Here is a 56,689-nt window from a genome sequence, read left to right on the forward strand (position 1 = left end):
TGTTCAAGCGCCTGATGACGTGGGGCATGACCATCGTGGTCGCCGCGCCGCTTCTGTGCTGGCTTGTCCTGATCGTGCCGGGGCTGTCATGACCCTCTCCGCCGACCTGCTCGCCGAACGGCTCCTCCGGTACCGGATCCTCGTCACCGCCCCCGACCCGCTCCCCCCCCCCCCCCCCCCCCCACCCCCCCTCCCCCCCCCCCTCCCCCCCCCCCCCCCCCCCCCCCCCCCCCCCGCGTCCGTCTCCTGAGGGATCTAGGACGTGAAAGTGGCGGTGGGGTCGGCGGTCGCGGTGGGCGTGCACAGGACCGCGTCGAACGTCTGGGCGACGGGCGTGTCCATGGTGGCGCTCTGCGACCGGATGGCGTCGAGGGCCGTCACCTCGGGGTCGGGGGAGCGCAGATCGGTCAGGGTGACGTCCGCGGCGAGTCCGGCGTCCACCAGGGCCTTCTCCAAGCTGCCCGGAGGCGGGGCCGCGAGGGGGACGGATTCGATGGTGAATCCGACCGGGGAGTCCTCGGCAGGCCAGACCATGTCAGGCACGTGGTCCGCAGTGTGGGTCAGGCCCACGGCGCGGTAGTGCCCGCCGAGGCCGCGGGCCAGGTGGTGGCCCATCGGCAGGGCGGTGGGGTGGCCGTCATAGGTGACCAGGGTCTTCTGGATGTGGTTGTTGTGCGCGACCACGACGACGCGGGCGCCGGGGTCGAGGCGGTCGAGGTGCCACCGCAGGCAGGTGGCCATGTAGTGGTCGCGGATGGAGGTGTCGTCGGGCAGGCCCGTCCCGGAGAACAGGGCGCTCATGGCCCGCAGCATGTAGTCGGTGTGGCAGGCCGCCTCCAGGTGGCGGCGTGCGACGTCGTAGCCGTGCTGGTCGCTGCGGGCCACGTAGAGCGGTTCGAGCGCCCGCATCCGCAACGACAGCCGGGCCAGTCCGGCCGTCAGGGACTCCTGGTCGGCCTGGTCGAGGCTCGCCCATCGCGGGGCCGACGCGGCGGCCGAACCGCCGGTGATCGCGCCGGCCGTCCGCAGGAGGCCGGCCACCATGTCGGTGATCCCCTCGTCGACCATGCGCAGGTAGCCGGCGACCGGGTCGAGATCGGGCAGAAGGGTCAGGCTGTTGGGCAGATCGATCCCGACGATCCGGACGGGACGGGACCTGCCGCGGTTGTAGCGGCGCAGCCGGCGCAGCAGCTCCCCGAACAGGTTGACGGTGTGCCGGCCGGCCACCTGGAGCAGGTCGTCCTCGTCTCCGTCGCCGGCGAGCCAGGGATTGACGGCCGCGGCGTCACCGGAGCCCATCTCGAACGCCACGACGGTGAATCCGCAGTGTTCCAGCAGGTAGCGGAGCAACCGCGCGCGGGCGAGCGTGAACTCGTGCACGAAGTGCGCGCCCTCCCCGATGGCCACGACCCGGGCGTCCTCCACGATGGCGCGCAGCGGGTGGAGATCGTCCAGGAGCGGCTCGTCGGGGTCGAGGGTGGTCAGTACGGTGATGTGCTCGGCCAACGGGTGGGCCGAATGTCCCGAAGCGGTGGGGAACGTCATGGTGATGGTGCTCGTTTCTCCGTCGAGTGATGGTTGACCTCGGTCAGGAGCGCGCGGCAGATCGCCGGAACGCCGCCTCAGCCGGCGTGCGTCCGGTCACCGCCGGAGCGGCGCGGGCTCCAGCGCTGCCGCCTCTCGCGGGCGCGGTCAGAGAAACAAGCTGCCAGTGGGCATGCCGTGACCCTATCAAGATGGCCAGGCGGTGGCTTCGCGATCACCCCTGATCCGGAGCCTGGGTTAGGGGTGTCCACGCTGTGTGAGCGCGGTTAATCTTGGCGTCATCGAGCTCGCACGCGGAATATGAAACGCCGATCAAAAGATTGGGAATCTCGTCGACACCGTGCTCTGAGGGGGACCAGAATGCTGAGCTCCGTTGAGATTGTTGTGGGTCTTGTTCCAGGTCAAGGGGCATATCTTCCGGATGCTTTGGCGCGGTTGCGCGCGCATGATTCCGAGGCCGCTCAGGCGATCGAAATTATTGACGCGGTGGCCGACGGCATTATCGGAAAAGGTCTGGGCCGAGCCTTCTCCGATAATACCGCCGACCAATTGCTTGATGCGGCGCCGGACGTGCTGCAACTCGCTGTTTTCGCCACCTCGGTCGCGGCCTTTCGTGCGCTGTCCGGGCAGGGGGCGAGGTTCAGCGTGCTCGTCGGGCACAGCCTCGGCGAAATCGCGGCCCTGGTCGCCGGCGGCGCGCTGGACGTCGCCGAGGGTGCGGAAATCTCTGCCACCGGATCACCGTGCTGCGTGAGCATGACACCAGCGGCGGCGGACTGCTGGCGCTGGGCTGCGCGCCCGACCGGGCCCAGCGCATCCTCGATCTGCTCCCGACCTCCGGCGCAGTCGTTGCGGTGGACAACGGGCCGGGACAGACGGTGGTCGCGGGGACGGCTGACGCGCTGCGCCGCACGGCGACGATCGCCGCCGCGATCGGGCTGCCGTCGACCGCGCTGCACGCGCCGCACCCGTTCCACAGTCCGCTGCTCGCCCAGGCGCGGCAGGAGCTGGCCCGCCGGCTCAGCGGATACAGCCCGAGGCCCCTGCGCGTTCCGGTCTTCTCACCTGTGCTCGGCCGCTACTACCGTGACTCCGACGACCTCGGCGAGCTGCTCGCCTCTCACCTCGTCACACCGGTGCGGTTCGGGCCCACCGTGGAGCGGCTGCACCGCTCGGGCGCCGGCGTGTGGGTGGAAGTGGGGGCGGGGCACGCGCTGACCTCCCGGGTCCGCTCGATCGAGCCGGCCGCCTCCGTGCACACGCCGCTGCTGCCGGACCTGGACACGCTCCGCGAGACCGGACAGTACCTGGCCCCCGCCGCCGAGCCACGGACGGCGCGGCACACCGGCACGACCGTCGCGAGCCCGCCCGCGGCCGTGAGACCGGAGACGGGCACGTCCGCCGCCGCCACCCCGCCGCAACAGACGAGCACGCCCTTCGCGTCTGTTCCGACGCAGCGCATGCCCGTGCCTCCCGCGCCGACGCCGCCGGTGGAGACGCCCGCGGGGCCACCGTCGAGGGAGGCGGTCGCCGCCCGGGTACGTGACCTCTACGCCACGACGCTGGAGTACCCCCAGGAGGTCTTCGAGGACAGCGCCGAACTGGAGGCCGACCTCGGCGTCGACTCGGTCAAGCGGGTGGAGCTGATGGGGAGGCTCGGCGTGCTGTTCCAGCTGGGCCCGCCGCCCGACGACATGCGGATGGCCGACTACCGGACGTTCGGCGACGTGGTGGACTTCGTCATCGGCTCGCTTGCCAGGGCGGGCACGACATGACGGACTTCCACGGCCGCGTCGCTCTCGTCACCGGCGGCGCGGGCAGCGTGGGCGCGCGCATCGTGCGCTCGCTCGCCGAGGCCGGCGCCAAGGTGATCGTCAACTGCTTCCACTCGTACGACGAGGCCAGGACCCTCGCGGCCGAACTGGGCGACGGCGTTGAGGTGATCAGGGCCTCCGTGGCCAAGCCGGATCAGGTTCGGAGGATGTTCGACCAGGTCAACGCCACCCACGGACGGCTGGACCTGCTGGTGAACAACGCCGCAGGCGGGACGTTCGCCGCCTGGGATGAGCTGACGGAGGAGCACCTGGACCAGGCGTTCGACGTCAACGTCAAGGGCGCGCTCTGGTGCGCGAGGGCGGCCCGCTCGCTGCTGGCCCGATCCTGCGCGGGCCGCATCGTCAACGTCTCCTCGCTCGGCGCGGCGTACGCCCCGGCCAACTACCTGCCGATCGGACTGTCCAAGGCGGCTTTGGAGGCGCTGACCCGCTATTTGGCGGCGGAGTTCGCTCCGGACGGCATCCGGGTGAACACCGCATCCGTCGCGCTCATGGACAATCCGGTCGGCCGTATGTTCCCGGGATTCGAGTCGGTGAGCGCAAACCTGGTGGCGGCCACCCCTCTGGGGCGGCTGGCCACTCCGGAGGATCTGGCCGACCTGGTTCTGCTGCTGGCCTCTCCCGGTGCGGGATGGATCACTGGGCAGACCGTGGTGGCAGACGGCGGCATGTCGTTGCAGCGCCGCGCCACGTCCCCGTCCCCGTCCCCGTCCCCGGACCCGGACCCGGAGCCGGACCCGGAGCCGCGACCGCGACCGGAACCGGTGCCGGCACCGAAAGCGGAGGCGTACCCCGATCAGGACGCCGATCCGATCGCGGTGGTCGGCATGGGGCTGGCCGTGCCGGGGGCCAGTGACCCGGACGCGTTCTGGTCGCTGCTCATGGAGGGCGCGGAGCTGTTCGTCGACGTCCCGGCCGATCGCTGGTCGATGGCGGGCTTCCACGACGACGACCCGAGCGCCGCCGACAAGACCTACCAGCGTCGCTCGGGCTTCATCACCGGCTTCACACCGCACCCCGAGCTGGCCGCCGAGCGGCCGGACGACGGGCTCGACTTCACCACGGTGTGGCTGAGGCACAGCCTGCACCAGGCGCTGGAGGGCGTGGCCAGGCGGGACGGCGACACGTACACGGCCTGTTTCGGCTTCACCCCGGACGGCAGCCAGCACCTGCAGGAAGCGATCATCCGCGAGGAACTGGGCGAGGTTCCCGACTCCGTGCTGTGGCACGGTGACGCCATCCGATCGCAGCCGTTCCCGCACCGGATCGGCGCCGGCGCCATCGAGGGCCTGCTGCCGGCGGGGACCCGGCTCCTCATGGTGGACACGGCGTGCTCGTCCTCGTTGTACGCGATCGACCTGGGCATGCGTGACCTGCTGTCCGGCCGCGCCGACGTCGCCGTGTGCGGCGGAGCGTTCGCGCTGGTCCCCAGCGGGTCGGTGCTGTTCTCCAAGTTGTACGGGCTGTCCAGGAGCGGAGAGGTGCGCGCGCTCGACAGGACCGCCGACGGCGTGCTGTTCTCCGACGGAGCGGGCGCCGTGGTGCTGAAGCGGCTGTCCAGGGCCCTTGCCGACGGCGACACCGTGTACGGCCTGATCGCCGGGGTCGGGCTGTCCGCGGACGGCAAGGGCAAGGCCATCTACGCGCCGTCCAGCGCGGGCCAGGAACTGGCCGTCGCCCGCGCGCTGGCCAGGTCGCGCGTCGAAGCCGCGGAGGTCGACTGGGTGATCGCGCACGCCACCGGAACCCCTGCGGGCGACGAGGCCGAGTTCCTGAGCCTGCGCGCTGCCTACGCCGGGACGCATCCGGTCCAGGTGACCTCGAACAAGTCCCTGATCGGCCACACGGGCTGGGCGGCCGGGGTGGTGTCGGTCATCCACGCCCTTCTGGGGCTGCGGCACGAGGTCATCCCCGCCCAGCACCGCTTCTCGGCGGCCCCGGACAGCTTCGGCCTGGAGTCGTGCAACCTGGAGATCCCCGCGCGACCTGTGCCCTGGCCGGCGCGGCCCGACCGGCCGCGCACCGTCGCCGTGTCCGGCTTCGGCTTCGGCGGCACGAACGCGCACATGCTCATCCAGGAGTTCCGGCCGGGCCGTCGAGGCAGGACCGGCTACGGGGCCAGAACCGGCGAGCCCATGGTGATCGTCGACTGGTCGGCGCACGTGCCCGGCGCCGAGGGCAACGCGCAGGTCGCGGAGTGGGCGCACGGCAGGACCATCCTGCCGAACTCGTTCGGCGACGGCTACCCGAGCCCGCCGTTCGCCCGGCTGCGCATGCCGGCCTCCACGATCCGGGCGACCGATCGCACCCAGCTCATGATCATCGAGTGCATGCACCGGATGGACCCCCGGGTACGCGAATTCTGCCGGCGGCACAGCCGTACCACCGGGGTCGTGGTGGGCCACACCGGGCCCACCAGGAACGCGGTCCTGTACGCGATCCGCGCCCACCTCGACGAGCTCGACCGCCAAGCCGTCCCCAACGCGCGGGAGCTGCGCGAACGCGTGAATGGGCTGATCGGCGAGCCCGACGAGGACTCCTTCCCCGGTGAGATGCCCAACGTCATCCCGGCGCGGCTGTGCAGCTACTTCGACCTGCGTGGGCTCAACATCGCCGTGGACGGCGGCGCAGCGTCGCTCGCCGACGCCTTCGAGGTCGCCGGGTGCTACCTGGACTTCGGCGACGTGGACGTGGCCCTGATAGCAGGAAGCAACGGCAACAGCCTCACGTCATGGGGCCGCCTGCTGGGTGGCGAGGAGATCGGCGAGGGGACGTTCCTGTTCGCGGTCACCAGGAAGTCGCTGGCGCTGGCGGAGGGCCTGCCGGTGCTCGCCGAGGTGTCCGTGGAGTCCGCCGTGGAGGAGATGCTGGAGGCGATCGCATGACCCGCGCGAACTTCCTGGGCGCGCAGGGCGGGCGCGAACTGGTCGCCTTCCTGAGCGGCGAGCAGAGCCGGACGGCGATCGAGCTCAGGGCCGACCGGCTGTCGAGCCCTCGGGTGATCCGGCTCAGCAGGCAGCAGAAGGCGGCTCCTCCGCTGCTGGATCGCCACGTGATCGAGCTGGCGCCCGCCCCGCGCAGGCCCGTCCGCTCCGCCCCTCCCGCGATCCCGGTGGACGCGGTGGTGCTCACCAACTCCGCCGCATTCCGCGCCGCGCTGGCCCACCAGGACGGTCAGGCATCCCGGCACGTACGGGTGCTGGTGGACGCCACCGATCCCAGCCTGCGCGACGCCCGCTGGTCCGACCGGGTCCGCGAACTGCTCGAGCTGCACGAGCGCACGTTCATGACGGCCAAGGAGTGCGCGCCACGCCTGGCGGGCGGCTCGTTCGTCGTGAGCGTGGTGGGCGGCGTCACCGCGGAGGGGGTGCCGCTGCCCCTCACCGGGTTGTTCACGGGCCTGGTCAAGAGCCTGGCGCTGGAGTTGCCGGACACCGGCGTGCTCGCCACCGTGCACGAGGCGGTGCCGCTGGAGGAGGTGCTGGCCACGGTGAGCGCCGAGCTGGGCGCCGCCCAGCTCCTCCCGGTGACCTATCACGCCGGCGGGCGCCGGCTCACCCCGCGAGCGGTGCCCGCCGACGCGACGCCGGACGGAATGCCGGCGCTGAGCCAGGACTCCTTGGTGGTGGCCGCGGGCGGCGCGCGCGGCATCGGCGCACCGATCCTCACGGCGCTGGCCGGGCGGTACCGCCCGCGCATCGTGATCCTGGGCAGCTCCGAGCCGCCCGGCGACTCCCAGCGGCTGCCGGACCGCAGCACGTTCATCAGGGCCCGGCTCAACGGGCCGAACCGGGTCAGCGTGGCCGAGGCGAACGCCAGGTTCGACCGGCTGCTCGAGCAGCGGCAGGTCCGCGACACGCTCACCGAGCTGGAACGGCTGTCCGGTCCCGGGCGGGTCCGCTACCTGCGCTGCGACCTCCGGGACCCGGCCGCGGTGCAGCGGGCCGTCGACGCTGTGAGCGGCCCCGTCGACCTCCTGCTCAACATCGCCGGCACCAACCGGGCCTCCGATGTCACCGCGAAGTCGGTCGCCGACTTCCGCGCGGTGCGTGACCTCAAGGTGCACACCTACCTGAACCTCAAGCAGGCGCTGCGCGGGCGGGAACCGCGCCGCTGGTGCAACTTCGGCTCGTTCATCGGGCTGACCGGCCAGCGCGGCGAGACCGACTACGCCGCTGCCAACGATTTCCTCAACATGGCCGCGATGAGCGCCGAGAACGAGTTCACCATCGGCTGGACCCTCTGGCGGGACGTCGGGCTCGGTGCCACCCCGCTGATGCGGGCCTTCCTCGCCGAGATCGACGCGTACACCCCGATGCCGACCGAGGAGGGCGTCGACCACTTCCTCACCGAGCTGACCGCCGTGCGGGACGCGCCGGCCACGGTGTTCCTGGGCGACAAGGAACGCGAGCTCGTCAGAGGCATCCGTCCGGAGTTCCTGACCTTCTGCACGGGCGAGGCGCGGGCGCTGCCGTACATCGACACGGTGCTGCGTCGCGACGCCACGGAGCTGGTCGCGGAGCGTACGTTCACCCTCGACAGGGACGGCTATCTGGAGTTTCACCAGGTGAGCGGCTATCCGACCCTGCCCGGCACCTTCGTGCCCGAGTTGGCCGCGCAAGCCGCGGTGTCGCTGGTGCCCGACCGGGTCCCGGTCGTCTTCGAAGACCTGCGGCTGGAGTCGTTCCTGCGGATCTACCGGAAGGACCGGCCCGAGGTCAAACGGCTCACCGCCACGCTGGTGCGCACCGACGAGCGCGAGTCGGTGGTGGCCGTCCGCGTGCGGGGCGACGTGGTGGCGCCCAACGGCGTCACCGTCGCCCGCGACAGGCTGCACTTCTCGGTGACCGTACGGCTGCGCGACGCTCCCGTGCCCGGCCCGAGGTGGACCCACTGGGACGAGCACGGCAGCAAGCCCCTCCGCGACCCCTACCACGCGCCAGGGTCGGACGTGCTGCTGCGCGAGGTGTTCCGGTCGACCACCGACACCCGGACGCACCCGCTGGGTCGGCGAGGCCGGCTCGCGCTCGACGTGCCCGCGTTGCGACGCTGGTTCCCCGGCCTGCTCGTCCCCTCCGTCGCACTGGACGGCCTGGTGCGCGTGGCCGTTCTGCACACCGTCGCGGACCGCTGGACGCCCGTCGCGATCCCGCGCACGGTCCGGCGCATCGACCTGTACGGCGGCCACACCGACCTGACGCTCGCCGCGCTGGCCGACCCGGTCGAACTGTACGTCACCCCTGTCGACCTCGATCTGGAGGATCCCGAGCCCGAGAACCGGGCGATCGCGGTGGCGGCCGACGGCGAGGTGCTGCTCCAGGTCAAGGCCATCTCGGGCGCCATCGTCGGCTACGTGGACCAGGAGACGGGCGAATACCTCGACAGGGAACGATTCGACCGCGAGGAGCGCTCATGACACGCCCGGGAACCTGCCCTGTCGCCCACGGCCCTGCCGGGCTGCCGGTGATCGGTGACGCCATCCCCTACTTCAAGGACCCGCTGGCCTACACCCTGCGCATGCAGGAACGCGACTCGCTCGTGTCGGTCAAGCTGCCCATCCCGTTCGTGCAGGTCACCGAGCCAGAGGCGATCGAGCGGGTGTTGCGTACCAACCCGGACAACTATGTGCGGGGCAAGCTCTACCGCGGATTCTCCGGCGTCATGGGCTCCGGCCTGCTGACGCTCGACACCGATCAGTGGCGCGGGCCGCGCAAGGCGGTCCAGCCCGCGTTCAGCCCGGAACGCGTGCGCGGCAACGCGCGCGAAGCCGTCGGCGCCGTCGAGGAGGTCATCCGCCGCTGGGCGGCGCACGCGGACTCCGGCGTCGTCGTGGACGTGGCGCCCGACCTGATGGACGTCGCCTCCAGGGTCGTGGGCATGGCGCTGATCAGCCGAGACCTGTCGGGCACCGGCTACGCGCGGGCCGCCGCGATCGCCAGCAAGGTCATCTACAACCGCACGGTCATGGCGTTGCCCGCCATGATCCCTGCCTTCGTGCCCACCCGGTACCACCGCGAACGGAAGTGGGCGAACCGGGTGCTCGACGGCATCATCCACGGGGTGATCAGCTCTCGCCGCGCCAGCGGCGAGTACGGCTCCGACGCCGCCGGGCGACTGCTCGGCGGCGGCCTGTCCGAGGCTGAGGTGTCGGACAACCTCCGCACCCTGCTGCTGGCCGGCTCCGACACGACCGGCCAGGCGCTCGCCTGGACCATGTACGAGCTGGCCAGGCACCCCCAGGCCCGCCGCGCCGTCGAGCGCGAGGTCGACGAGGTGCTCGCGGGACAGACGCCCGCCCCCGACCAGCTGGGCGAACTGGTGGAGACCACGGCCGCGATCAACGAGGCGCTGCGCCTGCACCCGCCGGTCTGGCAGTTCCCCCGCGACGCCGTCGAGCCGGACTCCCTGGCCGGTCGCGAGGTGCCCGCGGGGACGACGGTTCTGCTCAGCGTGTACGGCACGCACCGCTCACCCGAGCACTGGACCGACCCGGAGGCCTACGATCCCCGGCGTTTCCTCGACGACACCCGGAACAAGCGGCACAAGCACGCCTTCCTGCCCTTCGGCGGCGGGCGGCGCATGTGCATCGGCAAGGGGCTGGCGATGGCCACGCTGGTGACCTCGGTCGCCATGCTGTCGCAGCGCTACCGGCTGCGGCTTTCCGGCGCGCACACCGTCCGCAGCGGACACTACGTCACGCTGTTCCCCAGCGGGGGGCTCCCCGCGGTCGTGCAGGAGCGGATGTGACGACCGCCGCGCCCGTCCGCCCGCACCTGGTGTCCTTCGACACCGCCTCCTTCGTCCGGCCCGTGCATCGCATGGTCTGGGAGCCCGTGCCGCTCCCGCTTCCGCCCTCCACCCCCGTGGCGCGGCGGCTGCTGGTCATCGGCTCCGACGCGGAGCTGGCCGCAGAGGTGGCGAGCGCGCTCGGCGCGGACCTCTGCGTGCCCGGCCGCGAACCCGAGCGGGACGACTGGGACGGGATCGTGGACCTGAACGTCGTGGGCGTCCCCTACCGGCTCGACGGCGGGGAATGGCGGGACGCGCTGGCCAGGACGACCCGGATGGTGCAGCGCAGATACGGTGCCTGGGGAGCCGACCCGCGCGCCGACCGGTCCTGCTACGTCGCCGTCACCGCCATGGGCGGGCTGATGGGCTACGACGATGGGCCGATCGACTCCCCGCTGGGCGGGATCTGGGCCGGTTTCGCCAAGTGCCTGCCCCGCGAGCTGCCCAACCTCGCGGTGAAAGTCCTGGACGTCGACGCCCTCGGGCCGGCCCACCTGGCGGAGCTGCTGACTGCTGAGCTGGCGGCCTGGGACCTGTTCGAGATCGGCTACCGGCAGGGGGTCCGCCATGCCCTGACCGCGCGGCCCGGCCCGGAACCGCCGCCCCGCGTCGAGCTGGGGTCCGATGACGTGGTGCTGATCTCGGGAGGCGCCCGTGGCGTCGGCTTCGCCCTGGCCCGCGGGGTCGCGGACGAGTTCGGCTGCCAGGTCGTGGTGACCGGCCGCGGTGAGCTTCCGGTCGACGCCCGCTGGCTGACCATGGACGACGCCGCCTACTCCGAGTACTGCCGGGCCAGAGTGAGCTCCGCCCGCACCGCCAGGGAACTGCGGGACGTACGCGCCCTGCTCAAACGCGAGGCCGAGCTCCGGCAGGTCGGCGCGAACCTGGCGGCGGCCCGCCGGGACGGCCTGCGCATCACGTACGAGCCGTGCGACTGCGTGCGGCCGGAACAGGTCGACGCGCTGTTCGCCCGCATCCCCGACCCCAGCGTGATCGTCCACAACGCGGGCATCGACCTGCCGACCAGGCTCGACAACAAGAGCCCGGAAGAGGTGGTCCGAACGGTCGACGTGAAGGTGACGGGCTTCGCCAACCTCACCCGCGCGGTGCTCAGCGCGGGGCGGGACCCGGTCAAGGTGTTCTGCAACGTCGGCTCGCTGGCCGGCCGGATGGGCGGCATGATCGGGCAGATCGACTACGCGGCGGGCAACGAGGCTCTGACCAGGCTCGGGTTCTGGGCGCGCAACACCCACGGGCTGCCCGTGCAGACGTTGTGCTGGCCGACCTGGGAGCGGCTCGGGGTGATCGCCAACTATGACGCGGCGGTCCGCTACGTGTCCACGATCGACCCGGCCGACGGAGTCGAGCGGTGGATCCGCGAACTGCGCTCAGGCGGCACCGGGGAGGTCATGTTCATCGGCCAGGTCGGCAGCGCGCTGGTGCCCACCCAGCTACGTGGCTTCAGGCTCTTCACCGGGCATCCGGACCTGCCCCGGTTGCATGGGCTCGCGCACTTCCTGGGCACGGTCGAGCTGTTCGAGCCGTCCCGCGAGCTGCGCAGCAGCGTGGTCCATACACCGGGCGCTCATCCGTGCCTGGCCGAGTTCACCGTTGACGGGCGTGCCGCGCTGCCGATCTCGGTGCTGATCGAGCAGGCCTGCTCGGTCGCCGACTGGGTCGTGCCGCCGGACCGGCCGCCCCAGCATCTGGCCGAGGCGCGTGACGTGAAGGTCCGGCTGCCCGCGCTGGTTCTGGCCCCGGGCGGGAGCCGGTTCACCACCCGGGCGCTGGGCGAGACCACGGAGGAGGGCTGGAGCGTCCAGGTCACGATCACGAGCGAGACCGGGGAGACGGCCGCGTCGCTGCGGCTGCTCTACGGGTCGTCGCCGCCGGAGCCTGCGCGGCCCGTGCCGCCACCGGTCACGCACGGCGTGGCCGCTTCCGGCGGCCGGCTGGACTGGTCAGGGCTGATCCTCGGCGCGGGAGACCCGCTGCCCACGGTGACCGCAGCCGATCTGTGGACGTCGCCGTTCCCGCCGGAGCACGGGATCGCCCCTGCCGCGCTCGACGCCGTGGTGCGCCGGGCAGGGCGGGTGACGGGCGACGTCGTGGAGATCGCCCGCATCGTGCCGTATCCAGGGGCGCAGCAGGTCGACGAGCTTCGTCCGGTCGCCGGCGGCTGGGCCGGGCTGCGATCAGGCCGCCAGGTCCTGTCCGTCGAGGGGGTGGCCGCCGTGCCCGCAGCCTCGTCCTCCGCCGGGCAGCGGGCGACGACCCCGGACGCACCGTCCACTCCCTGACGGGCGCTGCCGTGGCCTCGAGCTCGTGCACGACCCCGCGCGCCCGGTCAAGGACGTCAGCGCCGTCAACCACCTCGTCGTCCGGGTGGACGACCTCGACGCCACGATCGCCGAGCTCGCGGCCAGGGGCGTCACGGCCGAGCCGCCGGCGGCGCCGTGATCTGGGCCGGGGCCGGGGATACGGACGTCATGGCTGACCGATCCTGACGGCCACAGGATCGAGCTCGTGCAGTGGCCGCCCGGACCTCCGGCGGGCATGACGGCGGCCGATTTCGTCTGACGCCGGGGTCCCCGGGTCAGCTGGTGACGGCACGTTCGCTCTGGCGGCCCATGAAGAAGTAGACGCCGCGGTCGGTCTGCATGGCGGTGTGGAACTTCTGGGCCTTGGACTTGGCCGAGGAGTTGGCGGTGACGATCGTGATGACCAGGTGCTTGACGTAGGCGCCCGTGTAGATCTTGCCGTACGCGTAGCTCCTGTGGGCGCTGCTCCTGCGCCAGGCCACGTTCTTGTCGGCGGTGTTCTTCAGCCGCTTCGCGGTGTTCCTGGCGTCGGTGCTGGAGGGGAACGCCAAGATGATCTGCACCGCCTTGAGGTTCCCGCCGTACGCGGTGTAGGCGAGCTGGACGGCGCTCTCGCAGTGGTTGTCGGCCATCACGCCTTCGGCGTCCACCGGGTCGCACGAGTCGTACGTCCAGCCGCCGACCTTGCGCGCCGCGTACTTCTCGCCCTTCAGGGAGAAGTTCCAGTCGTCGAACTCGGTGTGGTCGAGCGGCGTGTCCTGGCTGCCGCTGGACGTGCTGGAAGGCTCAGGGGTGTCGGTCGGCGTGGCCGTCGGCGGTGCCGACGTCGGTGGCGCGGAGGTGGGCGGCGCGGAGGTGGGCGGCGCGGACGGCGAGGTGCTCGGCTGCGCGATGGTGGTGGGTGCGGGGCCGGGAGCGTTGAGATAGCTGTACGCGCCGAACGCGCCGCCGCCGAGGAGGAGCACCGAAAGGACGACGATCACGCCGATGAGCACGGCGTTGTTGTTCCGGCCGCCCGGCGGCTGGGAGCCGTAGGGCGGCGCACCCGCCTGGTTGCCGTAGCCGTACTGTCCAGGCCCCTGGCCGTACTGTCCCGGGTTCTGGCCGTAAGGCGGCTGGCCCTGACCGTGACCCGCGCCCTGGCCGTACTGGCCCGCGTCCTGGCCGTAGGGGCCCCCGCCCTGGCCGTACTGGCCGGGGTTCTGGCCGTACGGCGTGGGCCCCTGGGCGGGCGGTTGCCCGTAGCCGGGCGGTGGGGCGCCTTGCCCGGGGTGACCGGGCTGGCCGTGTTGCTGGTGGCCAGGGGGACCGTATCCGGGCGCCGGGGTGCCCTGGCCTGATGGCGGCCCGTACCCCTGCTGCCCCTGTTGCCCCCAGGGCCCATGGGGCGGGGGTTGCTGCGGGTGTGCCATCACACCATTGTGGGGCACATCCGGCCTCACATGCTGCAATCACCCATATTGGCCTAGTTGGTGGGGTCCCACCGCGCCCGCGACCGCGCACCCAAGAGGCCGCTCCTCGGCGAGTATCATCGCTTTGCGTGAACATGGATGTGCTTCGCGTGACCATGAAGGAGTGTGGATGGAGTCAGCGGCCATGCCGGCGGCGGCCGACGCGGGAGCGCCGAGACCGACTCACGATCTCAGGGTGCCGGCGAAGGTGGTCGCCACGGCGGAGCAGGGGCTCGCCGGCGGAGGACGCCCCGGCAAGCGCGTGCTCATCATCGGAGCGGGGATGGCCGGGCTGGTGGCCGCCTACGAGCTGATGCGCCAGGGGCACGAGCCCGTCGTCCTGGAGGCGCAGCAGCGGGTGGGCGGGCGCGTGCTCACCCTGCGCGGCTTCGCCCCCGGCCTGTACGCCGAGGCGGGCGCGATGCGGATCCCCCGCGTGCACGACCTCACCCTCGCCTACTGCGCGAAGTTCGGCCTGACCCTGCGCCCGTTCGTCATGGGCAACCCCAGCGCCCTCGCCTACCTCCAGGGCGTCAGGACCACGATGGGCAAGCTGAACGCCGACCCCGGCCTCGTCGACTTCGACCTGGCCGAGCACGAACGCGGCCGCACCTACGAGGATCTGTGGCGCACGGCCACGCAGGAGATCCACGACCTGTACGCGCGGGAGGGTGAGGACGCGCTCGACCGCATCTGCGCCGAGTACGACCGCTACTCCATCCGCAGCTTCCTGCGCGAGCGCGGGTTCTCCGAGGGGGCCATCGAGCTCTACGGCGTGATGAGCTTCAGGGAGTCCAACCTCAACGCGGCGATCATCGAGCAGTTCCGCGAGATCATCGGGCGGGCGTTCGAGGACATGCAGGAGATCGAGGGCGGCGCCGACCGGCTGCCGGCCGCCTTCTACCAGGAGCTCAAGGCCCACATCAGGTTCGGCCACGAGGTCACCGCCATCGAGCAGGACGACCGCGCGGTCACCCTGCACGTCAGGACGGGTTCCGGCCGGACGGCGCTCACCGGTGACCACGCCATCTGCACGATCCCGTTCTCGGTGTTGCGCGACATCGAGACCAGGCCCGCCTTCTCCCGCCGCAAGCAGCGGGCGATCCGCGAGCTCAACTACAACGCCTCCACCAAGATCCTCTTCCAGGTGCGCCGGGCGTTCTGGGAGCAGACCGACGGGATCGTCGGCGGCACCACGGTCACCGACCTGCCGATCCGGCGCATCTGCTATCCCTCGCACCCGGTTCCCGGCGAGGACCGCTCGGTCCTGCTGGCGAGCTACACCTGGGGCCAGGACGCGCTGCGGTGGGGCGCGATGCCGCCGCAGAAGCGGATCGACCAGGCCCTGGAAGACGTCGCCAAGATCCACCCGGAGATCCACGACCACTTCGAGTTCGGGGTCACGCACGCCTGGTACAACGACCCCTACGCGGCCGGCGCCTTCGCCCTGTTCGAGCCGCACCAGCAGAGCAGCCTGCATGACGCGATCATCGCGCCGGAGGGCCGCGTGCACTTCGCCGGCGAGCACTGCTCGTTGTGGCACGCATGGATCGAGGGCGCCCTGGAGTCGGGGCTGAGCGCCGCCCGCGCCGTCCACGAGGCGCGCTGAGCGCGGGCCGCTGTCCGGAGGGCGAGCTGAGCGCGACGCGTCAGCGGCCCGCCCGCCCGGCGTAGCCGCTGAGGCGGGCCGCCGCCGCGCTCAGGTCCGCGGCGGCGGCGGCGCAGGCGGCGAGGTGGGCGTTGACCGCCTGGCGCAACCAAGGAGGCGCGATGCCGTCCGCCTCCAACCTCGCCCCGATCCCCTGCAGGCGTTCGGCGCAGTCGGCGAGCGCGCGGGCGTCGGACTGCAGGACCTTGGCGTGGGCGGCGATCACGGCGGGATCGGCCGGCATGGCTCCTCCGGACGGTCAGGGGGCGGGCAACGGTACGGCGGCGTCCTGAAGCAGCCGGCGGGTGCCGGCCGACAGGCACAGCAGCGGACGGGCACCGTCGAGGCCCAGCTCGCGAAGCCGGTGGGCCAGCGGGTGCGCCGACCCTGGCTGGACGGTCAGCCGCAGCCGGGGGAGGGGGTGCAGGCGCCCGCGCCCGCGGGCGCGGGCGCAGGAGCGCAGCGTCTCGCCCGCCGCCCCCCGCGCGTAGCCGACCAGGTCGGGGGCGTTCACGGGCAGCCCGGGCCCGAGCAGGCCGTGCAGGGTGAGCAGCCGGTCGCCGGGGGCGCCGACGGCGACGCGGACGCTCCTGGCGGTGAGCCCGAACTCCAGCGGCGCCAGGTACGGCCCGGCGCCCCACAACCTCGGCGCCACGGCGTGGACGGCGGCGGTGTCGACCACGGAGCCCGCCATGAAACCGCCCGAGCACCGCCGGTCGGCCCTGCGCAGCAGGTCCGCACCCCCGAGCAGGCCGAGGCCGGGTGGCCGGGGGCGCCACGGATCCGCCACGACCAGCCCGAGGTGGAGCTCGCGGTAGCCGCCCACGCTGGTGCGCCGGTTCCAGGAGGCGTGCACGGTGACGAGCGCGCGGCCCGCGACCCCGACCGCCCGGTCGAGACCCGTCCCGTGCAGCAGGCGTGCGACCGCGGCGGCGTCGGCGGCGAAGTACGCCGTCAGCGAGCTGCCGTCCGCGCATCTGATCGGCAGCTCGACCGGCCCGTCAGGGCCGTCCACCGCGTGGGTGGGCACGGTGAGGAAGGGGAAGCCGCCGGGGCGCGGCGCGTGGTCGAACAGCCGGTACGCCTGCGAGCGCACGACCGGCCCCCGGTACGGCGCGAGCCGAGCGTCCATCAGGTCGCGGGCCTCGGGCAGGTCCTCGGCGAGGTTGGCGATGTAGCGGTCGATGCCGTGACAGAGCGGGAACAAATGCGTGGCGTCGGAGTAGTCCACCACGTACCAGTCGGGGTGCAGGTCGAAGCAGGCTCCCGCGCCCTGCCCGTCGAGGGTGGGGACGATGTCGTGCTGGTTGGTGACGCTGGCGACCCAGGTGCGGGGGTCGGCGGGCCGTTTGAAGTCGACGGGCGCGCCCACGGCGACGGCGTGGGTGACGGTGTGGCGGGCGCAGAACCCGGCGTCCTGGGCCAGGTTCATGATGGCCGCGCCGCCCGCGCTGTGACCGATGAGGGCCACCTCGGCGCCCTGCGGCAGGCCGTAGTCGCGTACCGCCGCGGCCAGCGCGCGGCTGTACGGGTTGCTGTCGAGCACGGTGCTGCTGAAGGCTCCGAGCAGGTCCTGGGGCGAGTCGTGGTCGGGGCGCCCGGCGCGCATGCCGGGCGCCTGGACGACGTGGCGCACGACCCCGTCGGGGCCTTCGACGCTCTGGATGAGCACCCGGCCCGTCGTGCCGAGCACGCTGATGTTGCGCAGGAAGCCGAGCAGCGACGTCTCCGAGCCGAGCCGGGCGGCCTCGGCCGCGGTCAGGCCCGTCCTGCGCGCGGCGCCAGCCCCCCGGTCGAGGGCGGCGACGGCCCGGTTGCTGATGCCGGTGATCGGGTCTGCGGTGGCGCGGCCGGTGCCGGTCGCGATCAGCCAGGCGGTGCGGTCGTTCAGCGGGTTCTCGTCCAGGAGTGCCCGCAGGGCGAGCACCTCGCCGAGGACCGGGGCGATCTGGCTGAGCGCGCGTACGACGCCGCGGTCCTTGAGCAGGGCGCGCAGCGCGCGTACGGCCTCCAGATCGCGGTCGGCGGCGGCCGCCTCGACGAGCCGGACGATGAGCGGGTCGCGCGCCAGCTCGGGGTGCTCGGTGGCGACGGCGGCGATGCGCAGCCGCAGCGAGGTGGCCAGCACGCGGACGGCCAGGCTCTCCTGGCCCGCCAGCCCGCCCAGCCGCGCCGCCAGGGTGCCCAGCCGGCCGCCGGCGGGCGCGTACCCGAGCCCCTCGCCGTCGATGAGGGCGTGCAGGAGCGTGCGGTGGGCCAGGAGACCCGCCGCGGGGGCGTGGGGCAGGGCCGTGAGCAGGGCGCCGTCGGTCAGCGCGGCCGTGGCGTGCACGCCGGCCTGCCTGATGGTGATCGCGATGTCGACGAGCTCGCGGGCCGCCTCCCGCAGCGGCCCGCCCGCGGCTCCCGCCCCGCCGCCCGGTCCGCCTTCAGGCGCGTCCGCCGTTCCGCTGGACGGCCCGTGCTCGGGCTCGTGCTCGGGCTCGGGCTCGTGCTCTGGGGCGGTCACCGGGGCGGCCGCCGGGTCATGCTGACGAAACGGGGACGCGGGTCCTCGGGGACGTTGCGGTGCAGCACGTCCGACAACGTGCGCGTGGTCGCGATGATCCGCATGCCCTCCGGGGAGAAGGTCGCGGCGTTGAACACCCTCGGGGCCAGCAGGGGATTGGTCAGCGCCTGCGAGAACGCGTCGATGGCGATGATCTTCGTGAGCAGCGGCGGCAGGATGGCGTCGGGGGAGCCGGGCTCCTCGGCGAACAGGCCGACGTACAGGTCGAGATCGTCGACGCCGCGGTAGAGGTCGCGCAGCGCGCCGCTGACCCGCGCGTCGCCGGAGACCTGCTCGAACCGGCGCACCCGCGGAAAGCGGCAGTGTTGCCGGTAGCTGTTGTACGGCGCCAGGCCGAGCACCCGCGAGTCGGCGATGCTGGCCACGTCGACCTGCCTCAGGAGGGGGTCGGTGTTGAACAGGCCGATGCGCCCGGCGCGCTGGAGGGAGGCGTCCTCGAAGAGCCGGCCGAGGCCGGGTTCGGGGATCAGCGCGCCGCCGGCCATGGTCTGCGCCATCGGCAGGTCACGACCGCCCACCGACAGGCGGGACGGGATCAGGCTGTGCCAGCGGTAGACGAGGTTGAACTCCACCGAGGCCCAGTTCTCGCGGTGCCAGGGCGCGTGGGCCAGCATCGCCGTCAGCCGCGGATCGAGGGTGAAGCGGAAGTGGTAAGGGGTGATGTGGTTGATGTACTCCTCGACCACCAGCTTGATCAGCAACACGATGAGGATGTTGCGCGCCGTCTGGAAGACGCGCTCGTCGTCCCAGCGCGGATGGCGTCCGGCGAGCAGCCGCGCCACCCTGTTGTGCTCGCGCAGGAACAGCACCGTGAGCATGGTGAACCCGATCTGGATGTTGCCCCGGTCGCTCCCCGTCGCGAACAGGGCGTCGCGCTGCGCGTCGGTGAGCTCGTCGAAGCGGATCACGCTCAGCGGGGCGAACTCCGGCTTGATCTTGCCGTTCTCGCACAGGTGGGGCGGGAACTCCCCGCCGTCGATGGTCTGGCTCTTGAGCAGGCCCCCGTCGAACGTGCGCAGCGCCGCCGTGGCCGTCTCGTCCAGGCCGTACAGCTGGTTCAGGTCGATGTGGTGGTTGGAGGTGTTCTTACGGGGGTCGCGCGGGACGTTGGTGTCGCCGCGCAGGAAGCCGTCGGTGAACCACTGGGCGAAGTAGGCGAACAGCACCGACGAGCGCGGACAGGGGATCATGGTGTCGCCACGGGCGAACAGGTCGGCGGCGCGCTCGGGAGCCGGCCGGTTCGCCTCGGGCAGGGGGAGCGGGGGCAGGTGCCTGCCGCTGTAGGTGCGGTCGGTCAGTGAGGGCCACGACGTGTAGCCGGCCATCGTGCTGAGCGGCTCGGGCCGGGGCGGCATCTCCCGGATCGCGCTGTCGATCAGCGCGGCGTTGACCCGCCGCCGCAGCGCCGGGACGGCCTGTACGGCGTCCCAGACAGGCCTGCCGCCGGTCAGCGCCAGGAACCTGAGCCGGTTGACGACCCCGTCTGTGGCGGCGCTGCGCGCACTGCTCGTCGCCATCGTCACCCTTCCTGGCCCGCGGGGCCGAACGCGAGAACGAACCGGTCGGGGAAGATGCCGCCCGATCTGACGAGGACCCCCTCCGGCGGCGGGACACGGCGTAGACCGGGGCGCAGCAGCAGGCGGCGGACGACCTCGCAGACCACCGCGGCGGCGGGGTGCACGCCCAGGCAGGAGTGGTGACCGTGGCCGAAGAACAGATGGTGGTGGCGCGGCCGGTCGAGGCGGAACTCCCCGGGCTCCGGCACCACGTCCGCGTCGAACATGGCCGAGGCGGGCGCGGCGAGCACGAGCGTGCCCGCGGGGATCACCGTGCCGCGCGGGGTGCCGGCGGCCAGGACGTGGTCGCGCTCGCACATGCGGGGCAGCAGCTTGAAGAACGGGTTGAAGCGCAGCGCCTCCCACACGTAGGGGTCGAAGCCGGCGGGGTCGGCGGCGGCCTCGGCGGCCTTCGCCAGCACCTGCGGGCGCAGGAGCAGTTGCTCGACCGCCTCGGCCATGGCTCCCGGCCCGCTCTCGACGAAGCCGAGCGGCAGGCCGGCCATGTTGATGACGATGCGCTCGTCGTCCTCCAGGCCGAGGCCGGGAGGCAGGTTCGTGCGGACCAGCCGGGTGAAGACGTCGTCCGGCAGGTCACGCCCGGCGCGCGGCGCCGCCCGGAGTCCGGCGAGCCGGTCGCGCAGGTAGGCCGTCATCTCGGCGCCCGCGCGTACCGACTCCTCCTGGATCGCCGGGTCGCCCCCGTAGTTGGCGAAGCCGTCGGTGACGATGGCCCGCGTCCACCGCGACAGGGTGCCGGGATCGGGCCCGGGAAGCCCGAAGTATTCGGCGCACACGCCCAGGGCGACGTGCCGGAACAGCGCGTGGACCGCTTCGACGCGGCCACCCGGCAGCGCGGCGTCGAGGGCCTCGTCGGCCAGGCGCCCCGCGAGCGCCCGCACGCGGGCGGTGTCGCCCGGGTCGAGCATGACCCGCATCAGGCCCTTGTCCCGCCAGTTCATCGGGGTGGCGTCCCGGCCCAGCATGTACGGGCCGCCCAGCGCGGCGTCCAGGCGCGGCCCGAAGGCGCGGACGGAGAAGACCGACTCCCGGGAGAGCACCTCGATCACGTCGGCGTAGCGCGTCACGACCGTGAAGGCGGGCGTGACGAAGACGGGCCGCCGCTCGCGCAACTCGGCGAACAGGCTGCGCCACTCGGTGCGCATCCATTGCTGGACGAGCGCCAGCGCCGTCATCGGATCGCGGGCCAGCGCCTCGTCGTATCTCTCCAGATGGCCGCTCGTGGTCGCCTGATCGGTAGCACCCATGCCGTTTGCCCACCTTCCGCTGAGGCCGGAGCGAACAGAGATCATCACGTTGTGTAGCCACAATCTAGACAGAATGTTGCTGCTACCGTGCGGAGTGTTTTGACTCCTGCCGGTGACGGGCTCGTCACTTCCAGGCCATTGCCCGAGCCCCCGCGGCCCGGTCATCAATGGGGAGGCCCTGTCGTCCGCACCGATCACGGAGGCACTGTGAACGCGTCACCCACCCCGCCGGCGGGCTCGGGCACTTCGGAGACGGTGACGCTCACCACCGGCCGCCGAGCGGTCTACCTGGTCGTCCTCGTGGTGCTTCCCGTGCTGCTCCTGGCCGTCGCCGTTCCCGCCGTGTGGGGGTGGGGCATCGGCCCGCGTGACCTGGTCATCGCCGTCGTGATGTACCTCGTGAGCATCTTCGGGATCGCCATCGGCTATCACCGGCTGTTCACCCACCGCGCCTTCAAGTGCCGCAGGCCGCTGCGGGTCGCGCTCATGTTCGCCGGCGGCATGGCCGTCGAGGGTCCCGTCTCCCTGTGGGCGGCCGAGCACCGGCGCCACCACAAGTACGCCGACCGCGAGGGTGACCCGCACTCGCCGTGGCGTTACGGCGACGACGGCCTGGCCCTGCTGCGCGGCATGGCGCACGCTCACGTCGGCTGGTTCTTCACCGCCCGCCGGCGCTCCAGCAGGCGCCACTGGGTGCCGGACCTGCTGGCCGATCCGGACGTCCGGCGCTTCGACGCCGCCTACCCGGCCGTCGTGGTGCTGTCGTTCGCGCTGCCCGCCGCGGCGGGCGGGTTGTGGTCGATGTCGTGGGAGGGCGCCTGGTCCGCCTTCTTCTGGGGCGGCCTGGTCCGCTACGCGGTGGTGCACCACGTCACGTGGTCGGTGAACTCCGTCGCGCACACGTTCGGCGAGCGGCCGTTCCCTGCCAGGGACCGCTCGTCGAACGTGTGGTGGGTGGCGATGCTGACGCTGGGCGAGGGCTGGCACAACTGGCACCACGTGGAGCCGGCCTGCGCCCGGCACGGGGTGCTCAAGGGGCAGCTCGACCCGAGCGCGCGGCTGATCCGCTGGTTCGAGCGCGCGGGCTGGGCGCACTCCGTACGCTGGCCGGATCCCGCCCGCGTGGTCGCCCGCCGTGCAGCCCGCCGGTGAGCACGGGGTCGGCCCGGGAGCGGAACGGCGGGCGGTCCTCCCGCCCCAGCGCGACGAACTCGTCCGCGCTGAGCGAGTGGTCCACGCGGGTGATCTGCTGGTCGATGATCGGCCCCTCGTCGAGGTCGGCCGTGACGTAGTGCGCGGTGGCGCCGACCAGCTTGACGCCGCGCTCGTACGCCTGCTGGTAGGGCCGCGCGCCCTTGAAGCTGGGCAACATCGAGTGGTGGATGTTGATGGCCCTGCCCTCGAGGTGCTCGCACAGCCCGGGGGAGAGGATCTGCATGTAGCGGGCCAGCACCACCAGGTCGACGCGCGCGTCCTGCACGATCTCCAGCAGCCTGGCCTCGGCCTCGGGCTTGGCGCCGGGCGTGACCGGGATGTGGTGGAACGGCACACCGTAGTTGCCGGCCAGCAGCCCGAGGTCGGGATGGTTCGAGACGACGGCGGCGACGTCGAGGTTGAGTTCCCCGACGGAGTCGCGGTAGAGCAGGTCGTCGAGGCAGTGACCGAACCTGCTGACCATGATCAGCACGCGCTGCTTCTCGTCGGCGTCCCCCAGGCGCCAGGTCATCCCGAAACGGGACGCGACGTCCGCGAAGTCGCGTTGCAGGTCGGGCACGGGTAACGCGAGACCGCCGGCGTGGGCGAACTGCACGCGCATGAAGAACGTGTGGCTGTCCGGGTCGTGGAACTGCCGGCTCTGCACGATGGTGCACCGCCTGTCGAAGAGGAACCCGGCGACGGCGTACACGATGCCCGGAGTGTCCGGGCAGGACAGCATGAGGACGCACTGCCCGGCGGACCGTCCCATGGCCGCGGCGGTCATGGGAGCTCCGGGCTGCCGGAGGGTTGCCCGGCTCTGGCCAGCATCCTGCGCCGCCAGGACTCGGTCTGCTCGAGCTCGTTGAACGTGAAGAGGTGGAACCCCCGCAGGTTGCCGTCCGGCGCGCCGACACGCGGGGCGAGCCGCTCGACCAGCCGGTCGGGGCTGTACCCGCCGGGCAGGAAGAACCGCCACAGCAGGCTCTGCTGCTTCGTCAGGAAGCGGGCCGACTGGCCGAGCCCGAGACCGGCGGAGACGCGGATGAGCTTCTGCCGGCTGACGGCTCCGGGCAGGCCGACGTGGATCGGCAGGTCCACGCCGCGCCCCTTGACCCGCCGGGCCCAGGCGGCCGTGGTCTGCGCGTCGAAGCACAGCTGGGTGACGACGTGGGTGGCGTACCGGGCCTTGCGTTCGATGGCGCGGTCGATCAGGTCCTGGCTGATGCTGCCGTGCCCCTCGGGATAGCCGCCGATCCCGATCCGGCGGAAGTGGTGCCCGTTCGCGTCGAGCACCTCCAGGAGGGAGAGGGCGTCGGGGAAGCCGCCGGCGGGCTGGGCGGCGTCGCCGCCGATCACGAAGATGCCGTCGATCCCCGCCTCCCGCAGCTGGGCGACGAGGTCGGCCAGCTGCCGCCCGTCCCTGACCTGGCGGGCGGCCAGGTGAGGGGCGACGGAGTATCCGTGGCCGGCCAGCCGCAGGGCCAGGCCGACGGTGGCCGCCAGGCCCCTGGCCTCGGTCGTGGTGACGGTCAGCGGGATGGTGCGCGGCACGTGGGCGAGCACCGCGTCCTCGGTGCCGCGGAACGGCATGATCTCGTAGCTGACGGCGTTCAGTGCCCGGGCGAGCGCCTGCCGGTGCGCGGGCGCCGGGCCGGGGCCGCCGACCCGCAGGCTGCTCATCGTGCCGGTCTCTTCTCGGACGAGGCCCGGTCGGCGGTGGGGACGGGAACCGCAGGAGGCATGGTGAGGGGACCTTTCGTCGGGGCAGGCGGCCGAGCGGGAGGCGCGCTCGTGCGCGTACGCGGACGCCGGGCACCGGCATCCGCAACAGACGGTAGGTTCCGGCCCGGCCCGGGGGATGACGCGGATGACGGCACTTGGGCCTGCGCTCGTCCTGGCCGTGACGCGACAAGTGACGTAGTGCGCGTGACCGGGCCCCCGCCGCCCTGTCCCCGCGTCTCCCGCGGAGCCGCCGCCTACGTCAAATGGCGTATCCCCGCAGGCCGTCCCGGTGGAAATGGTGCCGTGGCCCTGGAACGAGGGCATCATGGTGATCGGTGACGTGGCGTACCAGCGAGGAGGGCGCCGGCGATGGTGGACGACGTCAGGTCCGGGCGGGCCGCCGGGCGCCGGCCGCTCGACGCGGGAGCGCTGCTGGAGCAGACGCCCGACGGGCTCGCGGTGATCGATGCCGACGGGCGTTTCGTCCAGGCCAACCCGGCGGCGCTGTCGCTCTGCGGACTCGACGCGGCGCACGTCGCCGGCGCCGCGTCCCCGTTCCCGCCACGTGACGCGGACGAGGACGGCGAGGACCCCAGGGCCGAGACGGTCACCGTGTGGGAGGCCGAGCCGGGGCCGCGCCGCGAGTTCGCGTTCCGCGTCAGCCGGCTGCCCGGCCGCGACGAGCGCATCGTCGCGTTCCGCGACGTCACGGAGAGCCGGCGGCACCAGCGCAGGCTCGCCGCGATCGCCAGCGCGGCCAGCCGGGTGGCCGCCAAACGCTCGCTGGGCAGCACGCTGGAGGCGCTGGCGAAAGAGGTGCTGGAGGCCGACGCCCTGGCCGGAGTGCAGATCCTGACGGTCAACGCCACCAGCGAACGTTTCCAGGTCATGGGCACCGCCGGGTTCAGCCAGGCGGACAACTTCTTCGACATGCTCCTCGAGTGCCGGGAGGCCGGCGCGGACCTGCGCATGATCGACGCGTTCACCTCGCGGCAGCCGGTCGTCGTGCCCAACCGCTACGCGTCGATCATGTCGAACCCCGCGTGGCGGGCGCTGAAGGACTACATGCGCTCGCCGGAGTGGGACTGGTTCGCCAGCGTGCCGCTGATGGTGCGCGGCGAGCCCGTGGGCATCCTCAACGCCTTCTTCGCCCCAGGCCAGGAGATCGGCAGGACCGCCCTCGACTTCCTGCTGGCCATGGCCGAGCAGGCGGCACAGGCCGTCGACTACGCCGCGCTGCTGGAGCGCGAGCGGGAGGTCGCGCGGCGCGAGGAACGCCAGCGGCTGGCCCGCGACCTGCACGACTCCGTGGTGCAGCAGGTCTTCTCGATGGGCATGCAGGCGGAGTCGCTCAGCATGTTGTCCGGGCGCGACACCGTCGTGGACTCGGCGTACGTGATGCGCGTGGCCGGGGAGCTCGGGCACGTGTCCAAGGCGGTGCTCGGCGACCTGCGGGCCATGGTGACCGACCTGCACCCCATCCCGCTCGACGACCAGGGGCTGTCGGCGGCCCTCGACGCCCTCGCCGAGTCGACCACGGGCAGGACCGGCCTCGACGTGCACGTCTCGATCACCGACCAGCACCACGAGCTCGACGACCTGGAGTCCGAGCTCCGCGAGGACGTCTACCGCATGATCGCCGAGGCGCTGCACAACAGCGTCAAGCACGCGCAGGGCTCCCGCGTCACCATCGACCTGGGGCTGACCGGACGCCGCTCGCAGCGGTGGCTGACGGGCGAGGTCTCCGACGACGGATGCGGCCTGCCGGCGCAGGACGCGGACCTGCCGGGGGAGGAGGGCGGCTTCGGCATGACGGCGATGAAGGAACGCGCCGGCCGGTGGGCCGGCCACTTCGCCGTCTTCTCCAGCCCCGGCGAGGGAACCACCGTGCGCTTCGTGCTCCCGCTGCCGCCCTCGCTGCCGACAGGGCTGCACCGGGAGGTGCTCGCCCGTACACACGACACCGCCGGCACCGCCGCCAGCGCCCGCGAGAACGCTGAGGAGCCATGACCCTCCCCTCGGACAACAGCACCATCGGAGTCCTGGTCGTGGACGACCACGCCGTGGTCCGGCGCGGCGTCGTCGCCTATCTCGACGCCCTGCGGGACGTCGAGGTCGCCGGTGAGGCGGCCAACGGCCGCGAGGCGGTCGATCTCCTCGAGTCGCTCAAGGTCAGGCGGCAGCCGCTGCCCCGGGTGGCGCTGATGGATCTCATGATGCCGAAGATGGACGGCGTCGAGGCGACCGCCGAGATCGTCAAACGGTTCCCGGCCGTCCGCGTGGTCATCCTGACCAGTTTCGGCGAGGTCGAGCGCATCCACGCCGCGCTGGCCAACGGCGCCGCCGGCTACCTGCTCAAGGACGCGGGGCCGTCCGAGGTCGCCGCCGCGATCCACGCCGCCGCCAACGGCGACGTCTACCTGGACGCCGCCGTGGCGCGGCGGCTGGCCCAGAAGATGCGCTCCCCGCACAGCGGCGTGGCCGGCCTGACCAGCCGGGAGCGCGACGTGCTCGTCCTCATCGCCGAGGGCCGCTCCAACCGCGAGATCGCCGCCAAGCTGGTGATCAGCGAGCGGACGGCGCGCACCCACGTCAGCAACCTGCTGGGCAAGCTCGGGCTGCACTCGCGCACCCAGGCGGTGCTCGTCGCCATGCGCGAAGGGCTGGTCGACCCCCCGCGCTGAGCGCCGGCGGGTCACGGCCGGCCGCGGCCTACGTCACTTGTCGTAGACGGCCTAGGACCGGCACCCCCTCAAGTGCCGTCAATTGCGCAATCCACGGCCCGGCGGGGGCTGCGTAACATCCAGGTCAGGCCGCGATGACCAGGCCGTCCGCGAACGCCCACGTGCACGGAGCCCGGCGCACGCGCGTCGCCAAGCGCCCCTCGTCCCGCGCGCGGCGACGCCCTGCGAGCAGCCCTCAGTTAAGGAGACACCCCATGTCCGGCAAGAGCCTCCAAGACGTTCTCAACGGCGTTCCGACCAACGTGGCGGATCATCTGCGCAACTTCCAGGCCGGGCCGAACGTCTATCCCGGGGTTCCGCCCGAGTACACGAACTGGCGCGACGAGCAGCTGGCCTGGCAGCAGACCTGCGTGCTGTTCAACCAGTCCTTCCACATGGCCGAGCTGCTGGTCGACGGGCCCGACGCGCTGAAGCTGCTGTCCTACCTGGGCGTCAACAGCTTCGCGAGGTTCCCCGTCGACACCGCCAAGCAGTTCGTGCCGTGCACCCCTGACGGCTACGTCATCGGCGACGGCATCCTCTTCCACCTGGCGGAGAGCACCTTCAACCTGGTCGGACGCATCCCCGCGCTCAACTGGGTGCGCTACCACGCCGAGACCGGCGGCTATGACGTCACGGTCACGCTCGACGAGCGCTCGGCGGCCCGCCCCGACCCGTTCAACCGCACCCACTACCGGTACCAGATCCAGGGGCCGAACGCGGTCAAGGTGATCGAGAAGGCGATCGGCAAGCCCGCGCCCGAGCTGAGGTTCTTCCACATGACGACGATGACGATCGCGGGCAGGCAGGTCCGCGCGCTGCGTCACGGCATGGCGGGGCAGCCGGGGTACGAGCTGTTCGGGCCCTGGGCGGAGGGCGAGGAGGTGCACCAGGCGCTGGTCGCGGCCGGCGAGGCGTTCGGGATGCGGCTGGTCGGCGGGCGCGCCTACTCCACCAACACGCTGGAGTCCGGCTGGATCCCCTCGCCCCTGCCGGCGATCTACACCGGTGAGTCGCTCAAGGCCTACCGCCAGTGGCTGCCGGACACCTGTTACGAGGCCGCCGCGTCCATCGGCGGCAGCTTCGTCTCCGACGACATCGAGGACTACTACCTGACGCCGTGGGACCTCGGCTACGGCTCGTTCGTGAAGTTCGACCACGACTTCGTCGGTCGCGAGGCGCTGGAGGCCAGGGCGGCCGGCCCGCACCGCAAGAAGGTCACCCTGGCGCTGGACAACGCCGACTTCCTCAAGGCCGTCAACAGCCAGCTCGAGCGCGGGCTCCCGGCGAAGTGGTTCGAGTTCCCGTCCGCGGTCTACGCGATGCACCCGTACGACCTGGTGAAGGCGCACGGCGAGCCGGGCGGGATCTCGACGTGGATCGGCTACAGCGCCAGCGAGCGCAAGATGCTGACCCTGGCGATGCTCGACGAGGAGCACGCCGAGCCCGGCGCCCAGGTGTCGCTGGTGTGGGGCGAGCCCGACGGCGGCTCGAACAAGCTCACCGTCGAGGGCCACGGCCAGGTCGAGATCGGCGCCACCGTGAGTCCCGTCCCGTACTCCGAGGTGGCCCGCAAGGTGTACGCGGACGGCGGCTGGCGGGCGGCCTCGGCCTGAACCGGCAGCCGCGGACGTGTCGAGCACTGCCGGGACAAGGGAGAAACCCATGGGCGGGGAACCGGACCGGATACCCGACACCCCCCTCCTCGACAAGAAGCGCCGGTTTCTCGGCTACCGGATCAACAAGATGGCCATGGGGCTGGGCGACCCGGCCAACCGGGCGGCGTTCCGGGCCGACGAGCCGGCCTACCTGGACCGGTTCGGGCTGAACGACGAGGAGAAGGCCGCGGTGTTGTCCCGCGACTGGACGGAGATGGTGCGCCTCGGCGGCAACCTGTTCTTCATCCTGAAGATCTCCGCGGTCGATCCCGTGCGCATCACCGAGATCGGCGCCCACCAGGCCGGCATGGACCACGAGTCGTTCCTGCGGGACAGGCTCGGGAAGAAGGTGTGAGACGTGGCGAGAATCGTCGGAGGGCTGGGAACGTCGCACGTGCCCTCGATCGGGGCGGCGCTCGACAAGGGCCTGCGCGACACGCCTGAGTGGAAACCCTTCTTCGACGGGTACGCGCCCGCCCAGGAGTGGGTGCGCGAGCAGCGGCCGGACGTCGCGGTCGTCGTCTTCAACGACCACTTCAACGCGCTGTTCCTCGATCGGGTGCCGACCTTCGCGGTCGGCTGCGCCCCCGAGTACCACCCCGTCGACGAGGGGTGGGGGCCGCGGCCCATCCCCCCGTTCGAGGGGGCGGCCGACTTCGCCTGGCATCTGGTCGACACCCTGGTGGACAACCACTTCGACCCGGAGATCATCCAGGAGATCAAGGTCGACCACGGGTTGCAGGTGCCCATGGAGCTCTTCTGGGGCAAGCCGGTGAAGGCGTGGCCGGTGAAGGTCGTGCCGATCTTCGTCAACGTGCTGCAGTACCCGATCCCGCTGCCCGACCGCCTCTACGCGCTCGGCAAGGTGCTGGGCAGGGCGATCGAGAGCTACGACAGCGACGAGAGGTTCGTCGTGCTCGGCACCGGCGGCCTGTCCCACCAGCTCCAGGGGGCCCGCGCCGGGTTCGTCAACCCGGAGGCCGACCGGCGCTTCCTCCAGGACATCGCCCACGATCCCGGCACGCTCGCCGGCTGGAGCAGGGAACAGTACGTCGAGACGTTCGGCGGGGAGGGAGCCGAGCTGATCATGTGGCTGGTCATGCGCGGCGCGCTCGACCCCGAGGTCGTGGTCAGGCACCGGCACTACTTCGTACCCGCCTCGATGACGGGAGCCGGGATGATCGTCATGGAGAACGCATGACCCGGTTCGCCGCCCGCCCGTACGAGGAGGTCCGCGCATGAGTACCTTCGTGCTGGTCCACGGGGCCTGGCACGGCGGCTGGGCGTGGCGGCGGGTGGCGCCGCTGCTGCGCGCGGCCGGCCACGAGGTCCACACCCCGACCCTGACCGGCCTCAGCGACCGCGCGCACGTGCTGCACCCGCAGGTCGGGCTCGGCACCCACGTCCAGGACGTCGTCGCCCTCATCGAGGCCCACGACGCCCGGGACGTGGTGCTCGTCGGGCACAGCTACGCGGGGCAGGTCGTCACGGGCGTGGCCGACCGGATCGGCGGGCGGCTGGCCATGCGCGTGCACCTCGACGCCTTCGTCGGCGAGGACGGCGAGGCCGCGATCGACCTGCTGCCCGCCACCGTGGCCGGGCACTACCGGGAGTCGGTGGCGGGGCCGGGGTTCGGCTGGCTGATCCCCGTGCGCTCGCTGGGCGTCCTGGGCGTCACCGAGCAGGCCGACCTCGACTGGCTGACCCCGCGTCTCACCCCGCACCCGTGGCTGACCTACACCGAGCCGCTGCGGCTCACCGGCAAGGGGGAGCAGGCGCCTGCGGCGTTCATCGAGTGCACCGACTGGATGCGGGTGTTCACCCCGCAGGCCGAGCGGGCGGCCGCCCGCGGCTGGCCGGTCCACGAGCTCGCCACCGGCCACGAGGCGATGGTCACCGCGCCGGGCGAGCTGGCGGAGCTGCTGCTGGCGGTCGCCGCCGCGTGACGCGGCCCTCTGACGCGGCCCGTGACGGTCGCCGCCTGATGGCGTCCGGCCGCTACGCGCTGCACGGGACGCTGACCGGCCACGACCGGGTCAGAAGAGGGTCAGCGGCTCGCTGGGCATCGGCTCCGGCAGGGGCTCCAGCTCGGGTACGCGGGCGCGTACGTCGTCGTGGAAGCGGCGGGCTAGCGCCGGGGCGTCCGCGTTGTCCGGCGTGTGGATGAACACGGTCGGCGAGCGCCCCTCGCGCAGCCAGTCCGCCACCGTGCCGGCCCACGGGCCCCAGCCGTCGATCGTGCGCGCCTCGTCGTCCCTGCCGAGGTAGCGCACGATCGGGTGGGCGGTGAGGGCGCGCGTGCGGCGCGGCACGCGCGGTTTCTTCGCCCACGCGTCGCGCTCGGCGTCGCTGGTGGGCGGGCTCCGGAAGAGCACGGTGGTGTCGAAGGGCACCCATTCGGCGTCGAATCCGGCCAGCAGCCGTTCGAGCAGGCGTTGCGACCGCTCGTCCGCGAAGAACGCGCGGTGCCGCACCTCGACGGCGTAGCGGTGCGAGCGGGGCAGCCGGTGCAGGAAGGCGGCGAGGGCGCCGAGGTCGGCCGGCGAGAACGAGCCGGGCATCTGCAGCCAGAGCGCGTGGATCCGCGACCCGAGCGGCTCCATCGCCTCCAGGAACGTGTGCAGGTCCTCCTCGGCGCCGGTGAGGCGGCGCTCGTGGGTGATCGCCTTGGGCAGCTTGACGACGAAGCGGAAGCCGGGCCCGGTCTGCGCGGCCCACGACTCCACCGTGCTCCTCGACGGGGTGGCGTAGAAGGTCGTGTTGCCCTCCACCGCGTCGCACCAGGTCGCGTAGGCGCGCAGCCGCTCGGCGGGGGGAAGCCCGGCGGGCAGGAGCCGTCCCTGCCAGCGCGCGTGGGTCCACATCGCGCATCCCACATGAAGCCGCATGAACGCGACGCTATCGGAGACCGGCGCGCACCGCGGCCATGTTGTCATACGACTTTCAGATTCGTATGATGACGAGCGACTCCAGCAAGCCGACCCCTTGGGACCGCCATGGCCGCCGACCAGATCCGCCACGTCTCGCTCTCCTCCGTCACGCTCCCGCTGGCCGTCCCCGTCAGCGACGCCAAGGTCCTCACCGGCCGGCAGAAGCCGATGACCGAGGTCGTCTTCCTGTTCGCCGAGATCACGACGGAGGAGGGCCACAGCGGCACCGGCTTCAGCTACTCCAAGCGGGCGGGCGGCCCCGCGCAGTACGCCCACGCCAAGGAGGTCGCGGAGAACCTGCTGGGCCAGGACCCGTCCGACGTCGGCCGGATCTACGACATGCTGGTGTGGGCGGGCGCGTCCGTCGGGCGTTCCGGCGTGGCCACGCAGGCCCTGGCCGCGATCGACGTCGCGCTCTGGGACCTGAAGGCGAGGCGGGCGGGGCTGCCGCTGGCGAAGCTGCTGGGCTCGTATCGCGACTCCGTCAGGACGTACAACACCTCCGGCGGGTTCCTGCACGCCCCGATCGAGGAGGTCAAGGCGCGGGCCTCGCAGTCGATCGAGGACGGCATCGGCGGGATCAAGATCAAGGTCGGTCAGCCGGACATGCGGGAGGACCTGCGCAGGCTGGCGGCGGTGCGTGAGCACCTGGGCGAGGACGTGCCGCTCATGGTGGATGCCAACCAGCAGTGGGATCGCCACTCGGCGCTGCGGTTCGGGCGGGCGGTGGAGGAGCTGGGCCTGGTCTGGATCGAGGAGCCGCTCGACGCGTACGACGCCGAGGGGCACGCCCGGCTCGCCGACGCCCTCGACACCCCCATCGCCACCGGCGAGATGCTCTCCAGCGTCGCCGAGCACGTCCGGCTCATCGAGGCGCGCGCCGCCGACATCATCCAGCCCGACGCGCCGCGCGTCGGCGGCATCACCCCCTTCCTGCGCCTGGCCACCCTCGCCGACCACGCGGGCCTGCACCTCGCGCCGCACTTCGCCATGGAGATCCACCTCCACCTGGCCGCCGCCTACCCGCGCGAGCCGTGGGTCGAGCACTTCGAATGGCTCGACCCCCTGTTCAACGAGCGTCTGGAGACCCGTGACGGCCGCATGATCGTCCCCGACCGGCCCGGCCTCGGCTTCACGCTGAGCGACCAGTGCCGCGCATGGGTGGTCGACAGCGTCGAGTTCGGGCGGGCGTGACCGTGATGCCGCCGGGCGACCGCGTCGAGTCCGTACGGTTCCGCCGCTACGCCGTGCCCCTGCCGTCCCCCGTGAGCGACGCCAAGGTCGCCACCGGACGCCAGCGCCCGCTGTCCCAGATCGACGTGCTGACCTGCGAGGTCACCACGGCCGACGGCCTGGACGGGCTGGGCTTCTCCTACACCACCCGCGCCGGCACCGCCGCCCAGTACGCCCACGCCAAGGAGACAGGGGAGCGCCTGCTGGGCCAGGACCCGTCCGACGTCGGCCGGATCTACGACATGCTGGTGTGGGCGGGGGCGTCCGTCGGGCGTTCCGGCGTGGCCACGCAGGCCCTGGCCGCGATCGACGTCGCGCTCTGGGACCTGAAGGCGAGGCGGGCGGGGCTGCCGCTGGCGAAGCTGCTGGGCTCGTATCGCGACTCCGTCAGGACGTACAACACCTCCGGCGGGTTCCTGCACGCCCCGATCGAGGAGGTCAAGGCGCGGGCCTCGCAGTCGATCGAGGACGGCATCGGCGGGATCAAGATCAAGGTCGGTCAGCCGGACATGCGGGAGGACCTGCGCAGGCTGGCGGCGGTGCGTGAGCACCTGGGCGAGGACGTGCCGCTCATGGTGGACGCCAACCAGCAGTGGGATCGCCACTCGGCGCTGCGGTTCGGGCGGGCGGTGGAGGAGCTGGGCCTGGTCTGGATCGAGGAGCCGCTCGACGCGTACGACGCCGAGGGGCACGCCCGGCTCGCCGACGCCCTCGACACCCCCATCGCCACCGGCGAGATGCTCTCCAGCGTCCCCGACCTGGTGCGCCTCGTCGACCTGCGCGCCTGCGACGTGCTCCAGCCCGACGTGCCCCGCGCGGGCGGCATCACCCCCTACCTCAAGGTCGCCGCGCTGGCCGACCACGCCGGCCTCCAGGTCGCGCCGCACTTCGTGATGGAGATCCACGTGCACCTGGCCGCCGCGCACCCGCGCGACTCCTGGGTCGAGCACATCGAGTGGCTGTCGCCGCTGTTCAACGAGCGGCTCGCGATCGAGGGCGGCCGCATGCGGGTCCCCGACCGGCCCGGCCTCGGGCTCAGCGTCGCGGACGAGGCCGCGGCCTGGCGCCTCGACGCCGTCGAGTTCCGCGCGGCGGGCGGGTAGATTGTCACCCGTGCCGCCGGACAGAAAGCTCGATCGCGACACCGGGCGCGGCCTCGCCCACGAGCTCGTCGAACGGCTGAAGGCCCGCATCCTGGCCGGCGAGATCGCGCCCGGCCAGAAGTTGCCGACCGAGTCCTCCCTGGTCGAGGAGTTCGGCGTGAGCCGCACGGTGGTCCGCGAGGCCATCTCGCGGCTGCAGGCGGCAGGGCTCGTCGAGACCTTCCAGGGCCGCGGCTCGTTCGTGCTCGACCTGCCCGCGCCCGCGCCGTTCTCGGTGGAGGCCTCGCGGGTCCGCACGCACCGCGACGTCCTCGACATGATCGACTTCCGCATCGGGGTCGAGTCCGAGTCGGCGGGGCTGGCCGCGGAGCGCCGCACCGACCTGCAGCTCAAGGCCATCGAACGCGCCCTCGTCGATCTCGGGAGCTCCGACCGGCACCCCGGCCACGCCGTCGAGGCCGACTTCCGGTTCCACCTCAAGGTCGCGCTGGCCTCCGGCAACCGGTTCTACTCCGACCTGCTCGCCTCGCTCGGCCCCATGATGATCATGTTGCCGCGCACGCGGCTGGCGCACGGCTACACGGTCTCCGACGCCACCCACCTCACCCGGGTGACGCTCGAACACGAGAACGTCTACCGCGCGGTCGCCGACCAGGACGCGGCGGCGGCGCGGGCCGCGATGCGGCTGCACCTGTCCAACTCGCGCGCCCGGCTCCAGGCGCCCTAGCTACCAGCGGGCCGTGTTGGGCGTGAAGTCCGGCACGACCGTCCGCATGTAGGCGGTGTCCTCCCGGCCGCGCTGCCCGCACGTGACGTACTGCTCGTGCAGGGCCGCGAGCGCGTCCTCGTCCAGCTCCACGCCGAGGCCCGGCCCGGTCGGCACGGCCACGCTCCCGTCGCGGAACTCCAGCACGCCCGGCCTGATGACCTCCTCGGCCTTCCACGGGTAGTGCGTGTCGCAGGCGTAGGTGAGGTTGGGCGTCGCGGCGGCCAGGTGCGTCATCGCCGCCAGGCTCACGCCGAGATGCGAGTTGGAGTGCATCGACAGGCCCATGCCGAACGTCTCGCAGATGCCGCCCAGCAGCGCCGAGCGCCGCAGGCCGCCCCACAGGTGGTGGTCCGACAACACGACCTGCACGGCGCCGGCGGCGACGGCGGGCCGGAGATGCTCGAAGGCGATGACGCACATGTTGGTCGCGAGCGGCAGGTCGCTGCGCCGGGCGACGGCCGCCATGCCGTCGATGCCCGGCGTGGGGTCCTCCAGATATTCGAGCACGCCGGCGAGCCGGCCCGCCACCTCGACCGAGGTCTCGACGGTCCAGGCGCCGTTGGGGTCGATGCGCAGGGCATGCCCGGGGAACGCCGCGGCCAGCGCCTCGACGGTCTCGATCTCGTGGCGGGGCTCGTACACGCCGCCCTTGAGCTTGATCGCGCCGAAGCCGTAGTCGTCGACCATGCGCCGCGCCTGGGCGACCATCTGCTCGGGCGTGCGGCCCTCGCCCCACAGGTCGTCGTCCTGGCCCGGATGTCCGGCCCACTTGTAGAACAGGTACGCCGAGTACGGCACGCGCTCGCGTACGGCGCCGCCGAGCAGGTCGCTGACCGGGCGGCCGAGCGCCCTGCCCTGCACGTCGAGCAGGGCCACCTCGAACGGCGCCGCCACGGTGTCGACCGCGCTCGACAGGTCGAGCATGCCGCCGAAGCTGGCTCCCGCGCCGCCGGTGGACGCGCCCAGCGCCGTCACGACCACGCGGCGCAGCCCGTTGAGGTCGAACGCGTCGAGGCCGGGAAGGGCGGCGGCGACGGCTTCGAGGCGCTGGAGATGGGCCCGGTCGGCGTACGTCTCCCCGAGCCCGACCAGCCCGGCGTCCGTGTGCACCTGGACGATGGCGCGCAACACGAACGGCTGGTGCACGCCGACGACGTTGAGCAGCGGCGGGTCGCGGAAGGCGACGGGGGTGACGGAGACCCGGCTGACCCGGCCGCCCGTGGCAGCGTCTCCGCCGGGCGTGGGCCGGTGTCCGGCGCTGGTGGTCATCGCGTGTTCTCCTCCACGGGGTCGTCCGCGTGCCCGGCCGGTTCCCCGGCGGGTCCGCGGCGGCGCACGGCCTTGCTGATCAAAGGGCTGATCAAAGGGCTGATCAGGGGGCGGATCAGGGGCAGGACGGCGACCAGCAGGACCAGCGCGAGCACCGTGCCCGAGATCGGGCGGGTGAAGAAGCCGGTCGGGTCGCCGCCGAAGATGAGCAGCGACTGCCGCGAGGAGTTCTCGATCATCGAACCGAGCACGAACGCCAGCACGAGCGGCCCCGGCTCGAAGCCGAGCTTCTTCATCAGGTAGCCGAGCAGGCCGAAGACGATCACCAGGAAGATGTCGTAGACCTGGTTGTTCACCGTGTAGGCGCCGAGCAGCGTGATGAGCACCGTGATCGGCGCCAGGATCGCGGGCCGCACCCGCAGGATCCGCACGAAGACGCCGACCATGGGGATGCTCATGATGAGCAGCAGGATGTTGCCGATGTACATCGAGTTGATGACGCCCCAGAAGACGTCGGGGTGCTGGGCGACGAGCTGCGGGCCCGGCTGGATGCCCTGGATGAGCAGCGCGCCGAAGATGAGGGCCATCGTGGCGTTGGCCGGGATGCCGAGGGTCAGCAGCGGGATGAACGACGAGGTGGCGGCGGCGTTGTTGGCGGTCTCCGGCGCGGCCACGCCCTCGACGGCGCCCCTGCCGAAGCGCTCGGGCCGCTTCGCGCGCCGCTTCTCGAACGCGTACGCGGCCAGGGAGGACAACGTCGCGCCGCCGCCGGGCAGCACGCCGAGGAAGAAGCCGATGAGCGAGCCCCGCCCGATCGCGCCCTTGGACTGGCCGAGGTCCTTGCGGGACGGCCAGACGTTGCCGACCTTGGCGGGGGAGTGGACCTGGTTGTGGCGTTCCTCGATGTTGTAGAGGATCTCGCTGAGCCCGAACAGGCCCATGGCGAGCGGCACGAAGTCGATGCCCTCGGCCAGGTTGAGGCTGTCGAAGGTGAAGCGCTCCGCGCCCGTGAAGGTGTCGCGGCCCACGGTCGCGAGCAGCAGCCCGACGCAGGCGGCGATGATGGCCTTGAGCTTGTGGCCGTTGCCCACCGACGAGATCAGCAGGACGCCGAGCACGCCAAGCGCCGCGTACTCGGGAGGCCCGAAGTCGAGCGCGAAGCCGGCGACGATCGGGGCCAGCAGCGTCAGGCCGAGGATCGAGACGGTGCCCCCGATGAAGGAGCCGATGGCCGCGATGCCGAGCGCGGTGCCGGCCTTCCCCTGTTTGGCCAGCGCGAAGCCGTCGAAGACGGTCACCACCGAGGACGCCTCGCCGGGCAGGCGCAGCAGTACGGAGGTGATGGTCCCGCCGTACTGGGCGCCGTAGAAGATGCCCGCCAGCATGATGATCGCCGGAACGGGCCCGATGCCGTACGTGAGGGGCAGCAGGATGGCGATCGTCGCGCCTGGGCCGAGCCCGGGCAGCACGCCGATGAGCATGCCGATGATGACGCCGACGAAGCAGTAGAGCAGGTTGGCCGGCTCCAGGACGACGCCGAAGCCGTTGAGAATCGGGGTGAGGTCCATGTGACTTTCTCAGATGAGGCGCGGGAGCGGGACCTGCAGCAGCAGGACGAAGAGCACGTAGAACGCGGCCACGGTGCAGACGCTGATCACGATGGACGACAACCACGACTCCTTGCCCAGCCATCGCAGCCAGACGAACATCAGCAGCAGCGACGGGATCTCGAAGCCGATCACGGGGAGGAGCGCGGCGAGCAGCACGAGCGTCACCAGCGCGACCAGGGTGAGCAGGCTCGCCTTCGAGAACCGCTCGGCGTCCTCGAGGCGGCGGCCCGCGGCGACGAGCGCCGCGGACAGCACGACGATGACGACGCTGATGGCGAACGGCCACAGGCCGGGCCCCGGCTGGGTGAGGCTGCCGAGCCCGAGCGCGTACGACCCGGCCGCGCCGAAGATCCCGGCGCAGAGTCCTGCCAGGGCCGCCGCGATCTGCGAGACAGGCCCCGCGTGCGGTGGCCGTGACTCGTCCAGCTCGGCCTGGATCCGCCCGGTCTCGACGGCGACGTCGTCGAGCGGGCCGGGCGACCCGGCGGGGTCGGGCATGGACATGCGCACTCCTTGGTGGCGGGCGGACGGGCGGGTGGGGGCGGCCTGCCGGGACCTCGGTCAGCCGGCCAGGCTGATCCCGAACTCGTCCAGCTGCTTCTTGTAGGTGGCGGTGTCGCTCTGCAGGGAGCTGAGGACCTCGTCGGGGGTGACCTCCATCGGAGTGAGCGAGTTCTGCTCGTTGAACTTCTTGTACTCCGGCGTGGCGAACGTCTTCTTGGCCGCGTCGAGCAGCTTCGTCTTGACGTCCTGCGGCGTGCCCTTGGGCGCGGTGAGGAAGCGGTACTGCGTCACCTGCACGTCGAAGCCCTGCTCCGTGGCCGTCGGCACGTCGGGCATGTAGGGGATGCGTTCCTTCGAGAAGACCGCGAGCGGCACGAGCTTGCCCGCCTTGACGTTCTCGATCGCCTCGCCGATCTGCATGGTGGAGACGTCGACCTGGTTGCCGAGCAGTGCGGTCAGCGCGGGGGCGCCGCCGTCGAACGGCACGGCCGTGGCCTCGATGCCGGCCGACTTGAAGGTCAGCGCGGAGGCCAGCTGGGCGCCCGTGCCCACGCCGGTCGTGCCGTAGCGGATCGTCTTGCCGGCCTTCTTCATATCCTTGATCGACGTGTAGCCGGACTTGGGGTTGGTCGCCATGACGTAGTCGTCGCGCGAGACGCCGGTGATGACGTCGAACGAGTCGATCTTCGTGGCCTCGGCGGGCGACACCGTGAGCGGCGTGATGGTGAAGAGCGAGGCGTTCTGTACGGCGATCTTGTAGCCGTCGGGGGCGGCCGACTGCAGCTCCTTGGCGTTGAGCGCGCCGTTGGCGCCCGGCTTGTTGAGCACCGGCGCGGAGACGCCGAGCTCCTTGGCCATGCCCTGGGCCAGCGCCCGGGTGATGAGGTCGGTCGAGCCGCCCGGCGAGGCGCCGACGCTGAACTCGATGTTGCCCGACGGGTATTCGCCGCCGTCACCGCCGGTGGAGGTCGTCTTGACCCCGCCGCACGCGGTCAGCGCGATGGCGGCGACGGTGCCGAGGACTCCCGCGAGAACGCGGCGGGGGGCTGTCCGGGATGCCGGCATGGACTTCTCCTTCGTGCGGGCGATGCCCCGCTGTGGATGCGCGGTGGGTGCGCGTGGGGTGCGGTGGAGCGGAGATTCGGACGGACGTCAAGTGCGGATTTGTTCCGTTCTCTGTAGTCTCCGGAGACTAGGGAGCAGCTTCGATGCCTGTCCAGGCTCAATTCGGTATCAAGTGATACTCTTTCCGCATCATGCTAACACTTGATCAGATCCGGGCGTTCGTGGCAGTCGCCGAGGAGCTCCACTTCGGCCGGGCCGCTGATCGGCTGCGCATGACCCAACCCCCGCTCAGCCGCCACATCCAGAAGCTGGAGCGGGTGGTCGGCGTGACCCTGCTGGAACGCGACAACCGGCGCGTGGTCCTCACCGACGCCGGCCGCTCCTTCCTGGACGACGCGCGGCGCATGCTCACGCTCGTCGACACCGCGGGCGACCGTGCGCGCAGGATCGCCAGCGGCGCCGCCGGCACCGTGCGGCTCGGCTTCACGGCCGTCTCGGCGATCAGCATGCTGGGCGCGCTGCTGCGGCGGTTGTCCGAGCAGCTACCCGAGATCGACGTCATCCTGCACGAACGGGTCACCGCCGGGCAGGTCGACGGCCTGCTCCGCGGCGAGCTGGACCTGGGGCTCGCGCGCCCGCCGTTCGACATCGCCACGCTCGACTCCCGGGTCGTCTTCCGCGAGCCGCTGTGCGCCGTCGTGCCCATCGGGCACCCGCTCGCCGGCCTCGGCCGGCCGCTCCTCCCCGACGACTTCGACGGCCTGCCGGTGATCAGCTACAACCCGGTGCAGTCGCGTTACTTCCACGAGCTCACCGTGCACTTCCTCACCAACGCCCACCCCAGGATCGAACAGCAGGTGCACCAGATCCTCACCGCGGTGCTCCTCGTGGCGGCCGGACGCGGCGTCGCGCTGGCGCCCGCCAGCGCGCGCTCGCTCGGCGTGGACGGCGTCACCTTCTGCGAGCTGGTACGCGATCCGCTGGAGAGCGACGAGAACGCCACGGGCGAGCCGGTCGAGCTCCACGTGATCTGGGACCGCGACTCGACCAACCCCGCGCTCTGGCGCGTGCTCGACCTGCTGCCCGACCTCGGAGCCTCACCCTCCGGCCGGCCTTCGATGCCCTGATGGCATCGCCGGATACGAAAATGCACTTGGACAGGAATCGCTCCTGCTCTCTAGCCTGGCGGCAACAGACCTGACCTGCGGCGCACGGGAATCCCACTGCCGCATGCAAAGCAAAGGACCGCCATGCCCAGCTTCACCCCGCACGAGCTCGCGACCCAGCTCAAAAGCGGCCTGCTGTCCTTCCCCGTCACCCACTTCACCGAGGACCTCCAGTTCGACGAGGCGCGCTACCGCGAGCACCTCGCCTGGCTGAGCAGCTTCCCCGTGGCAGGTTTGTTCACCGCCGGGGGCACCGGCGAGGGCTTCTCGCTGACCTCCGCCGAGATCGACCAGGTGGTCCGCGCGGCGGTCGACGAGGTCGGCGGCAGGCTGCCGGTCGTGGCCCCCGCCACCGGCGGCACCGCCAACGCCGTCGCGCAGGCCCAGGCCGCCGAGGCCGCGGGCGCCGACGGGCTGCTGCTCATGCCCCCCTACCTCACGGAGGCCGGTCAGGCCGGTCTGATCGAGCACGTCAGCGCGGTCTGCCGCAGCACGGGGCTCGGCGTGGTCGTCTACAGCCGCGCCAACGCCATCCTGACCGACCGTTCCGTCGAGATCCTGGCCGACAGGAACGAGACCCTCGTCGGCTTCAAGGACGGCGTCGGCAACATCGAGAACCTCGCCCGCATCTACGCCGGCGTCGGCGACCGCCTGGCCTACATCGGCGGCCTCCCGACCGCGGAGACCTTCGCGCTGCCGCTGCTCCAGCTCGGCATGAGCACGTACTCCTCGGCCATCTTCAACTTCGTCCCGCGGTACGCGCTCGACTTCTACGCCGACGTGCGCGCCCAGGACCGGGAGGCGGTCTACCGCCGCATCAGGGAGTTCGTGGTCCCCTACCTGGACATCCGCGACCGCCAGAAGGGGTACGCCGTGTCCATCATCAAGGCCGGGCTGACCGCCGCGGGACGGCACGGCGGGCCCGTGCGTCCGCCGTTGCAGAACCTCACGGAGGACGAGCTCGCCGAGCTGACCGCCCTCGTCAACAAGATCAGCTGAGAGGGTTCCCGCCGGTGTCTCCCACCATCCGACGCGTCGAGGTCGTCCCGGTGGCCGGGTACGACAGCATGCTGCTCAACCTCAGCGGCGCCCACGGACCGTTCTTCACCCGCAACGTCGTCATCACGACCGATTCCGACGGGCGCACGGGCCTCGGCGAGGTGCCGGGCGGCGAGGCGATCCGCCGCACCGTCGAGGAGGCGGCGGCGCTGCTGGCCGGCGAGCCCGTGGCGCGCCACCGCAGCCTGCTGCGCTCGGTGGCCGCCCGGTTCGCCGACCGGGACGCCGGAGGGCGGGGCGCGCAGACCTTCGACCTGCGCACCACGGTGCACGCGGTCACCGGGCTGGAGTCCAGCCTGCTCGACCTGCACGGCCAGCACCTCGGCGTCCCGGTGGCGGAGCTGCTCGGCGACGGGCAGCAGCGCGACCGGGTGCCGATGCTGGGTTACCTCTTCTACGTCGGCGACCCGGGCAGGACCGACCTGCCCTACCGCGTCGATGACGGCGGCGACGACGCCTGGTCCCGGCTGCGCCGCCGCGAGGCCCTGACCCCGGACGCGGTGGTCGCGCTGGCCGAGGCGGCCCAGGAGCGCTACGGGTTCGCCGACTTCAAGCTCAAGGGCGGGGTGCTGCCCGGCGAGGAGGAGATCGAGACGGTCAGGGCGCTGGCCGGCAGGTTCCCCGGAGCGCGGATCACCGTCGACCCCAACGGCGGCTGGCTGCTGGCCGACGCCGTCCGCCTGTGCGCGGGGCTCGGCGGCGTGCTGGCCTACGCCGAGGACCCGTGCGGGGCCGAAGGCCGTTTCTCCGGCCGGGAGACGATGGCGGAGTTCCGGCGTGCCACCGGCCTGCGCACCGCCACGAACATGATCGCCACCGACTGGCGGGAGATGGCGCATGCCGTACGCGCGAACGCCGTCGACATCCCGCTCGCCGACCCGCACTTCTGGACCATGTCAGGCTCCGTCAGGGTCGCCCAGCTCTGCCACGACTTCGGCCTGACCTGGGGCTCGCACTCCAACAACCACTTCGACATCTCGCTGGCGATGTTCACGCACGTCGGAGCCGCCGCCCCGGGCGAGATCACCGCCCTGGACACCCACTGGATCTGGCAGGACGGCCAGGCCCTCACCACCAGGCCGCCGCGGATCGCGGACGGCGCCGTCGACGTGCCCACCGCCCCCGGGCTCGGCGTCGAGCTCGACCGCGCGGCCCTCGCCGAGGCCCACGAGCTCTACCTCCGCCACGGGCTCGGCGCCCGCGACGACGCCGTGGCCATGCGGTATCTCGTGAAGGACTGGGTGTTCGACCCGAAACGCCCCTGCCTCGACCGCTGACCTAGGGTGGCCCCATGGGCATGGTCACGACGGTCGGGCTGGTGCTGCACCCTCAGCGCGACTCAAGGAAGGCGATCGACACCATCCTGCGCTGGGCGGCCGGCAAGGACGCCACCGTGCTCGGCCTGCCCGAGGAGGTGGGCCGCATCGACTGCACCGCCGTGCCGGTCGACGCCGACACGCTCGTCGAGCGGGCCGACCTGCTGGTCGGGCTCGGCGGCGACGGCACGATGCTGCGCACGATGCGGCTGCTCGCCGGGCGGCGCACGCCCATCCTGGGGGTCAACGTGGGGCGGCTCGGGTTCCTCGCGGAGATCGACGTGAGCGAGCTGGCCGAGACGCTGTCGGCGATCGACAACCACCGCTACACGATCGAGCCGCGCATGGCGATCAGGAGCCAGGTCGGGGGCGCGGAAGTGACCGCGTTCAACGACATCGCCCTCGTACGGATCCCCGGAGAGGGGCTGGCCGGCGTGGCGGTGAGCCCGGCCGGCAGCGACTTCGTGCGTTTCGCGGCCGACGCCGTGATCGTGGCGACCTCCACCGGCTCCACCGCCTACAGCTTCTCCGCCGGCGGGCCCATCGTGTCACCCCGCGTGGAGGCCGTGCTCGTCGTGCCCTCCGCCGCCCACTCGGCCTTCAACCGGGCCCTGGTGCTGCCCGCCGACGAGGAGGTGACGCTCCAGGTGCTGCCCACCAGCGGGCGGCTCGCGGTCGAGGTCGACGGGGCCGTGGTCGGGCACCTGTGCCCCGGTGACCGCGTCACGGTCGCCGCCTGGCCGGGTGCGGCCCAGGTGGTGCGGCTGGGCACCACCTTCTACGACCGGGCCCGGCGCAAGCTGCGCGTGGACGGCAGCGCCGAGGCGTACTGACCCGGCACGGGCGCATGTGAACGTGCGCCGTCAGCGTCGGTGACCGTCCGGTGGCCGAACGGGCCGCTTCCGTTCCCGCCCCGCGGCCGGACACCGTGCCCGCTGCCAGGCCGCTGCCGCCCGGGTGATCGTGGTGGAAGAGGCCGCCGACCATCTCTCCCGCGGCGCAGGTCGGCGCCCTCGTCGACGAAGCGTTCAAGTGAGCCATGGACCACCCCGGGGTCCGGCCGTGCACGCGGCCGGGATCCCGATGCCGGACCTCCCCGACGTCCCCGTGATGCCTTCCGCCCGCCGGCCGGGCGAGGGCCCTGGCTAGGTGCTCGCGCGGCGGTGGCGGGCCTGGCGGCCCGGTTCCCGGCGGGGCTCCGGCTCCTGGCCGGGGGAGACGTCGTGGTGGTGGGACGGGTGCGGGGCGAAGAAGTCCTCCCGCGGGGCGTCCGCCGCGCGGGGCTCCGCACGGCGGCGTGAGGCGGACCTGTCAGGGGTCGCGCGCCGGCCGGAGGAGGTCTTCGCCGGCTCCTCCCGGTGGCGGGTGGCCGCCAGGGCGGCCAGGGCCGTGGTGATGGGGACGGCGGCGATGAGGCCGAGCGTGCCGGCCACGCTGCGGACGATCTCCTGGGCGATGACCGGCGTCGTCAGCACCTGCCCCAGAGGCTGCTCCCCGATGCTGAACAGCAGCAGCAGCGGCAGCGACGCCCCCGCGTACGCCAGGATGATGGTGTTGATCACCGAGGCGATGTGGGCCCGCCCGATGCGGCCGGCCGCCTGGTAGAGGCGGGCGAATCCGTACGACGGGTTGGCCTGGGCCAGCTCGGCCACCGTCACCGCCTGCGTGACCGTGACGTCGTCGAGCACCCCCAGCGCGCCGATGATGATCCCGGCAAGCAGCAGCCCCTGCGTGTCGATCGACAGGCTCATGCCCAGGGTCAGCGCGCTGTCGTCGGTGATCCCGTTGAGCCGGGCGAGCCCGAGCGCCGCGTACGACAGCGCGCCCGTCAGCGCCAGGCTGGCCAGCGTGCCGAGCACGGCCATGGACGTGGGCAGCGAGAAGCCGTGCGTGAGGTAGAGCACCGTCAGCATGATCGCCGCCGCCCCGACGATGGCCACCAGCATCGGGGACCTGCCCTCCAGGATGCCGGGGATGACGAACGTCAGCAGCAGCACGAACGTGACCGCCAGCCCGATCAGCGCCGTCACCCCGCGCCAGCGGCCGAACGCGATCACCGCGACCGCGAAGGCCACGCCGAACAACCACAGCGGCATCGCCCGGTCATGGTCGGAGATCTGGTAAGCCCCCTCGGCGTCGCGCAGCAGGATCACGCCGTCGCCCGGCGCGAAGCGCTGCGCCCCCGGGCCGCCCGGCAGGCGGAGCGTGACGTCACGGCCGGCGTCGCGCCCCTCACCGAGCTTGACCGTGGCGGTGCCGCAGGTGGCGGGGTCGGGCCGTGGCGCGCCCTCGGGGGCGGCGGGGCAACGTTTGAGCGTGACGCCGGTGACGGTGCCGGCCAGACGCTCGACGGCCGACGGCTGCGCGCCGCCGCCCTGCTGCTCCGCCCGGCCGTCCGGCCAGAGCCACAGCAGGGCCGCCAGGGTGACGACGGCCACCGGCACCAGGACGGCCAGGCTCGCCATCATCGTGCGCCGCGAGCGGGGTGCGGACGCCCCGTGCCCGTGCCCGGCGCCCATCAGATAACGCCCATCGGGTGAAAGGTCCTCCTCGGCTGACGAACAAGGACAGTACTGCACGCGGTGGGCCTGGGTAGCTGCAACGGCATGACATGCCTGGTGGGCACCTCGGGGTGGCAGTACAAGGACTGGCGGGGCGTGCTGTATCCCCAGGGCGTGCCGCAGCGGCTCTGGCTGGAGACGTACGCGGCGGAGTTCCCCACGGTCGAGAGCAACAACGCCTTCTACCGCCTGCCCCGCCCCGAGTCGTTCGCCGCCTGGCATGACAGGACGCCTGCGCGTTTCGTGATGGCCGTCAAAGCCAGCAGGTTCCTGACCCACATCAGGCGGCTGGCCGAGCCGGAGGAGCCGGTGCGGCGGCTGATGGGCGCCGCGTCGGAGCTGAAGGACAAGCTCGGGCCGGTCCTGCTGCAGCTCCCGCCCACCCTCCAGGTCGATCCCGGCCGCCTCGACCGGTGCCTGGCCTGCTTCCCCGCGCACGTCAGGGTGGCCGTGGAGCCGCGCCACGACTCGTGGTGGACCGGCGAGGTGCGCGACATCCTGAGCGCCCGGGGCGCCGCGCTGTGCTGGGCGGATCGCCGCGGCCGGCCGCAGAGCCCGTTCTGGCGCACCGCCGGTTGGGGGTACGTACGCCTGCACCAGGGGCGGGCCGGCACCTCGTACGGCGACGCCGCGCTGGGGACGTGGGCCGGGCGGGTGCGCGAGGCGGGCTGGCAGGACGCCTACGTCTACTTCAACAACGACCCGGGGGGAGCGGCGGTGCGCGACGCGAGACGCTTCACCAGACTCTGCTAGTGCGTACGCGTCTCTACCGGAACGGCGTCCTCGAGAAGGAGGGCTTCCCCCTCGAGGAGCTCTCCGGGCATGTGCCGGACCGGGGCAACGTCGTCTGGCTCGACCTGTGCCGCCCCTCGGCCGCCGAGCTCACCGCGGTCGGCGCGGAGCTGGGGCTGCACGAGTTGGCGATGGAGGACGCGCTCACCGACCGGCAGCGGCCGAAGGTCGACGTCTACGACAACCATCTGTTCATCACGGTCTACGGGGTGCACATGGACAAGGGGCGGCTGCGCCCCGTCGAGGTGAACGTCTTCGTCACCGCGAACGCCCTGGTCACCGTGCGCGACGGCGACGCCTTCGACATCGACGAGGTGGTCAGGCGCTGGGACACGCTGTCCCGCCTGGCCGGGCACGGGGTGCCGTTCCTGCTGTACGGCCTGCTCGACTACGTGGTGGACGGCCAGCTCGATCTGGTGGAAGAGCTCGACGCGCAGGCGGAGGCCCTGGAGGAGTCCCTGTACGAAGGGGACCCGGGAGACGGCCGGCGGCTGCAGCGCGCGATGTTCGACCTGCGCAAGAACACCACGCGGGTCCGCAGGATCACGATGCCGATGCGCGAGGTGATCGGCACATTGCTCCACCGCGACCAGGACATCGTCGCCGACTCCGTGATGGCCCCCTACTACGCGGACGTCTACGACCACGTGCTGCGGGCGACGGAGTGGGTCGAGGGGATCCGCGAGATGCTCGCGAACGTCCGCGAGACCCGCCTCGCCCAGCAGGGTTTCCGGCTGGACGAGATCATGAAACGGGTCACCAGCTGGGCCGCCATCATCGCGGTGCCCACCCTGATCACCGGCTTCTACGGGCAGAACGTGCCCGTTCCCGGCACCGGGCAGAGCTGGGGGCTCTGGGCGTCCACGGTCCTCGTGGCGATCACCTCGGTGGTGCTGTACTCGGTGTTCAAGAAGAACGACTGGTTGTGAGCACCGGCCCGGCCGCGCGCAGCCCGTCGTACGGCGGCCGGCAGGCCCGGCCGCGCACGTCGGGCGTGACCCGCACCGCGACCCGCACCTGAGCGGCGCCGGACGCGGGATACAGGGGCAGGCAGCGGCGGCCCGCGAGCAGGGTCCTGCGGCCGATCGGGGTGGCGAGCAGCGACAGGCCGTCGTACGTCGCGGGCGTTGCCAGGCGCAGCACCCACAGGCCCTCGGGGGTGCGGGAGCGCGTGCCGTCGAGGGCGTAGTAGTCGAGCACGCTGTCGCTCGCCGAGACGACCGCCCGCATGGTGAACCGGCGCCCCTCGACGGTGAACACCTCCGCCGAGGGCGCCTTGTAGACCGAGTGCACGTAGGCGATCGCGAAGGAACCCGCGACGACGGGCAGGCCGTTCACGGTGAGGCGCCCGGCGCCGCCGCCGGAGCCGAGGGCCGCCACCAGGGCGAGCGCCAGGAGCAGCCGGGTCAGGCCTGTTCCTTGTAGTAGCGGGCGGCGCCCGGGTGCAGCTCGACCGGCGCCACCTGCTGGCCCAGCTTGACGTCGAGCTTCTCGGCCTCGGGGTGCACGGCGGTCAGCTCGGCCTTCTTGGCGAACAGGGTCTTGGTGATGTCGTACGCGAGCTGCTCGTCCATCGAGTCGGGCACCAGCAGCAGGTTCGCGATGCCGACGGTCTTGATGGCGCCGGACAGCTTGTAGACGGACAGGTCCACGTCGAGCGGGACGTACTGCTCCCCGTAGGTGGCGCGCATCTTCTCCAGGACGTCGCCGGTGTCGAGCAGCTTCATGTCGGGCTTGCTCGTCGCCAGGTCGGTGATGCCGGCGGTGGGCAGGCCGCCGACCCAGAAGAACGCGTCGATGGTGCCGTCCTTGGCGGCCTGCACCGACTCGTTGATGGACAGCTGCTGCTTGGTGATGTCGCTGTCGGGGTCGATGCCGGCCGCCTCCAGGATGCGCCTGGCCACGACCTGGGTGCCGGAGTTGGCGGGCCCGAGCGAGACGCGCTTGCCCTTCAGGTCGGCGACCTTGGCCGCCTCGACGCCGGGGGCGGCCACGACGTGTGCGTAGTTGTCGTAGATGCGGGCGATGGCCTTGATGGGCTGTTTCGCGGTGAAGGTGTCCTTGGCGTTGACCGCGTCGGCCGCGGTGTCGGCCTGGGAGAACCCGATGTCGGCCTTGCCGCTGGCGAGGAGCTTGATGTTCTCGACCGACGCGGAGGTGACGGACGCGGTGGCCTGGGTGCTGGCGATGTTGGACGACAACTGCTTGGCCAGGCCGCCGCCGTAGACGTAGTAGACGCCCGTCGTGCCGCCCGTGGCGATCGACAGCCGGTTGCCCGAGCCGCCCGCACCCCCGCCGCAGCCCGCCACGGCCAGGACGGTCGCTGCGACTATCGCAAGAATCCGCTTCACGCTGGGTCCCTTCTCCTTCTTCTGACCAGATGCACGGCGGCGGCCACGGCCAGCACGGCCAGACCGGCGACGATGGGGACGGGCTCGAGGAACAGCAGCAGCACCGCGGCCACGGACGCCAGCACCCGCTCGGACCAGCCGGACAGGCCGCCCGTCGCCATGGCCAGAGCGGCCACGGCGACGGCCGACACGGCGGCCATCAGCAGCACGGTGCCGATCGGCCCCTGCCCGAGCAGCGCCTGCCCGTTGGGCGTGAGCACGAAGGCGAACGGCACCAGGAAGGCCGGCAGCGTGTAACGCCAGGCCATCATCATCGTGCGGTACGTGTTGCCGCCGGTGATCGCGGCCGCCGCGACCGCCGACAGCGCGGTGGGCGGGCTCACCTCCGACAACACCGCGTAGTAGAAGACGAACATGTACGCCTCGGCCTGCGACACCCCGAGCGCGGTGAGCGCCGGGCCGATGATGACCGCCGCGATGATGAAGCTCGCGGTCACCGGCACGGCCAGGCCCAGCAGCATGACGGCGACGGCGGACATGAGCGTCGTCAGGATCAGGTGGCCCGCCGCGAAGTCCACGATGATCGCGCTGAGGTTGAGGCCCAGGCCGGTCTGGGTGATGACGCCGACGATGATGCCCGCCGCCGCGCACACGGCCGTCACGGGCAGCACCTCCAGCGCGCCCTTGGCCAGCGCCTGCCCGATGCGTTTCGGGCCCATCCGGTGGCGCGGGTCGAGGAACGACAGCGCGAACGCGACCGCCGTGGCGATCACCACCGCCTGGAACGCCGACCGGTCGAGCGCCATCAGCACGATGATGAGGATCAGCGAGCTGAAGTGGTAGCCGAAGCGCAGCAGCAGCCGGCCCGCTCTGGGCGCGTCGACCGGAACGGCGTGGGTGCCGAAGCGGCGCGAGTCGATCTCGATGGCCAGGAAGATGCCCAGGTAGTAGAGCAGGGTCGGGATCGTCGCGTACAGCAGCACCTCGAGGTAGCCGACCCGGAGGTATTCGGCGATGATGAACGCCGCCGCGCCGAGCGTGGGCGGCGACAGGATGGCGCCGATGCCGCTCGCGGCCAGGATGCCGCCGGCCGGTTCCCTCGGGTAGCCGGCCCGCCTGAGCACCGGCCAGGCGACGCTGCCGAGGCTGACCGTGGTCGCCACGCCCGAGCCCGACACGGTGCCGAGCAGGAAGCCCGCGGTGGCGACGGTGCGGCCGGGGGCGGAGCGGGACTTGCGGAAGGCGGCGAAGCTCAGGTCGATGAAGAACCGGCTCGCGCCCGAATAGTCCAGCACGGCGCCGTAGATGGTGAACAGGATGATGTAACTCGCCGCCACCTGCATCGGAACGCCGAAGAAGCCTTCGGTGCCGGTGTAGAGCTGGGAGACGATCTGGCTGAGATCGAAGCCCCGGTGCCCGATGGTCCAATCGATCGGCAGGTATGCCCCGTAATAGGCATAAAGCAGGAAAATGACGCAGATGATGCTCAGGGCCATGCCGACGGTCCGGCGTACCGCCTCCAGCAGCAGCACCGTCAGCGCCAGCCCGGCCACGATGTCGAGGTCCGTCAGCGCCGCGCCCGAGCCCCGGTCGCGGAAGTCGTCGATGGCCGCCAGCGGATAGACCAGCACGGCCAGCGAGGCCGCGGCCAGCAGCCAGTCCATGACGCTCGGCCGCTCGGACCGCAGCGCCCCGGCCCTGGCCTCGGACGGGCGCAACCGCAGCAGCCACGCCTTCCGCCGCAGATACTCCGGCATGCCCGAGCGGTAGCAGACGAACACCAGCGGCAGCGCCACGGCCAGGAACGTCATCCGGTGCTGCAACGCCTCGACCGGCCGGAACACCACCACCAGCGCGTAGACCGACAGCAGCCCGCCGAGGATCCACACGCCGAGCCGCAGGGCCCCACCGAGCTGCCGCGCCGGGCGTTCCTGTTCGTGCGCGGAAACCAGGTCGGCCTCGCGGTCGCTCAGCTCGGTCAAGTCGTCCTCCCGACAGGGCGCGTTGCAGGGACTTTACGAGTCGCTTACTTGATCTGGGAAGGGGCCGTTACCTATTTGGTTTCCGCTATCCGTACAAGGGGCGCGAATCGGCCGCCAGCCGCTCGACGGGCACGTCACCGGCCTGGCTGCCGTCCCGCCGCCGCACCGCGATCCCGCCGTCCGCCGCCTCGCGCGGCCCCACGACCAGCTGGTACGGCACCAGCCGGTGCGCCCGGATCCTGGCCCCGAGACTGCCCCGCCCGGCGGGCACCAGCTCCGCCCGCAGCCCGGCGGCCAGGCAGCGCCGCAGCACCGACTCGGCGGCGGGCGACTCCGCGTCGGACAGCGGCAGCACCACGGCCTGAACGGGCGCCAGCCAGGCGGGGAACGCCCCGCCGTGTATCTCGATGAGGTGCGCGACCAGGCGCTCGATGCCGCCCACGACGCTGCGGTGCACCATGACGGGCCGCTCGCCGCCGGCGTAGCTCAGGTCGAAGCGCTGCGGCTGGAAATAGTCGACCTGGACGGTGGACAGGGTTGTCTCGCGGCCGGCCGGGTCGGCGATCTGGATGTCGATCTTCGGCCCGTAGAAGGCGCCCTCGCCCCGTTCCTCGTCGTAGTCGCGCCCGCGCTCCTTCAGCACCTCGCGCAGCACCGCCTCCGCCCGCGCCCACATGGCGGGGTCGTCCACGAACTTGTCGCCCTCGCCCCGCAGCGACAGCCGGTAGCGGGCGGCCCGGACGCCGAGCTGGGCGTGCGCGGCCTCGATCAGGTCGAGCGAGGCCGACACCTCGGCGGCGGCCTGCTCGGGAGCGCAGAAGACGTGGCCGTCGTTGAGCTGGATGGCGCGCACCCTGGTCAGCCCGCCGAGCACGCCGGACAGCTCCGAGCGGTACATCCCGCCCAGCTCAGCCAGGCGCAGGGGCAGGTCCCGGCGGCTGCGCCCGCGCGAGCGGTAGATGAGCGCGTGGTGCGGGCACAGGCTGGGCCGCAGCACGAACTCCTCGCCGCCCACGTTCATGGGCGGGAACATGTCGTCGGCGTAGTGCGCCCAGTGTCCCGACCGTTCGTACAGCTCGCGCTTGCCGAGCACGGGGGAGTTGACGTGCTGGTAGCCGTTGCGGCGTTCGAGCTCGTGGACGTAGTCCTCGACGGCCTTGCGCACGGCCGCGCCCGCCGGCAGCCAGCAGGGCAGGCCGGAGCCGATCAGCGGGTCGGTGTCGAAGATGCCCAGCTCGCGGCCGAGCCTGCGGTGGTCGTTCATGATCGTCCTTTGCGTGGAAAGGGCGAACGACCGCGTTCCCGGGCGTCCGCCCGGGAAGCATGGAATCAGCGCGCCGGGACGGGGTCCGGCGTCGTCGTGACGAGAGCGCGCTGCATGCGACGACCATAACATCCGGCGCAGCCTCCGGCATTCTCGTGAAGAAAACCTTCACGAGAATCCCAAGGAATGGCAAATGATATAAAGAGGCCGTGGCCGAGATCACCCTGGACGTTCGCCAGCTGCAGGTGTTCGCCGAGGTCGGCTACCAGGTCGCGGGCGGCGGCGGCGCGTGCGCCGCGATGGCCGCGCTGCGCCGCGTGGTCCCGCTCGACGCCTACGAGTTCGTCGCGTTCGACCCCGCCACCGGGCGGCACCAGAGCGTCGTGTCCGACGGGCACCCGCGCATCCACCGCGACGCGGCGGAGGAGTACGCCGGGCTGGAGGCCTACCGCAGGGCGCTGGCCACCAGAGCGCCGGTCGGCATGCCCGAGCCGGGCACCGAGCGCTATTTCCGGCGCCATCTGGCCCCCTACGGGTGGCGGGCCGGCCTGACCGCGCCGCTGTTCCTCGGCGGCGACCGCTACACGGGGCTGCTGCACCTGGTGTCCCGTCGCGACTTCCCGGGCCGTACGAAAGCGCTCGTGGCCGCCGTGTGCCCCATGCTGGCCCACGTCACCGACCTGACCCGGTGCGTGATCGACCCGGTGGGGCTGCCGGCCGACTTCCGCGCGGTCGCCTTCGACCGGCTCGGCGCCCGGCGCGAGGTTCCTGGGCGCGAGATCTCGCCCGCGCTGCGGGACGACCCGGCCATGGCCGCCTTCGCCCGCGCGTTCATCGACTCGCGCGAGCTGAGCAGGCACGGGCTCTGGCTCGACGGCGCCGGCGGATGGCACGAGCTGCGGCTGCTCAGGGCGGGCGTCGGGTTCCAGGGCGCGCTGCAGGGCGCCGTCGCCGCCGAGCGCCCGTGCCCGCTGCCCTACGACCTCACGGGCCGGGAGGTGGACGTGCTCACCAGGGTGGCCGCGGGCGACTCCAACCCGCAGATCGCCGCCGCGCTCGTGCTCAGCGTCCGCACGGTCACCACCCACCTGGAGCACATCTTCGCCAAGCTGGGCTGCGACAGCCGCACCCGCCTGACCACCAAGGCTCTCGCCGAGGGCCTGTGCCGCCTCGACGTGCGGGATGCGTCAGGGAAATAGTCCGGGAGATTAAGGAGTGGCGATCGCCCGGAGGGCTGTGGAAGGGTGATCGCCGTGCAGGATGACGTCCACCGCTACAACCGGGAACGCTGGGAAGCCCTGGTGCGGGCGGACGCCCTGTTCACCCGCCCCATGCTCGACCTGGACGCGGAGAAGGCCCGCGACTACCTGGGCCTGGAGAGGCTGGGCCTTCCCGGCGACCTGGCGGGCAGGAAGGTGCTCTGCCTGGCCGGGGGAGGCGGGCAGCAGTCCGCGGCCTTCGCCCTGCTCGGGGCCGACGTGACGGTGCTCGACATCTCGCCGGGGCAGCTCGCGCGTGATCGCTCGGCCGCCGAGCACCACGGCGTCGGCGTCCGCACCGTCCAAGGGGACATGCGGGATCTGTCGGCCTTCGCCGGCTCCACGTTCGACCTGGTCTGGCATCCGTACTCGCTGACGTTCGTCCCCGACTCCCGGATCGTCTTCCGCGAGGTCGCGAGAGTCGTGGCCGCGGGCGGCCACTACTACCTGATGTGCGCCAACCCGTTCTTCTCCGGGCTCACGCACGAGTCGTGGAACGGGGAGGGTTACACGCTCCGGCAGCCCTACGCCGACGAGGCCATGACGTCCTATCCCGACCAGGACTGGGTCTACGACCGCACGCCGTCGGGCCGCATCGTCCGCGAACCCAGGGAATACACGCAGACGTTGGGCCGGATCGTCAACAGCCTGACCGGGGAGGGCTTCGTGCTGAGGCTGCTCTCCGAGGTCCGCGGTGGCGCCCACGACGCCGAGCCGGGAAGCTGGGAGCACTTCATGGCGGTGGCGCCGCCCTGGCTGGAATTCGTCTGGCACTACCGACCCGGCGTCCCGGGAAGCTGAGACATCGTTCCCACGGCCTAGACGGCCAGCCCCGCGGCCACGCGAGCCTGGAGCAGCTCGAACCAGACGGTCGTCGAACCGGCCTCGCGGGTGAAACCCCAGCGGTGGCTGAGCGCCTCGATCAGCGGCAGGCCCCGGCCGCTGGTCGCCTGCGCACTCGTACGGCATGCGCAGGGAGGCCCTTCCGACCCGGCGTCCGCCACGAACACCCGCACCAGCGTGTCCGAGCGCGTCACGGTCACCGTGAACGACCCCCCGGCGCCGGACCGGCTGTGCAGCACCGCGTTCGTGGCCAGCTCGCTGGTCAGCAGCACGACGTCGTCGTGGAGCGGATGGTCGCGGCCGAGCGCGTCCGTCACGAGGCTCCTGGCCCTGGAGACCTGGGAGGGGCTTCCCGGCAGCCGGGCCACGAGATCGTGGCCGGCGGGCGGATCGCTCTCCTCGGTCCCATCGACGCGGTGCGAGTCCGGCGGTGCCACGGCGACCTCCCCCAAATCCGGTGACCTTATGAGACGCGCAAGGGGGGTGCTGGAGATTATCGCGAAAAGGTAGGAATGGGCTTTCCCAAGGTCGCCTGCGCTACCTCCGGCGGCGACCGAGTACGCTGCGATCGACGAGTCGTCCAGACCCCGGGGGAGCGCAGCGTGCGAGGAGGTGGCGTGAACAGCCTGGATGCCGTCTGGGTGCGGCCGTACGACCGGCCGGGTGCGGCGGTCGTGACCGGCGTCTTCGACATCCTGCACGTGGGCCATGTGCGCTATCTGGGAGCGGTGGCCGAGCGCGGGCTGCCGCTGGTCGTGGGCGTCGAGGACGATCCGCGGGTGCGGGCCTGGAAGGGCCCCAGCAGGCCGCTCAACCCGGCGGCCGAACGCGCCGAGGTGCTGGCCGCCCTCCGCTTCGTGACCGGGGTGTTCATCGTGACGGGGCCGCCCGAGGCGCACGGGCCTGAGGACTACATCGACCTGCTCGTCCCGATGCGGCCGGGCGCGCTCGCGCACACGGCGGGCGACCCGCACGCGGGCGCGCGGGCCGCCGCCGCGGCGATCCTGGGCGCGGAGTGCTGGGAGATGGACGCCATCCCCGGCCGCTCGACCACCCGCATCGTGAACGCCGCGGGAAAGGGCTGATCGCGGGCCCTGCCGCCCGGGCGGGCGTGGCGCGCGGGCAGCCGGCGGCGCGTGCGGGCCGGCCGGCGGGCATGTCGCCGGGGCCGCGCGCCATGATCGCGTAATCTTGGCTGTCATGACGGGTGACCTCGTGGCGAGACAGGTGACCAACCTGCTGGCACCGCAGGTGCTGGTCATCGTCATGCCGCCACTCGTGGGCCTGCTCGCGCAGGGCTGGAGCGGGGCGGCGTGGGGCCTGGTGGCCTCGGCGTTCTGCGGGGGAGTGCCGGCGGCGGTGATCGCGGTCGGCGTGCGCTCGGGGCGGCTCGACTCGCACCACATCGTCGACCGCGCCCGCCGCACGCGCCCGCTGCTGGCCGCGGTGGCGGCTGTGCTGGTGGCGCTGGCGCTGCTGGTCCTCATGGGCGCGCCCAGGCTGCTCGTCGCCACCGTCACCGCGATGCTGGCCGCGCTGGCGGTGACCGTGCCGATCACGCTGCGCTGGAAGATCTCCTTCCACGCCGCCGTCTGCGCGGGCACGGTGGTGGTGCTCGCGCACGTGCTGGCCTCCTGGCCGGCCGCGGTCGCCGGCGCCGCCGTGGTGGCGCTGGTGTGCTGGGCCAGGGTGCGCCTGACGCACCACACCTGGCCGCAGGTGGTGGCGGGCACGGCGGTGGGGGCGCTGGTGACGTGGGCCACGCTGGCCGCGTTCGGCCTGCGCTGATCACCGGGGATGATCGCGGAATAGCGGGGTGCCCGCGGCGGTTGCCGCGAGCATGGATGCCACGAAACGCGGCCGGGTACGCGTCGAGCGCACGGCCAAACGGGTGCGGACCTACCTCGGCGGCCGGGTGGTGGCCGACACCGCCTCCGCCCTGCTGGTGTGGGAGGTCCCCTACTATCCGGCCTACTATTTCCCGCTGGCCGACGTCGACGAGTCGGCGCTCAAGCCGGCCGGCACGGCCGAGCACTCGCCGAGCAGGGGCGACGGACTGGTGCACACGGTCACCGCGGGCGCCAGGGAGGTCCCCGGCGCGGCGCTGGTCTACCAATACTCCCCGCTGGAGGAGATCCGCGGCCACGTGCGCTTCCGGTGGGAGGCCATGGACGCCTGGTTCGAGGAGGACGAGGAGGTCTTCTTCCACCCGCGCGACCCGTACACCCGGGTGGACATCCTGCCGAGCTCGCGGCACGTGCGCGTCGAGGTGGACGGGGTGACCGTGGCCGACTCCCGCAGCCCGCACATCCTCTTCGAGACGGGGCTGCCGGCCCGCTACTACCTGCCGAAGCCGGACGTCCGGCTCGACCTGCTGGAGCCCACCGGCACGGTCACGCACTGCCCGTACAAGGGCACGGCCGAATACTGGTCGGTCAACGGCAAGGAGGACCTCGCCTGGTCCTACCGGACACCGCTGCCCGAGAGCGAGCGGGTCGCCGGGCTGATCGCCTTCTACGACGAGAAGCTCGACATCTACCTCGACGGGGAGCTGCAGGAGCGTCCCAAGACCAAGTTCGCCTGAGTTGACAGATCACGATCTCGTACAACACCCTTTCACTATTCGAATAGTGAAAGGGTGTTGTAGTGATCGAGTTTCAGCTGGACCGAGGGTCGGGGGTGTCGACCTACCTGCAGCTCGTCCACCAGGTCAGGCAGGCGCTCAGGCTCGGCACGCTGCGGCCGGGTGACCAGCTGCCGACCGCGCGCGAGGTGGTCGAGCACCTGGCGATCAACCCCAACACCGTGCTCAAGGCCTACCGCGAGCTGGAGCGCGAGGGCCTGGTCGAGGGCCGGCCCGGCATGGGGACGTTCGTGCGCAGGGGGATCGCGGGCCCGACGCTCGCCGAGCACACCCGCTTGCGGCGCGGCCTGGAGGAGTGGGTGCGCGAGGCGCGCGCGGCCGGGCTCGACCAGGACGACCTGCGGGCGCTGTTCACCGTGGTCCTGGCCGATGCCGCGAAGGAGGGGGCGGCATGAGCCCTGTGCTCGAGGCGACCGGGCTCGGCGTGCGTTACCGCCGTACTTGGGCGTTGCGCGACTGCTCGCTGGCGGTCCCCGCCGGGCGCGTGGCCGCGCTCGTGGGGCCGAACGGTGCGGGCAAGTCCACGCTCATGCACGCCGCCGTCGGGCTGCTGCGGCCGGCGCGGGGGAGCGTCGGCGTGGCGGGCGAGGTGGCGTTCGTGGCGCAGGACAAGCCGCTGTACGACGGTTTCACCGTCGCCGGGATGCTCTCCTTCGGCCACAGGATGAACACCCGCTGGGATGATCA

General features: G+C 72.1%; 49 protein-coding genes and 2 pseudogenes (1 of these 51 cut by a window edge). 31 read left to right on the forward strand and 20 right to left on the reverse strand.

Annotation, left to right across the window (positions count from 1 at the left end):
* Window positions 1-255: 255 nt before the first annotated feature.
* On the reverse strand, window positions 256-1,545 hold the full coding sequence (locus ACZ6SA_RS12155) for an erythromycin esterase family protein (protein ID WP_465827826.1): 1,290 nt from the start codon (window positions 1,543-1,545) through the stop codon (window positions 256-258).
* Window positions 1,546-1,857: 312 nt separating this feature from the next.
* Window positions 1,858-2,205 carry a hypothetical protein gene (locus ACZ6SA_RS12160; RefSeq protein ID WP_465827828.1) on the reverse strand — a complete coding sequence of 116 codons (348 nt, stop codon included), beginning with the start codon at window positions 2,203-2,205 and terminating at the stop codon, window positions 1,858-1,860.
* Here ACZ6SA_RS12160 and ACZ6SA_RS12165 point away from each other — a divergent pair.
* The 7 genes and pseudogenes from ACZ6SA_RS12165 to ACZ6SA_RS12195 all read left to right on the forward strand — a co-directional run.
* Window positions 2,164-2,250: pseudogene (locus ACZ6SA_RS12165) on the forward strand (hypothetical protein); the annotation flags it as partial. The gene ACZ6SA_RS12160 and the pseudogene ACZ6SA_RS12165 sit on opposite strands and share 42 nt — an antisense overlap.
* A gap of 38 nt (window positions 2,251-2,288) precedes the next feature.
* On the forward strand, window positions 2,289-3,320 hold the full coding sequence (locus ACZ6SA_RS12170) for a phosphopantetheine-binding protein (protein WP_465827829.1): 1,032 nt from the start codon (window positions 2,289-2,291) through the stop codon (window positions 3,318-3,320).
* Window positions 3,317-6,265, forward strand: a complete 2,949-nt coding sequence (locus ACZ6SA_RS12175) for an SDR family oxidoreductase (protein ID WP_465827830.1) — start codon at window positions 3,317-3,319, stop codon at window positions 6,263-6,265. The genes ACZ6SA_RS12170 and ACZ6SA_RS12175 overlap by 4 nt, the downstream gene beginning before the upstream one ends.
* Window positions 6,262-8,796: an SDR family NAD(P)-dependent oxidoreductase gene (locus ACZ6SA_RS12180; protein WP_465827832.1), complete on the forward strand. Its 2,535-nt coding sequence runs from the start codon at window positions 6,262-6,264 to the stop codon at window positions 8,794-8,796. Before ACZ6SA_RS12175 ends, ACZ6SA_RS12180 begins: the two co-directional genes overlap by 4 nt.
* Complete coding sequence (locus ACZ6SA_RS12185) at window positions 8,793-10,127, forward strand: cytochrome P450 (RefSeq protein WP_465827833.1); 1,335 nt, start codon at window positions 8,793-8,795, stop codon at window positions 10,125-10,127. Before ACZ6SA_RS12180 ends, ACZ6SA_RS12185 begins: the two co-directional genes overlap by 4 nt.
* Complete coding sequence (locus tag ACZ6SA_RS12190; protein ID WP_465827835.1) at window positions 10,124-12,469, forward strand: SDR family NAD(P)-dependent oxidoreductase; 2,346 nt, start codon at window positions 10,124-10,126, stop codon at window positions 12,467-12,469. Before ACZ6SA_RS12185 ends, ACZ6SA_RS12190 begins: the two co-directional genes overlap by 4 nt.
* A 25-nt stretch (window positions 12,470-12,494) precedes the next feature.
* Window positions 12,495-12,629: a hypothetical protein gene (locus ACZ6SA_RS12195; RefSeq protein WP_465827837.1), complete on the forward strand. Its 135-nt coding sequence runs from the start codon at window positions 12,495-12,497 to the stop codon at window positions 12,627-12,629.
* Window positions 12,630-12,765: 136 nt separating this feature from the next.
* Here ACZ6SA_RS12195 and ACZ6SA_RS12200 read toward each other — a convergent pair whose 3' ends face one another.
* Window positions 12,766-13,902 carry a hypothetical protein gene (locus ACZ6SA_RS12200; protein WP_465827839.1) on the reverse strand — a complete coding sequence of 379 codons (1,137 nt, stop codon included), beginning with the start codon at window positions 13,900-13,902 and terminating at the stop codon, window positions 12,766-12,768.
* A 169-nt stretch (window positions 13,903-14,071) separates the two neighbouring features.
* Between ACZ6SA_RS12200 and ACZ6SA_RS12205 the strand changes: the two genes are divergently transcribed.
* A complete protein-coding gene (locus ACZ6SA_RS12205; RefSeq protein ID WP_347642936.1) occupies window positions 14,072-15,550 on the forward strand; it encodes a flavin monoamine oxidase family protein in 1,479 nt (492 codons plus the stop codon).
* Between the two features lie 40 nt (window positions 15,551-15,590).
* On the opposite strand, the gene ACZ6SA_RS12210 is transcribed toward ACZ6SA_RS12205, so the two are convergent.
* Genes ACZ6SA_RS12210 through ACZ6SA_RS12225 form a run of 4 tightly spaced genes read right to left on the reverse strand, consistent with a single transcriptional unit; the run spans window position 15,591 to window position 20,982 of the window.
* Window positions 15,591-15,833, reverse strand: coding sequence for a hypothetical protein (locus tag ACZ6SA_RS12210; protein WP_347642937.1), 243 nt, complete (start codon window positions 15,831-15,833; stop codon window positions 15,591-15,593).
* A 15-nt stretch (window positions 15,834-15,848) separates the two neighbouring features.
* Window positions 15,849-18,098 (reverse strand): hypothetical protein, encoded by a 2,250-nt coding sequence (locus ACZ6SA_RS12215; RefSeq protein ID WP_465827841.1) that lies wholly within the window; start codon window positions 18,096-18,098, stop codon window positions 15,849-15,851.
* Window positions 18,095-19,675 (reverse strand): peroxidase family protein, encoded by a 1,581-nt coding sequence (locus tag ACZ6SA_RS12220; protein ID WP_347642939.1) that lies wholly within the window; start codon window positions 19,673-19,675, stop codon window positions 18,095-18,097. Before ACZ6SA_RS12220 ends, ACZ6SA_RS12215 begins: the two co-directional genes overlap by 4 nt.
* Window positions 19,676-19,677: 2 nt before the next feature.
* A complete protein-coding gene (locus tag ACZ6SA_RS12225) occupies window positions 19,678-20,982 on the reverse strand; it encodes a cytochrome P450 (protein ID WP_465827843.1) in 1,305 nt (434 codons plus the stop codon).
* A gap of 207 nt (window positions 20,983-21,189) precedes the next feature.
* Between ACZ6SA_RS12225 and ACZ6SA_RS12230 the strand changes: the two genes are divergently transcribed.
* A complete protein-coding gene (locus ACZ6SA_RS12230) occupies window positions 21,190-22,134 on the forward strand; it encodes an acyl-CoA desaturase (RefSeq protein ID WP_465827845.1) in 945 nt (314 codons plus the stop codon).
* Window positions 22,135-22,231: 97 nt separating this feature from the next.
* On the opposite strand, the pseudogene ACZ6SA_RS12235 reads toward ACZ6SA_RS12230, so the two are convergent.
* Both ACZ6SA_RS12235 and ACZ6SA_RS12240 read right to left on the reverse strand, forming a co-directional pair.
* Window positions 22,232-22,963: pseudogene (locus tag ACZ6SA_RS12235) on the reverse strand (formyltetrahydrofolate deformylase); the annotation flags it as partial.
* The gene (locus ACZ6SA_RS12240; protein WP_465827847.1) at window positions 22,960-23,859 is read right to left on the reverse strand and encodes a methylenetetrahydrofolate reductase; all 900 of its coding nucleotides are present in this window, start codon (window positions 23,857-23,859) and stop codon (window positions 22,960-22,962) included. The pseudogene ACZ6SA_RS12235 and the gene ACZ6SA_RS12240, both read right to left, overlap by 4 nt.
* Before the next feature lie 411 nt (window positions 23,860-24,270).
* Here ACZ6SA_RS12240 and ACZ6SA_RS12245 point away from each other — a divergent pair, with 411 nt between their 5' ends.
* From ACZ6SA_RS12245 to ACZ6SA_RS12270, 6 genes are all read left to right on the forward strand, one after another.
* Window positions 24,271-25,911 carry an ATP-binding protein gene (locus tag ACZ6SA_RS12245; protein ID WP_347642943.1) on the forward strand — a complete coding sequence of 547 codons (1,641 nt, stop codon included), beginning with the start codon at window positions 24,271-24,273 and terminating at the stop codon, window positions 25,909-25,911.
* Window positions 25,908-26,585: a response regulator transcription factor gene (locus ACZ6SA_RS12250; RefSeq protein ID WP_347642944.1), complete on the forward strand. Its 678-nt coding sequence runs from the start codon at window positions 25,908-25,910 to the stop codon at window positions 26,583-26,585. Before ACZ6SA_RS12245 ends, ACZ6SA_RS12250 begins: the two co-directional genes overlap by 4 nt.
* 254 nt (window positions 26,586-26,839) lie before the next feature.
* Window positions 26,840-28,240, forward strand: a complete 1,401-nt coding sequence (gene desA / locus ACZ6SA_RS12255; protein ID WP_347642945.1) for a syringate O-demethylase — start codon at window positions 26,840-26,842, stop codon at window positions 28,238-28,240.
* 49 nt (window positions 28,241-28,289) lie between these two features.
* On the forward strand, window positions 28,290-28,637 hold the full coding sequence (locus ACZ6SA_RS12260; protein WP_443151575.1) for a hypothetical protein: 348 nt from the start codon (window positions 28,290-28,292) through the stop codon (window positions 28,635-28,637).
* A gap of 3 nt (window positions 28,638-28,640) precedes the next feature.
* Window positions 28,641-29,483 carry a class III extradiol dioxygenase family protein gene (locus ACZ6SA_RS12265; RefSeq protein ID WP_465827849.1) on the forward strand — a complete coding sequence of 281 codons (843 nt, stop codon included), beginning with the start codon at window positions 28,641-28,643 and terminating at the stop codon, window positions 29,481-29,483.
* A 37-nt stretch (window positions 29,484-29,520) separates the two neighbouring features.
* The gene (locus ACZ6SA_RS12270; protein WP_465827851.1) at window positions 29,521-30,228 is read left to right on the forward strand and encodes an alpha/beta fold hydrolase; all 708 of its coding nucleotides are present in this window, start codon (window positions 29,521-29,523) and stop codon (window positions 30,226-30,228) included.
* Between the two features lie 90 nt (window positions 30,229-30,318).
* Here the strand turns inward: ACZ6SA_RS12270 and ACZ6SA_RS12275 are convergent, their stop codons facing one another.
* Window positions 30,319-31,170 (reverse strand): DUF72 domain-containing protein, encoded by an 852-nt coding sequence (locus ACZ6SA_RS12275; protein WP_465827853.1) that lies wholly within the window; start codon window positions 31,168-31,170, stop codon window positions 30,319-30,321.
* Window positions 31,171-31,278: 108 nt separating this feature from the next.
* Here ACZ6SA_RS12275 and ACZ6SA_RS12280 point away from each other — a divergent pair, with 108 nt between their 5' ends.
* From ACZ6SA_RS12280 to ACZ6SA_RS12290, 3 genes are read left to right on the forward strand one after another with little or no spacing between them, the layout of a single operon-like run.
* A complete protein-coding gene (locus ACZ6SA_RS12280) occupies window positions 31,279-32,406 on the forward strand; it encodes an L-talarate/galactarate dehydratase (RefSeq protein WP_465827854.1) in 1,128 nt (375 codons plus the stop codon).
* 5 nt (window positions 32,407-32,411) lie between these two features.
* Window positions 32,412-33,548: an L-talarate/galactarate dehydratase gene (locus tag ACZ6SA_RS12285; RefSeq protein ID WP_465828205.1), complete on the forward strand. Its 1,137-nt coding sequence runs from the start codon at window positions 32,412-32,414 to the stop codon at window positions 33,546-33,548.
* Between the two features lie 10 nt (window positions 33,549-33,558).
* A complete protein-coding gene (locus tag ACZ6SA_RS12290; RefSeq protein WP_132597708.1) occupies window positions 33,559-34,275 on the forward strand; it encodes a FadR/GntR family transcriptional regulator in 717 nt (238 codons plus the stop codon).
* Here the strand turns inward: ACZ6SA_RS12290 and ACZ6SA_RS12295 are convergent, their stop codons facing one another.
* Genes ACZ6SA_RS12295 through ACZ6SA_RS12310 form a run of 4 tightly spaced genes read right to left on the reverse strand, consistent with a single transcriptional unit; the run spans window position 34,276 to window position 38,765 of the window.
* The gene (locus ACZ6SA_RS12295) at window positions 34,276-35,586 is read right to left on the reverse strand and encodes an enolase C-terminal domain-like protein (protein ID WP_347642951.1); all 1,311 of its coding nucleotides are present in this window, start codon (window positions 35,584-35,586) and stop codon (window positions 34,276-34,278) included.
* Complete coding sequence (locus ACZ6SA_RS12300; protein ID WP_465827855.1) at window positions 35,583-37,154, reverse strand: tripartite tricarboxylate transporter permease; 1,572 nt, start codon at window positions 37,152-37,154, stop codon at window positions 35,583-35,585. Before ACZ6SA_RS12300 ends, ACZ6SA_RS12295 begins: the two co-directional genes overlap by 4 nt.
* A 9-nt stretch (window positions 37,155-37,163) precedes the next feature.
* Entirely contained in the window at window positions 37,164-37,700 is a 537-nt protein-coding gene (locus ACZ6SA_RS12305) for a tripartite tricarboxylate transporter TctB family protein (protein ID WP_465827857.1), read from the reverse strand.
* A gap of 57 nt (window positions 37,701-37,757) precedes the next feature.
* Window positions 37,758-38,765, reverse strand: a complete 1,008-nt coding sequence (locus ACZ6SA_RS12310; protein WP_443151568.1) for a Bug family tripartite tricarboxylate transporter substrate binding protein — start codon at window positions 38,763-38,765, stop codon at window positions 37,758-37,760.
* Window positions 38,766-38,956: 191 nt separating this feature from the next.
* Between ACZ6SA_RS12310 and ACZ6SA_RS12315 the strand changes: the two genes are divergently transcribed.
* The 4 genes from ACZ6SA_RS12315 (at window position 38,957) to ACZ6SA_RS12330 (ending at window position 43,139) form a co-directional block, all read left to right on the forward strand.
* Window positions 38,957-39,892: a LysR substrate-binding domain-containing protein gene (locus tag ACZ6SA_RS12315; protein ID WP_465827858.1), complete on the forward strand. Its 936-nt coding sequence runs from the start codon at window positions 38,957-38,959 to the stop codon at window positions 39,890-39,892.
* Window positions 39,893-40,015: 123 nt separating this feature from the next.
* The gene (kdgD, locus tag ACZ6SA_RS12320) at window positions 40,016-40,930 is read left to right on the forward strand and encodes a 5-dehydro-4-deoxyglucarate dehydratase (protein ID WP_465827859.1); all 915 of its coding nucleotides are present in this window, start codon (window positions 40,016-40,018) and stop codon (window positions 40,928-40,930) included.
* Window positions 40,931-40,944: 14 nt separating this feature from the next.
* Window positions 40,945-42,267: an enolase C-terminal domain-like protein gene (locus ACZ6SA_RS12325; RefSeq protein WP_443151567.1), complete on the forward strand. Its 1,323-nt coding sequence runs from the start codon at window positions 40,945-40,947 to the stop codon at window positions 42,265-42,267.
* 14 nt (window positions 42,268-42,281) lie between these two features.
* On the forward strand, window positions 42,282-43,139 hold the full coding sequence (locus tag ACZ6SA_RS12330) for an NAD(+)/NADH kinase (protein ID WP_465827861.1): 858 nt from the start codon (window positions 42,282-42,284) through the stop codon (window positions 43,137-43,139).
* Between the two features lie 312 nt (window positions 43,140-43,451).
* Here the strand turns inward: ACZ6SA_RS12330 and ACZ6SA_RS12335 are convergent, their stop codons facing one another.
* Window positions 43,452-44,825, reverse strand: a complete 1,374-nt coding sequence (locus ACZ6SA_RS12335; RefSeq protein ID WP_465827862.1) for a YibE/F family protein — start codon at window positions 44,823-44,825, stop codon at window positions 43,452-43,454.
* 87 nt (window positions 44,826-44,912) lie between these two features.
* Here ACZ6SA_RS12335 and ACZ6SA_RS12340 point away from each other — a divergent pair, with 87 nt between their 5' ends.
* Window positions 44,913-45,620, forward strand: a complete 708-nt coding sequence (locus ACZ6SA_RS12340) for a DUF72 domain-containing protein (protein WP_465827864.1) — start codon at window positions 44,913-44,915, stop codon at window positions 45,618-45,620.
* Entirely contained in the window at window positions 45,620-46,588 is a 969-nt protein-coding gene (locus ACZ6SA_RS12345; RefSeq protein WP_347642961.1) for a magnesium transporter CorA family protein, read from the forward strand. Before ACZ6SA_RS12340 ends, ACZ6SA_RS12345 begins: the two co-directional genes overlap by 1 nt.
* Here ACZ6SA_RS12345 and ACZ6SA_RS12350 read toward each other — a convergent pair.
* The 4 genes from ACZ6SA_RS12350 to thrS all read right to left on the reverse strand — a co-directional run bounded on the left by ACZ6SA_RS12350 (window position 46,566) and on the right by thrS (window position 51,388).
* Window positions 46,566-47,039, reverse strand: a complete 474-nt coding sequence (locus ACZ6SA_RS12350; protein WP_465827866.1) for a hypothetical protein — start codon at window positions 47,037-47,039, stop codon at window positions 46,566-46,568. The two genes, ACZ6SA_RS12345 and ACZ6SA_RS12350, sit on opposite strands and share 23 nt — an antisense overlap.
* A gap of 26 nt (window positions 47,040-47,065) precedes the next feature.
* Window positions 47,066-48,010: a TAXI family TRAP transporter solute-binding subunit gene (locus ACZ6SA_RS12355; protein ID WP_465827867.1), complete on the reverse strand. Its 945-nt coding sequence runs from the start codon at window positions 48,008-48,010 to the stop codon at window positions 47,066-47,068.
* A complete protein-coding gene (locus ACZ6SA_RS12360) occupies window positions 48,007-49,992 on the reverse strand; it encodes a TRAP transporter permease (RefSeq protein ID WP_465827869.1) in 1,986 nt (661 codons plus the stop codon). Before ACZ6SA_RS12360 ends, ACZ6SA_RS12355 begins: the two co-directional genes overlap by 4 nt.
* Before the next feature lie 85 nt (window positions 49,993-50,077).
* Entirely contained in the window at window positions 50,078-51,388 is a 1,311-nt protein-coding gene (thrS, locus tag ACZ6SA_RS12365) for a threonine--tRNA ligase (protein WP_347642965.1), read from the reverse strand.
* 77 nt (window positions 51,389-51,465) lie between these two features.
* Here thrS and ACZ6SA_RS12370 point away from each other — a divergent pair, with 77 nt between their 5' ends.
* Together ACZ6SA_RS12370 and ACZ6SA_RS12375 are read left to right on the forward strand one after the other, a co-directional pair.
* Window positions 51,466-52,455, forward strand: coding sequence for a helix-turn-helix transcriptional regulator (locus ACZ6SA_RS12370; RefSeq protein WP_347642966.1), 990 nt, complete (start codon window positions 51,466-51,468; stop codon window positions 52,453-52,455).
* A gap of 54 nt (window positions 52,456-52,509) precedes the next feature.
* Window positions 52,510-53,316, forward strand: coding sequence for a class I SAM-dependent methyltransferase (locus ACZ6SA_RS12375; protein ID WP_347642967.1), 807 nt, complete (start codon window positions 52,510-52,512; stop codon window positions 53,314-53,316).
* Window positions 53,317-53,333: 17 nt separating this feature from the next.
* Here the strand turns inward: ACZ6SA_RS12375 and ACZ6SA_RS12380 are convergent, their stop codons facing one another.
* The gene (locus tag ACZ6SA_RS12380; RefSeq protein WP_347642968.1) at window positions 53,334-53,795 is read right to left on the reverse strand and encodes an ATP-binding protein; all 462 of its coding nucleotides are present in this window, start codon (window positions 53,793-53,795) and stop codon (window positions 53,334-53,336) included.
* Window positions 53,796-53,975: 180 nt separating this feature from the next.
* Here ACZ6SA_RS12380 and ACZ6SA_RS12385 point away from each other — a divergent pair, with 180 nt between their 5' ends.
* The 5 genes from ACZ6SA_RS12385 to ACZ6SA_RS12405 all read left to right on the forward strand — a co-directional run.
* Window positions 53,976-54,443 carry an adenylyltransferase/cytidyltransferase family protein gene (locus ACZ6SA_RS12385; RefSeq protein WP_347642969.1) on the forward strand — a complete coding sequence of 156 codons (468 nt, stop codon included), beginning with the start codon at window positions 53,976-53,978 and terminating at the stop codon, window positions 54,441-54,443.
* Window positions 54,444-54,558: 115 nt separating this feature from the next.
* Window positions 54,559-55,146 carry a hypothetical protein gene (locus ACZ6SA_RS12390; protein ID WP_465827872.1) on the forward strand — a complete coding sequence of 196 codons (588 nt, stop codon included), beginning with the start codon at window positions 54,559-54,561 and terminating at the stop codon, window positions 55,144-55,146.
* 52 nt (window positions 55,147-55,198) lie between these two features.
* Window positions 55,199-55,942, forward strand: coding sequence for a DUF427 domain-containing protein (locus ACZ6SA_RS12395; protein ID WP_465827874.1), 744 nt, complete (start codon window positions 55,199-55,201; stop codon window positions 55,940-55,942).
* A gap of 62 nt (window positions 55,943-56,004) precedes the next feature.
* The gene (locus ACZ6SA_RS12400; protein ID WP_347642972.1) at window positions 56,005-56,397 is read left to right on the forward strand and encodes a GntR family transcriptional regulator; all 393 of its coding nucleotides are present in this window, start codon (window positions 56,005-56,007) and stop codon (window positions 56,395-56,397) included.
* Window positions 56,394-56,689, forward strand: the 5' portion of a protein-coding gene (locus tag ACZ6SA_RS12405) for an ABC transporter ATP-binding protein (RefSeq protein ID WP_347642973.1). The gene runs 571 nt beyond the window's last position; the window shows 296 of its 867 coding nt (coding positions 1-296); its start codon is at window positions 56,394-56,396; its stop codon lies off the right edge, out of view. Before ACZ6SA_RS12400 ends, ACZ6SA_RS12405 begins: the two co-directional genes overlap by 4 nt.

The sequence above is a fragment of the Nonomuraea sp. NPDC049378 genome (assembly GCF_055586745.1).

Coding starts and splice junctions, on each gene's coding strand:
- ACZ6SA_RS12340 (WP_465827864.1), top strand. CDS start 44,913: ATGACATGCCTGGTGGGCACCTCGGGGTGGCAGTACAAGGACTGGCGG.
- ACZ6SA_RS12180 (WP_465827832.1), top strand. CDS start 6,262: ATGACCCGCGCGAACTTCCTGGGCGCGCAGGGCGGGCGCGAACTGGTC.
- thrS (WP_347642965.1), bottom strand. CDS start 51,388: ATGTTATGGTCGTCGCATGCAGCGCGCTCTCGTCACGACGACGCCGGA.
- desA (WP_347642945.1), top strand. CDS start 26,840: ATGTCCGGCAAGAGCCTCCAAGACGTTCTCAACGGCGTTCCGACCAAC.
- ACZ6SA_RS12200 (WP_465827839.1), bottom strand. CDS start 13,902: ATGGCACACCCGCAGCAACCCCCGCCCCATGGGCCCTGGGGGCAACAG.
- ACZ6SA_RS12245 (WP_347642943.1), top strand. CDS start 24,271: ATGGTGGACGACGTCAGGTCCGGGCGGGCCGCCGGGCGCCGGCCGCTC.
- ACZ6SA_RS12300 (WP_465827855.1), bottom strand. CDS start 37,154: ATGGACCTCACCCCGATTCTCAACGGCTTCGGCGTCGTCCTGGAGCCG.
- ACZ6SA_RS12305 (WP_465827857.1), bottom strand. CDS start 37,700: ATGTCCATGCCCGACCCCGCCGGGTCGCCCGGCCCGCTCGACGACGTC.
- ACZ6SA_RS12205 (WP_347642936.1), top strand. CDS start 14,072: ATGGAGTCAGCGGCCATGCCGGCGGCGGCCGACGCGGGAGCGCCGAGA.
- ACZ6SA_RS12390 (WP_465827872.1), top strand. CDS start 54,559: ATGACGGGTGACCTCGTGGCGAGACAGGTGACCAACCTGCTGGCACCG.
- ACZ6SA_RS12220 (WP_347642939.1), bottom strand. CDS start 19,675: ATGGCGACGAGCAGTGCGCGCAGCGCCGCCACAGACGGGGTCGTCAAC.
- ACZ6SA_RS12285 (WP_465828205.1), top strand. CDS start 32,412: ATGCCGCCGGGCGACCGCGTCGAGTCCGTACGGTTCCGCCGCTACGCC.
- ACZ6SA_RS12295 (WP_347642951.1), bottom strand. CDS start 35,586: ATGACCACCAGCGCCGGACACCGGCCCACGCCCGGCGGAGACGCTGCC.
- ACZ6SA_RS12210 (WP_347642937.1), bottom strand. CDS start 15,833: ATGCCGGCCGATCCCGCCGTGATCGCCGCCCACGCCAAGGTCCTGCAG.
- ACZ6SA_RS12250 (WP_347642944.1), top strand. CDS start 25,908: ATGACCCTCCCCTCGGACAACAGCACCATCGGAGTCCTGGTCGTGGAC.
- ACZ6SA_RS12310 (WP_443151568.1), bottom strand. CDS start 38,765: ATGCCGGCATCCCGGACAGCCCCCCGCCGCGTTCTCGCGGGAGTCCTC.
- ACZ6SA_RS12155 (WP_465827826.1), bottom strand. CDS start 1,545: ATGACGTTCCCCACCGCTTCGGGACATTCGGCCCACCCGTTGGCCGAG.
- ACZ6SA_RS12175 (WP_465827830.1), top strand. CDS start 3,317: ATGACGGACTTCCACGGCCGCGTCGCTCTCGTCACCGGCGGCGCGGGC.
- ACZ6SA_RS12395 (WP_465827874.1), top strand. CDS start 55,199: ATGGATGCCACGAAACGCGGCCGGGTACGCGTCGAGCGCACGGCCAAA.
- ACZ6SA_RS12270 (WP_465827851.1), top strand. CDS start 29,521: ATGAGTACCTTCGTGCTGGTCCACGGGGCCTGGCACGGCGGCTGGGCG.
- ACZ6SA_RS12335 (WP_465827862.1), bottom strand. CDS start 44,825: ATGGGCGCCGGGCACGGGCACGGGGCGTCCGCACCCCGCTCGCGGCGC.
- ACZ6SA_RS12225 (WP_465827843.1), bottom strand. CDS start 20,982: ATGGGTGCTACCGATCAGGCGACCACGAGCGGCCATCTGGAGAGATAC.
- ACZ6SA_RS12260 (WP_443151575.1), top strand. CDS start 28,290: ATGGGCGGGGAACCGGACCGGATACCCGACACCCCCCTCCTCGACAAG.
- ACZ6SA_RS12275 (WP_465827853.1), bottom strand. CDS start 31,170: ATGCGGCTTCATGTGGGATGCGCGATGTGGACCCACGCGCGCTGGCAG.
- ACZ6SA_RS12240 (WP_465827847.1), bottom strand. CDS start 23,859: ATGAGCAGCCTGCGGGTCGGCGGCCCCGGCCCGGCGCCCGCGCACCGG.
- ACZ6SA_RS12280 (WP_465827854.1), top strand. CDS start 31,279: ATGGCCGCCGACCAGATCCGCCACGTCTCGCTCTCCTCCGTCACGCTC.
- kdgD (WP_465827859.1), top strand. CDS start 40,016: ATGCCCAGCTTCACCCCGCACGAGCTCGCGACCCAGCTCAAAAGCGGC.
- ACZ6SA_RS12315 (WP_465827858.1), top strand. CDS start 38,957: ATGCTAACACTTGATCAGATCCGGGCGTTCGTGGCAGTCGCCGAGGAG.
- ACZ6SA_RS12330 (WP_465827861.1), top strand. CDS start 42,282: ATGGGCATGGTCACGACGGTCGGGCTGGTGCTGCACCCTCAGCGCGAC.
- ACZ6SA_RS12185 (WP_465827833.1), top strand. CDS start 8,793: ATGACACGCCCGGGAACCTGCCCTGTCGCCCACGGCCCTGCCGGGCTG.